Genomic DNA, 57671 nt, shown 5'->3' with positions numbered 1-57671 from the left:
GCAAACCCGCCTGGAAGCCATGGCGGCGGCCATAGCCAGGGATCAGGGACCGAATTCGTCGGTCGCTATCATCGTGGTCGATATCAAGACGCGCGGGGTGCGCGCCAGTGTTGGCGGCGGCGGGCTGGACCGGCCCGGCGGCTGGATGGACATGACCCGCGCCATTCGCTCGCCCGGCTCGGCCTTGAAGCCCTTTATCTATGGTTTTGCCTTTGAAGATGGCGTGGTGGCGCCCGATACCCGCCTGATGGATGCCCCGACGCGCTTTGGCGACTATCAGCCGGAGGATTTCGACCGGGTGTTCCATGGCGAAGTGTCGGCCAAGGAAGCGCTGATCAATTCGCTGAATGTGCCGGCCGTAGCGGTGCTCAATCGCATCGGACCGGAAGCTTTTCAGGGGCGGCTGGAAGCGGTCGGCGTGCCGTTGTTCGTGCCGAAATCGGGCCTGAAAGAGTCGGGGCTGGCTTTGGCGCTCGGCGGCGAGGGGATACGTCTGAGTGATGTGGCGCTTTTGTATGCGGCGCTCGGCGATCACGGCCTGGCGCGGCCGCTGGCCTATACGGTGGCGGATGAAAAGACGACGGGTGGCCAGCGCCTCATGCGGCCGGAAGCGGCGGACCGGGTTATCTCTATCCTGCGTGAGACCCCGCCGCCGGAGGGCCGTCTGCCGGGGCCGCTGATGAAGAACGCCAACCGCCCGGCCTTCAAAACCGGCACCTCCTATGGCTACCGTGATGCGCTGGCGGTGGGCGTGGCCGGCGGTTATGCCGTGCTGGTATGGACCGGCCGTCCGGATGGCGGGGCGCGGGCCGACCAGACCGGCCGTGAGGCTTCGGCGCCTCTGCTGTTCGATGTTTTTGATCAGTTGCAGGCGCCCAGCCAGTTGCCGCAATCGATCGCACCGGGCAATGCGCCGAAGGGTCTGAAGATGATGAGTGGCGACACGGGAAAGGCGTCGATCCTGTTTCCGCCGAATAACGCTACGGTCTATGTCGAGGTGAAAGATGCCGCGCAGAAGCTGAATGTCGTGCGGCCGCTGAAACTGTCGGCGCGGGGTATCCGGCCGGTGCAGTGGTATGTCGATGGCCAGCCGCTGAAACTGGACGGAAATAACGAATGGAGCTGGTCACCGCCGACGGAAGGCTTCTTCGAGCTATCGGTTATTGATGCCGAGGGGCATGAGGATAAGAGTCATGTGCGCGTAAAGGCGATCCGGGGCGAGGTGAGATAAGCAAGACACCCCACCACCACGAGCCCAAGAGGCTCGTGGTGGTGGGGTGTCTTGCTTAAACCCTATTCAATCGTATGCAGGTCGCGGCCCTTGGTTTCCTTAAGGAATAACAGCGACACCAGAACCGCCAGCAGGCCGGTCGCTACCGGATACCACAGGCCGAAATAGATATTGCCTGACGCCGCCACCATGGCGAAGGACAGGACCGGCTGCAAACCGCCGAACCAGCCGGTGCCGATATTGTAGGGCAGGCTCATGGCGGTATAGCGCACGCGGGTCGGGAACATTTCGACGAGCGCTGAGGCCATCGGACCGTAAAGCGCCGTCGCGGCCACGGCCAGGATACACAGGACGCCGAACATCGCCCACAGATTGGCCTTGGCGCGGTCGGCCTTTTCCGGATAGCCGGCGGCTTTCAGCGCCGCCTTGACCTCGGTGGCCGCCCTGGCTTTCAGCGCCTTGAGGCCGGCCTTGTCGAGTCCCTTGCCGGAAGGCACAGCGATCACCTGCGAACCGATATGGATGCTGGCGGTTTCGCCTGCGTTCGCGTCGGCGCGGTTGACATAGGGCGTGCCGATGCCGGTCACCACGCTTTTGGCCAGATCGCAGGGGGTCGTGAACTGAGCGGTGTTAAAGAGGTCGAACTGGAAGCTGCACGATTTCGGATCGGCCACGACATAGACCGGATTGATCCGCTGCGCCGTTTCGAGGTCGGGATTGCCGAACTTCATCAGGGCCTGATAGCCGGGGAAGAAAGAAATACAGGCCAGCAGGATGCCGAAGATCATCACCGGCTTGCGGCCGATCTTGTCGGACAGCGTGGCGAAGGCGACATAGAGGCCCGCAGATACCAGCGTCATGCCCATGACGAGGGTGTTCATATCGGCCGGATCGAGCTTGACGATCGAAGTCAGGAACACCTGTGTATAGAAGAAGGTGGTGTACCACACCACGCCCTGCGCCGTCATGAAACCGAACAGCGCGATCAGCATCCCCTTGAAGTTCGGCCAGCGGGTGAAGATTTCGCTGAGCGGCGATTTCGCCAGTTGCCCCTGGTCGTGCAGCGCCTTGAAGGCCGGGCTTTCGGCGGTTTTCGAGCGGATATAGACCGAGACCGCCAGCAAACCAGCCGAGACGATAAACGGAATCCGCCAGCCCCAATCGGCGAAGACGGGTTCGGAAATGGTCTTGCGCGTAACGAGAATGACCAGCAGCGCCGCGATCAGGCCGAAGCCGGCCGAGGTCTGTATCCAGCCGGTATAGGCGCCGCGCTTGTTGGCCGGCGCATGTTCGGCCACATAAATCGCCGCACCGCCATATTCGCCACCGAGCGCGAAGCCCTGCACGATGCGCAATATGATCAGCAGGACAGGCGCCAGTATGCCGACCTGCTTGTAGGTCGGCAGCAGGCCGATGGCGATGGTGGCCAGTCCCATGACCAGGATGGTGTAAAGAAAAGTGCCCTTGCGGCCCTTCTTGTCGCCGATATGGCCGAACACAAGCGCGCCCAGTGGCCGGGCGATAAAGCCAACAGCGAAGGTAGCCAGTGCGGCTATGGTGGCCAGGGTTTCGTTCAGCCCGGCATAGAAGTTTTGGGCGATAATGGCCGTCAGCGAGCCGAAGATGAAGAAGTCGTACCATTCAAAGGTGGTGCCCGCCGCCGAGGCGATCACGATGGTGCGCAGGCTGTTTTTCTGCATCTTGTCTTCGGTCGTCATTCATGGCCCCTGTGCGGCCCGTATTTTCGGGCCTGTGGCTAAAGGTTTGACCGAAAACATTACAGAAAACAAGGGCATTCATCAGTCCTGTCGCGGCCACTGGCGCACGCCGGTTTTTAAGGTTAAGGTGGCGTTAAGGCACGTTTCCGAGGGGGGCCAAAATGAAGTTTTCCGAACCTGTCCATACCGCCGAGGGCCTGACCTCCTATGTCAGGGTCAGAGGGGTGCAATGGGGGCCGCTCATTCTCAGCATTGTCGAAGGTTTGTTCGGTCTGGTAGGGGTGGTCGTGCTGATCCTGGTCATCCGCTACGGCTCTTTCGAAAAGGCTGGCCTGACGATCGACCAGGGCATCGCATCCTTTAAAACGGCTGTTCAGGGTGTGATCCCGCATAAGTTATAAAAGACTTGATCTGAGAAGCGCGTGGCCTATAACCCCCGAAGTGTTGTTTGGAGAGGCTCTGGGTCATGCTGGATCAACTGATTGAAAACAATCGCCACTGGGCGCATCAGAAGACCGAAATAGACCCCGAATTTTTCAAACGCCTCGTCGCCCAGCAATCGCCGGAATATTTCTGGATCGGCTGCGCCGATAGCCGGGTCCCGGCCAATGAAATCGTCAATCTCGACCCCGGCGAGATGTTTGTCCACCGCAATATCGCCAACCTGACGCCGCCGCAGGACGCCAACTATCTGAGCGTGCTGCAATTTGCCGTTCAGGTGCTGAAGGTGAAACATATCCTCGTGGTCGGCCATTATGGCTGCGGCGGGGTGCGGGCGGCTATCGAATCGCAGGGCGACGCGCTCATCGATCACTGGCTGACGCCGATCCGCGAGGTGGCGCACAATCACCAGCATGAGCTGGCGGGGATCGATGACGATACGCAGCGCTTCGATCGCCTGTGTGAGCTGAATGTTATCGCCCAGGCGCGCAATGTCGCCCTGACGCCGATCGTGCAGAATGCCTGGCGCGAAGGCCAGCCCCTGACCATTCACGGCTGGGTCTATTCCATCGCCAACGGTCTGGTCACCGATCAGGGCGTCAGCATGGCGAACTTCGAAGATCGGCAGCGTGTCTTCGATATTTAAGGGGATAAAAAATTAACGGTTCGCGTCCCCGCATCGTAGTAAGCCTATGATTTACAAGCAAATTAGAAAACTAAACCTTTCGCTTCGCCTGTTCTTTGTCAAAGAAACCTGTGAGCCGTATGGGTTTCTTATTTCCTGTAAAGACCTTCTTTAACATTCCCGTCCAAATTCAAACCGATCCTTACGTGGTTAAGGAATCTGGTTATTTTTTTGGGAAAAGACGCACGTATGGCGGCAAGCCTCGGTCTGGGTTCAGCGCAATTTGGCGGTGACTACGGTATTTCGAACACGCGGGGCCGCGTGGGCGAGGACGAAGTGCGCCAGATCCTCGAACTGGCCGCCGACTGCAAGATCCTGAATATCGACGCCTCGCACCATGATGGCGACGTTGAGCGTGTGCTCGGCCGCAATTGGCCATTTCCGTCGCCTTTCAAGCCGCAGGTCCGCACGCTTCGCCTCGAAAACGGGCTGGAATGGCTGGAATCACGCCTGCGCCGCTCGATCGATCATATGGGCCTGGCGCGCGGTCATGCCGCCCTGGTCGATCGCGCTGAAGACCTGATGGGGCCGGATGGCGACGCCTTGTGGGCGCGTCTGGAAAAGCTCAAGGGCGAAGGCCTGATCAGCAAGATCGGCATCAGCGCCACCGCCTCTGACCAGCCCCTGCTGCTGGCCAGGCGCTTCAAGCCCGATATCATGCAGGTGCCGGCGTCTATTCTGGATCAGCGCCTGGTGCGCAACAGCACGATTTCGAGCCTGGCCGAACTGGGCGTCGAGGTGCAGATTCGCTCGGTGTTCCTGCAAGGGTTGCTGTTCCTGCCGCGTGAAAGCCTGCCGGCGAACCTGACGCCGATCGGTCCGCATCTGTCCCGCGTGCGCCGGATGATGGCCGAAAGCGGCGCCGATCCGCTGCACGCGGCCTTAAGTTTTGCACTCAATCTCGAAGGCGTCTCGACCGTGATCGTCGGCGTGACCTCGGCGGCCGAACTGCGCGCCATCGTGGCGGCCTCGGAGCGCAAGGCGCCAAAGATCAGCTGGGAGGCGATGGCGCTCAATGATGAGGTGGCGCTCGATCCGTCGCAATGGTTCGCCGATCTGGGCGAACAGGCGACACGGCGGTTGGTGCGGGTGGCTTAAGGCCAGGGGTCGCGGACCCCTGCACCCCATAACGCGACGGTGCTTAAAGACCTAAATATGAAAAAATCCGGACCCTTGGGCCCGGATTTTTTTCATATTGATATCCTTATCCATTGTCGAGTATCGGGGTGCAGGGGACTGTGTCCCCTGCTCTTAGCCCTCGGAACCATCGCCATGCCCGAACTGCCCGAAGTCGAAACCGTCCGGCGCGGGCTGGAGCCGCACATGGCCGGCGCGAAGCTCAGCGCGATCCGCCTGCATCGGCCGAACCTGCGCTATCCCTTTCCCGAACGCTTTGCCGAACGCCTGGACGGTGCGGAGGTGATGCGGCTGGAGCGGCGGGCGAAATATCTGCTGTTTTATCTCGATACGCAGGCTATCTGGGTGACGCACCTGGGCATGACGGGCCGCTTCCAGGTAAACGACACGCCCGAAGACCTGGCGCGTTATTATCATGCGGTCGCGCCCGATGAGAAACATCTGCATTTTCAGTGCCTGGCGACCTTGCCGAATGGTGAGATCAGCCGGATCGACTATTACGATCCGCGCCGGTTCGGCTTCATGCTGCTGCTCAAGCCTGATGAGTTGTATGAGAGCAAATGGTTCAAGGGGCTGGGCGTCGAGCCGTTGTCTGATGATCTGAACGCCGATGTGCTGCTGAAAATGGCCAAGGGACGCAATGTCAATCTCAAGGCGCTTTTGATGGCGCAAGGCGGTATCGCCGGACTAGGCAATATCTATGTCTGCGAGGCGCTGTGGCGGGCGCGGCTGTCCCCGGACCACAGGGCCTCGGACCTTAAGCCGAAAGCCGCCCAGGCGCTTGTGGCGGGCATCAAGACGGTTCTGGAAGAGGCGGTGGCCTCCGGTGGCTCGTCGATCAGCGATTTCGCGGCGGCTTCGGGTGAACTGGGCTATTTCCAGCACCGTTTCTGCGTTTATGACCGCAAGGGCCGGCCTTGCCCGCGTGAGGATGGCGGCATTATAGAGCGCAAGGTGCATCAGGGACGGTCCAGCTTCTTCTGCCCGGTTTGCCAGAAATGATCGGTTTAAAAAGGTTTTGACCAAAAGCGACGATTTGCCGCTTGCATCCCGCACACCTGGCCACTTTTCCTCTTCGCAAACTTACCGGTTTCGGGCTACAACGCCCCTTATGACCGATACAGCCACCTCCCCCTTTGGTTTCAAGGATGTCGACGCCCGCGAAAAGGTGGCGATGGTCCATGATGTTTTCAAAAATGTCGCCTCCAGCTATGACCTGATGAACGATGTCATGTCGGGCGGGGTTCACCACCTGTGGAAGGACGCGGCCTGCGCCCGTCTCAATCCGCAGCCCGGCGAAGTGATCATCGATTGCGCCGGCGGCACCGGCGATATCGCCCGCCGCCTGGCCAAGCTCGCCCGCGCCGCCAAAGCCCGCCGTCAGTCACGCGGCTACGCGGCGAAAGACGCCGAGATCCGCATCATCGATTATAACGAAGCCATGATCATGGCCGGGCGTGAAAAGTCGGCAAAGAAACATCTCGACGAGCCGGAAATCTCCTGGTCGGTCGGCGACGCCATGAACCTGGCGATCGAGGACAACACCATCGACGCCTATATCATCTCGTTCGGCATCCGCAATGTCGCTGATGTGCAGGTGGCGCTGGGTGAAGCGAAACGCGTGCTCAAGCCCGGCGGCCGTTTTTTCTGCCTCGAATTCTCGCATCCGACCTCTTCGGTGATCTCGAAAATCTACGAGACCTATTCCTTCAAGATCATCCCCTTCATGGGCGAACTGGTGGCCAAGGATCGTGACAGTTACCAGTATCTCGTCGAAAGCATCCAGCGCTTCCCTGATCAGGACACCTTCAAGGGCATGATGGAAAAAGCCGGCTTCAGATCCGCCCGCTATACCAACTATTCCGGCGGGGTCTGCGCCCTGCACGAAGGCTGGGCCTAACCGCTTGTCTGGTCTGAATTCATGGCTGCGCATGTTCCGCACAGGCTTTGTCCTGCTGCATTACGACGCCCTGTTACCGAAGGAAACGGCGCATCACCTGCCGCCGATCCCGCGCGCCTTCACCGGCCTTTTGCGGACACTTTTAAGCAAGAAAACCACGCTGCGCCCCGGCGAACGCTATGCCCTTGCCTTCCAGCAGCTAGGCCCCGCCTTTATCAAGCTCGGTCAGGTGCTTTCGACGCGTGGCGATATTTTCGGCCAGCCGTTCATCGTCGACCTTGCTCACCTGAAGGATAACCTGCCTCCGTTCTCGCACGACATCGCCGAGGCCAGCGTCGTCGAATCGCTCGGCAAGCCGGTCAGCGCCATCTTCTCGAACTTCGGTGAGGTCATCGGTTCGGCCTCCATCGCCCAGGCGCATGAGGCTGTCCTGCTCGACGGACGCAAGGTGGCGGTGAAGATCCTGCGCCCGCAGATCGAGGATATTGTCGCCGCCGACATCGACATGATGACCCTGGGCGCGCGCCTTATCGCCTTCTTTTTCCCGTCAACCCGCCGGCTGGAGCCGGTCGCCTTCGTCGCCACCGTGGCGCAGTCGCTGCTGCTCGAACTTGACCTGCGGCTGGAGGCCTCGGCCTGCGACGAGATCGGCAAGATCATCAATAAAGAGCCGTGGATGCGGGCGCCCGCCGTGGTGTGGCATCAGGTGTCGCGCCGTGTGCTGGTGACAGAATGGGCCACCGGCACGCCCCTCAGCCGCCCCGAAGCCCTGACCCTGCCCGGCCTCGATCACAAGGAAGCGGCCGACAACCTGATCCGCGCCTTCCTCAGCCAGGCGCTCGATCACGGCGTCTTCCACGCCGATCTGCACGAGGGCAATCTGTTCATCACCGCGCCGGCGCAACTGACCGCCATCGATTTCGGCATTATCGGCCGCCTGCGCCCCAAGGAGCGCCGCTATCTGGCGGAAATGCTGTGGGGCTTCCTGCGCCGCGATTACAAGCGCGTGGCCGAAGTCCATTTCGAGGCCGGCTATGTGCCGCGCCATCATAATGTCGATAGCTTTGCGCAGGCTTTGCGTGCGGTCGGTGAGCCTGTGCTCGGCCAAAAAGCCACCGAGGTTTCGATGGGCCGCCTGCTGACGCAGCTTTTCGAGATCACCGCCCAGTTCGACATGCACCTGCGGCCCGAACTGGTGCTGCTGCAAAAAACCATGGTGTCGGTCGAGGGCGTGGCCCGCCGCATCTATCCGGAGCACGACCTGTGGGAAGCCGCCCGTCCGGTGGTCAAGGACTGGATTTCACGCGAACTGTCACCGGTCGTCCAGACCCGCCGCATCGTCGAAAAGCTGATCAGCCGCCTGCGCACAGATGACGAAGAAGAGGTCGAAACCAAGAAGACCGTCGAACTGGCCGCCCTGCAGATCGTGGCCCAGCAGGGCCGGACCTTCGGCCTGATCGCCCTGGTCGTGTCGGTGATTTCACTGGGTGTGCTGATCTGGATGGCGGTTCGGTAAGTCCTTGCGGATATAGGCCATGACCGGCTCATATTTCCTTTTTTGCGCTGGCGTCAGGGTATCCGCCGCCAGGGGCCAGTAATCCGCCATCAGGCGCGCGGTTTCGATATCTGCCGCAATCCACTTTCGCCAGTCATAGCCGCCGATCCCGACCAGCACGATATCGGGGCGACGGGTGGCGAGGTCATGATTGATAACCCTGCGATCATAGACCAGCCAGTTTTCAAGCCGCGCCCGTGTTTCGGCGTCGGGATGCCGCGCCAGCAATTTCCCGGCATTGACCGTGATCCAGCGGCTGGCATAGGTGCCCGCCCATGAACCGCCGACATCGGTGGTAATCGGATGACCGGGCGTCAGATCGGACGTGATGGACATGATAGTCGGCGCCGTCACCTCTGCGCGAATGGGCGCCACCAGCCGCACGCCGCCATAATCGCCGCCGGGAAAATCCGCATAGGTGACAAGATTAAGCAGAACGGCCCCCACAGCCCACCAGCTATAGATTTTCTCGGAGGTTGTCTTCGCCGAAAAGAGGGTCAGGATTGCGGCCATCATCAGCAGAGCAACGGCCGGATAGGCGTGATAGGGCCAACCGCGCCCCTGGATCAGGAAGGCAATGAAGAAACCGCCAGCCCCCGCCAGCAGGACGCCTGCGGTGGGCTTGATCGTTGCGCCGCGCATGGCCAGCCAGAGCATAAGCGCACTCAGGACACTCACCCGCACATTGGTCGAAAAGATGAAATCCGTGAGTGGCCGTCGCAACGGCGCATAGACATCCATCAGTAAAGGCAGGACCTCGCGGGGATAGGCCGGCAGGTACAGCCAAACCATCGCAGCGATAGCCAGGGTCATGGCGGCGGCGATCACGGCCTCCGGGGCGAACAGAAAACGCGCGTCACGCCTGCGGACGGCCAGCCACAGGCAGGCCGTGATAATGCCGAGCGCGAAATAGGGCTTGATCATCGGCGCGATCCCGGCCAACAGCCCCACCACGATGATGGCCGGCCAGTCCGGCGCCTCACCCGCAGCCCGCCGGATCAGCAGCCCGAACAGCGGCAGCATCAGGATCAGCGCCACATGCTCGCGCTCACCAAAGGCAGACAGCGGCGCAACCAGCACAACGAACAGGGTCACCGGCAAGGTCCAGCGGCTACAGGCCTCCACCGACCGGCTGAAAAAGATCGCCGACGCCGTGCCCGCCAGCAGAACCATGACGGTAAAGACCGGCGCCGCCGCCCAGCCCGTCCAGTGCTCGATCAGGGTCGCCGGCAGATAAATGAAAACCGCCATCGGCGGATTGGTTTCGACGATATCGTGATAAAGCGCCACCCCGTGCAGAAAGGCGCGATTATTGCTGATCAGCCAGTCGATATTGGGATCGAGCGGCGCAAACAGCCGGATCAGCACGGCCAGTGCAATCACCGCCAGTGGCCAGCCCCGTTTTGAGAGATATCGTAAGATCGCCGGACTCATGACGGCACTATGGCAATCAGGCGTTACGATTCGACTAAATCACTCGCTATAACTCTCGCGCCTTGGCGTGCGGCGCTGGCTCTCGATGACCTTCTGCTGCCGCCAGTAGGCCGCGCCATTATCCGGCCGGAACATCGTCCGCGGCGCACCGGCCCTGGTCATGACCGCAAAAACATTGCCCTTCGGATCATAAAACAGCGTGTCGCCATTCGTTCGTTTCAGGGTCTGTGTTCCCGCCGGCGGATTATGAATAAAGCCATGCACCATCGCCATATAGTCCGGATATGATTTCGCCGAAAACTCCGGCCCATGCTTCTCAAAATGATAATGCGCGTTTTCATCGGCGGAATATTTGCGATTCTGCGACCACAGTGGCCAGTCACCATAGCGCGTTGCGGTGACCTTGGCCCGTTGCGCCGCGATCGGCAGGGCTTCGCCTGAAACAAGGGCCTCATCCACCACAGGCATGGAGGCCTGTTCGATGTCCTTGCCAGACGCCTGTTTATCCGCCTGCGCCCACACCGGCGTCTTGGCGGGCTGCACCTGTTCGCCCGGCGCCTTGCCCGCACCATCCGGCAGCACCGCCGAGGGTCCGGCATCGCAGGCAACCAGCCCAAGCAGCAGCAAAGCTGATACCCAGATTCCCCGCATAGTCTTGCCCCCTTGCACCTTCAACCCCACCTATGGCACAACCCGGCGGCAAGTTAAAGGATACCTCGTCATGACGGATCAGCCTGTTTCAAAGCGTATTCTGCTGATCATCGGCGGCGGCATCGCGGCCTATAAATCGCTCGAACTGATCCGCCTGATCAAAAAGGCCGGCCTTGAGGTTCGCGTCGTCATGACCAAAGCGGCGCACGAGTTCATCACCCCCCTGACCGCCGCCGCCCTTTCCGGCGACACCGTCTATACCGACCTGTTCGACCTCACCGACGAGACCGAGATGGGCCATATCATGCTGTCGCGTCAGGCCGATCTGGTCGTGGTGGCGCCGGCCACCGCCGACCTGATGGCCAAACAGGCACAAGGCCTGGCCAATGACCTGGCCTCGACGCTTCTGCTCGCCACCGACAAGCGCGTTTTGCTGGCGCCCGCCATGAACGTCCGCATGTGGCACCACCCGGCGACGCAACGCAATCTGGACATCCTGAAGGCCGATGGCGTACTGTTCACCGGCCCCGATGAAGGCGACATGGCCTGTGGCGAATACGGTCTCGGCCGCATGAGCGAACCTGAGGCTATTCTGGCCGCCATCCAGTTTCATATCACCGGCGGGATCGATGGCCCGCTGGCGGGTAAAAAGATCGTCATTACCGCCGGGCCGACGTTTGAACCGCTCGATCCTGTGCGCGGCCTGACCAACCGCTCCTCCGGTAAGCAGGGCTATGCCATCGCCGCCAGGCTGGCGCGCGAAGGTGCTGATGTCACCCTGATTTCCGGACCAGTTTCCCTGCCCACCCCGGTCGGCGTCACCCGTATCGATGTCGAGACGGCGCAGGAGATGTTCGACGCCGCCCATGCGCAACTGCCTTGCGATGTCTTTGTCGGCGTAGCGGCAGTCGCCGACTGGCGCGCGAAGGATATCGCCGCCGAAAAGCAAAAGAAGACTATTGAGAACGAACTGTCGGTCACCTTCGTCAAGAACCCCGACATTCTTGAATCCGTCTCCAAGCATCTCGATATGCGCCCGCGCCTGGTGATTGGCTTCGCGGCGGAAACCCAGAAACTGGAAGACTACGCCAAGGCGAAATTGGCTTCCAAGGGCTGTGACGCCATCGTCGCCAATAATGTCTCGGATGGCGTTTTCGGTTCGGCACACAACCAGGCCACGCTCGTCGATCTTGATGGTTTCACGCCGATTTCCGGCACGACCAAGACCGATATCGCCGATTTCCTCAGCACCTATATCCAGAAACGCATCGCCTGATATGCAGATCACGGTTTCGTAATCGACCTTAATCGGTTATCGGTCATGACCACATTCTTTCAGGCAGGACACATGACAGCGATACACACCCCGGCGGCACACAGGAAACGCGCCGATATCCAGGGTATGCGCGCCGTCGCCGTTCTCGCTGTGCTCGCTTTCCACGCCAGCCACATGGCGCTGCCAGGCGGTTTCATCGGGGTCGATGTCTTTTTCGTGCTGTCGGGTTACCTGATCACGCAGGTTTTGCTGCGGCCGATGGAAGAAAAGCGCTTCTCGATCCGCGAATTCTATCGCCGCCGCATCCGCCGGCTCTATCCGGCCCTGTTCACCGTGCTGGCCTTCACCATGATCCTGGGGCTGATTTTCTTTCCGCCGACCCTGCTGAAGGAACTGGTCAAGTCGCAGTTCTTCACCACCCTGTTCCTGTCCAATTTCGCCTTTGCCCGCGAGACCGGTTATTTCGACCTGCAAGCCGAACTGAAACCTCTGCTCCACACCTGGTCGCTCGGCGTCGAAGAACAGTTTTACCTGCTGTTTCCGCCGATCCTCTATGTGCTCCATCGCTGGGCGAAACGCTTATTGTGGCCGGCGCTGTTCGCCCTGGCGCTGTGGTCGCTGTGGTTCTCACAAACCCGGCTGGCCGCGCACCCGGAAGTGTCATTCTTCTTCCCGACCTCGCGCGCGTTTGAACTGCTGATCGGCGCCCTGTGCGTCGGCCTCGACCGGCGGTTCAGCCTGCCGGTGATCGCGCAGAAAATCCTCAGCCTGGCCGGTTTGGTTGCGCTGGCGATCAGCTTTATTGTCATCACCGAGGAATCGCCGTTTCCCGGCCTGCTTGGCCTGCTGCCCTGCCTCGGCGCCGCCGCCTTGTTGATCTCGCCGAAAGGCTGGGGCAATCGCGTCCTGTCCTGGTCGCCGTTGGTATGGGTTGGCGATATCTCCTATTCGCTTTATCTATGGCACTGGCCATTGCTGGTCTTTACGCGCTTCGTTTTCCCCGATTCGCCGTGGATGATTGTGCTGGCCCTGATCCTGTCGGTGGGTCTGGCCTGGCTCTCCTGGCGCTATATCGAGACGCCCTTCCTGCGCGCCCATACAGAAGAGCATCCCGAAAAGCGCCGCCTGCCGGTATGGGCCTTTGGCGGCCTGGCCATGACCGCCTCTATTGGTCTTTGTTTGTGCATCTATTACGCCGGTGGCCTGCCGCAACGCTTCTCGCCACAGGAACGCGTCTACCTGGCGGCCACCAACGACTACAATCACGACCGCAACAAATGCCATATGCGCTCCGACCGGCCACTGGATTATGACAAGCTGTGCGTCTATGGCGCCGCCGATGTGCCGGCGAGCTACGCCGTCTGGGGTGACAGCCACGGCGCCGAACTGGCCAAGGTGCTCGGCGAACGCCTGACCGCAAAGGGCGCCAGCCTGAAATCGATCACTATGTCCGGTTGTCCGGCCACGCTGAGCCGCGCAGCGGTCTGCCGCCAGCACAATATCGATACGCTCGCCGCCGTGAAGGCTGACCCGAATATGCGCACCGTCATCCTGGTCGGCAATCTGCACGACGATGACGCGTCGTCACGCGCGGCGATCAAGGGGATGGAACATACCGCGCTGGAGCTTAAAAAGACCGGCAAGCAGGTCGTCATCGTCTATCCGATCCCCACTTTTGATTTTGATCCACCCTCCAAGCTGGCGTTGGAATCGCGGGCTGGACACGCCCCGGAAACGATCGGCACGCCCCATGCCGCCTATGAAAACCGGCGGGGCCATATCCGCGATGAGTTCGCCCGTTTTACCGAAATCAACGACATGACTGGCATCCGGCCAGACGCCCTCTTCTGCGATTCCATCTGTCATATCTACCGGCCCGGCGCCGGCGTGCTCTATTTCAACGCCGGACACCTCAGCCTGACCGGCGCCGGCCTGCTGGCCGACGAGATCGAGCGGGCACTGGAAGCGCCGCTGTAACGACGATTATCCACAAGCGGTTCAAACCTGTGCAAGGTTTTGGTTAACCAGGCTCGTTTACGGCGCGCCATGGGCGGCCTAAACTGACGAAAGATTTCCAGCTTTTTATGCAGAGACCGCACATGAACGCCCATACCCGCCCCGAAGCCTCGCCGGAAGTTACCGCGCACGTGCTGCAACTGCCTCATGCCGCAGGGCTGGCGCTGCCCGCCTATGAAACCGAAGGCTCGGCTGGCCTCGACCTGCGTGCCGCCATCGCCGAAGGCGAGGAAATCACACTCAAGCCGATGGCCCGCGCCCTGATTCCGACCGGCCTGAAGATGTCGGTGCCGCTGGGCTACGAGGTACAGGTACGACCGCGCTCGGGGCTGGCGCTGAAATTCGGCATCACCTGCCTGAATACGCCGGGCACGATCGACAGCGATTACCGCGGCGAGGTCGGGGTCATCCTGATCAATCTCGGTTCGGAAGATTTCGTTATCCGTCGCGGCGACCGCATCGCGCAGATGATTGTGGCGCAGCACGCCCGCATCGTGTGGGAAACGCCGGAAACCCTGGAAGCGACGACACGGGGCGAAGGCGGTTTCGGCTCGACCGGCCGCTGATCACCTGCGCGAGAAATGTCTGGACGGGCGGCGCCCTCTGCGGGACAATGCTAACGTCCACACATAAAGGCGCCGGTCATGACCTATCATTTCACCAAAGTCCTCGATTGCGCGTTTGACGACGCCGTCACGCGCGTCACCCAGGCCCTGGCGGACCAGGGGTTTGGTGTCCTGACCACCATCGATGTCGCCGCCACGATGAAGGCCAAGCTCGGCGCTGAAATGAAGCCCTATATCATCCTGGGCGCCTGCAATCCGCAGTTCGCCTACCGCGCCCTCCAGGCCGAAAACAAGATTGGCACCATGCTGCCCTGCAATGTCGTGGTTCAGGATATGGGCAACGGAAAAAGCGAGGTCTCGGCGGTCAACCCCCTGGAATCGATGTCCGCCATAAAAAATGCCGGTCTGGCGCCGATCGCAGGCGAAGTGACATCGCGCCTCCAAACCATGATCGATAGCCTTTAGGCAATTTCTCGTGGCAAGCGAGTAACACTCGCCAAAATATTGCATCCGTGATCTGCCCGGCACACATTTCCACTTTGAGAGAAATGCGAAGCGCCCCATCGTGTCATCATACGTATACGAACTGACGTCCCCTAACCTCAAAAGAGGTTCAGACCAAAGGCCCTGATCAGGCTTCTGAATACCCCACTTTTGAAAGAGACATCGTATGAGTGAATTTACGCAATTTCTGTGGGCCATGCGAGATTCAATCCAGGCGGCGCTGGTGGGGCTAAACCCTGTCCCGACGCTGATTTTCAGCCTGTTCCTTGGCATGATTCAGCCCAGGCGCAGCCCGACATGGCTTCTGGCGGCGCTTGCCGTTATTCCCGCCACAATCGTTACCGCCCTGTTGCCGACAGTGGCGGGTTACCAGGCGATCTGGCCGGACCTGACCCAGTTGGAGGTCCAGTTCCAGATGATCATACTGTTTATATTGAGCTATCTCGTCATCCACGCGACCGGGCTGATCAAAGCGACGCTGCCGCCGATTACACCCAAGCCGAACAGTCATAAACCGGTCTGATCAACCAGTTTGCGCAATGAAACAGATAGTTTTTTGATTTTTGGTTAACCATGCTATCGTTCAGTATCGCCTCATTCCGGCGGAGCGTACCCTTATGCCAAACCAGTGACATCAAAAAGGATACCCTATGAACGATATCTGGACCTTCTTCACCGGCCTGAGCGACGGTTTTCGTGCCGCCCTCGGCGACGTCAATCCCCTGCCCATTCTCATCGTCGCCATCGTTATCGGCCTGCTGCAACCTAAATCCGACAAGTATGCCCTGAAGGCCGCCGCGGCCCTGCTGATCGTAATGGCCTTCAATATTTTCCTGCCACTGTTGAACGGCGGCCAGCCGAACTATCCTGATTTCCGCCATATCGGCGCCATCGCGCAACTGTTCCTGCTGTTCGTCTTCGCCTACGGGATGATCGGCGTACTCGGCAGCCTGAAAGCGGTCCTGAAACTGGGCGCCGCCAAAAGCGCGCACTAATATAGGTCGCTCAAACGCCGGACCAGGCGTCCCTCATGGCTCCCGCGCAAACCTGCGCGGCGGCCAGTCGCCCCTGCTGAAACCTAGTTTCGGAAGTCAGAACCCTAAGACGTCCTGCATATCGTATATGCCTGGCTCTTGCTTGCGGCCCCACAGGCCGGCCTGAATGGCGCCGCGCGCGAACAGCGTGCGGTCGCGGGCGCTGTGGGCGAAGGTGATCAGCTCGTCTTCCGAGGCGAACAGAACGCTGTGTTCGCCAACGATGCCGCCACCGCGAATGACGGAAAAACCAATGTCGCCGGACCTGCGCGGACCGGTGATCCCGTCACGCGCGGCGACCCTGACGTCCTTCAACTTGACACCCCGGCCGTGGGCGACCGCATCCCCCAGCATCAGGGCGGTGCCGGAGGGGGCATCAACCTTGCGCTTATGGTGGCTCTCGGTGATCTCGATATCCCAATCCTGAGCGCTCAGGCGGGCGCTGGCCTGCTTTAAAAGCCCCATCATCAGGTTGACGCCGAGCGAATAGTTGCCGGACTTTAGCAACACGACCTTTTCGGCAAAGGATGCCAGGGCGGTCTCCTGCTCCGGTGTGAAACCGGTGGCACCGATGACCTGAACGATCGGCGCGCCCCGGCGATCGCCTTCGGCGGCACAGGCCTGCGCCAATTGCAGGGTGGCTTCGGGCGTCGAAAAATCGATGACGACATCGGCATCGCTCAGATCGAAATCGTCACCCTTGTCAAAGCGAGCGGATACTGTGTGTCCGGCGGCTTCCAGCACATGCGCGATGGCCTGGCCCATGCGGCCCTTGGCGCCATTGATAGCAAAGCGTGTGGTGGACATGATCAAGCCTTTGTTTCGTCGTTCAGTCTTCCGAATAGGCACAAGGACTTACGGGGTCAAGGGGCCTTTCGGCCCCTTGCCTTTGAACCTGAATACTTTCGCCTTCAACAACTGCGGCTGACCGAAATCCGGCACCTCGTATTCAGCCAGCGGCGCCAGCAGATCAAGCGGCAGAGATTTGCGGCCCATATCCCCGACCAGAACGTCAATGCCCGCTGCAATACAGTCCGTGAAAAGCGCCGACATCTTCTCGGCTAATGTCGTGTCGTAAAACACATCACCCCCCATGATCACATCGGTGTCCGGTGGTATTATGAGTTCGCCGGTGCGCGCCGTAATCACAACCTTATTGGCTTCGGCATTCAGTATGGTGGCCATTATAGCATTCGGATCGATATCGACGGCCATAACCTCTCTAGCCCCGGCCTTCATGGCGGCGATGGCGACCACGCCGGAACCGCAGCCGAGATCAACCACGCGTTTGCCGCGCACGCTTTCAGGGTGATCGAGGATATGCCGCGCCAGCACCGTACCGCCGGCCCAGTGATAGGCCCAGTAGGGCGGCGTCTCGCCCAGCCGCGACAAACGGCTGCCGGCATGAGCGCGATAAAGCGCTATTTCCGGCAGCCCCGGCGCGGGTTCGAGGCGGAGGTTTTGCAGGATGAAGTCACGGATATCGGGCATAGGGCTTTGTGGCCGAGGCGCGGAGAGAAAGCAAGAAACCCCACCACCACGCCTTCGGCGCGGTCCCCCTCCCCAGTAAACTGGGGAGGTATAAGAAGGTGAACTTTATACCTCCCCGGCTGTGCCGGGGAGGGGGACCATGAGCGTAGCGAAACGCAGTTCGGCGAAGCCAATGGTGGTGGGGTGTCTTGATTCCAAAGAAAATCCCACCGGAGAGGTTCCGACGGGATTTCCAAATTCTATAGCGAATCCGGGTTAAGGGTGCCAAGCACCCTTACTGCGCGGCTGCACCGGTGATGTCTTCCCAGAAGCGCTTGGCCTTGTGCATGAAGCCTTGTGACTGCGCGTAGGACTGCTCCTCCGAAAGCGCCGCAAATTCCTTCATCAGCTCCTTCTGGCGCGGCGTCAGGTGCTTCGGTGTCTCGATGAACAGTTCGACGATCAGGTCGCCCTTCTTCTTCGAATTGAGCACCGGCATGCCGCGCTCTTTGAGCTTGACCTTATGACCGGTCTGGGCGCCTTCCGGCACGGCGATCTGGAGCTTGCACTGGCCGTCGCAGTTTTCGCCGCCCATCAGGCAGGGCACATCCAGCTCACCACCGAGAATGGCGGTCGCCATCGGCACGGGGATCGAGCAGTGCAGATCGGCGCCGTCGCGCTCGAAAATATCGTGTTCGGCCACGGTCAGGAAGATATAGAGATCACCCTTCGGCCCGCCTTTCGGACCGGCCTGGCCTTCACCCTTGAGCAGGATGCGCGCGCCGTCATCAACACCGGCGGGAATGCGGACCTTGAGGTCTTTATTCTTGCGAACCTGGCCATGACCCCGGCAGTTATCGCACGGATCCTTGATCGTCTGACCCTGGCCGTTACAGGTCGGACAGGTACGCTCGACAGCAAAGAAACCGTTCGACGCCCGCACACGGCCCTGGCCACCGCAGGTCGAACAGGTCACCGGCTTAGTGCCAGCCTTGGCGCCGGAGCCGTGACAGACTTCGCAGGTTATGGTCGTCGGGATGGTGATCTCGACATCGGCGCCCTTATAGGCCTGTTCCAGCGTGATTTCGTAGTCTGCGCGGACATCCGGCCCGCGCTGCGCGCCTTGCGGCCCGCGGCGCTGCTGCTGGCCGAAGATATCGCCGAACATTTCCGAGAAGATGTCCTCGACGTTCGAGAAGCCCTGCGCGCCGTTAAAGCCGCCACCGCCAAAACCGCCTTGCTGCCCGTTCACGCCGTCGTGGCCGTAACGGTCATAGGCGGCCCGCTTCTGGGCGTCACTCAATACGCTGTAGGCTTCGTTGACTTCCTTGAAGCGCGCCTCCGCGCCATCGTCGCCGTGATTACGGTCAGGATGGTGCTCCATCGCCTTTTTGCGGAACGCCGATTTGAGGACCACCTCATCGACCGTGCGCTCCACGCCCAGCACTTCGTAATAACAACGCTTGCTCATACTGCTTGCCCCGATATCAGCCATGCCGTCGGCGCATCGCGCGACGTTCCGGCCTCATCTGTCCATTTCAATTGGAAAACTTTAAGGAAAGGCGGCAAGGAGTCAAACCTTGCCGCCTCATCCGTGCAGGATGCGGCTGCGATACCCGTAATAAGGTCAGCCGTCGCACCCATCTGAGGCCTTAGCCCCGCTTCTGATCGTCGCCGTCGACTTCCTCGAAGTCGGCATCGACAACGCCGTCGTCTTCCGCCGTGCCGGTCGGCTCTTCGTCGCTCTCGCCCGCTTGTTGGGCGTACATGGCTTCACCAAGCTTCATCGAGGCGGTCATCAGGGTCTGGTGCTTCGCCTTGATGTCGTCGGCGTCTTCACCGTCGCGGGCCGTCTTGAGGTCGGTCAGGGCGGTTTCGATCGCCGTCTTGTCTTCGGCGCCTACCTTGTCGCCAAAGTCCTTGACGGCCTTTTCGGTGGAATGGATCAGGGCGTCGGCCTGGTTGCGGGCTTCGATGAGCTGCTTGCGCTTCTCGTCCTCGCCCTTGTTGGCTTCGGCGGTCTTGATCATTTCCTCGATATCGGCATCGCTGAGGCCGCCATTGGCCTGAATGCGGATCGAGTGCTCCTTGTTGGTCGCCTTGTCCTTGGCGTGGACATTGACGATGCCGTTGGCGTCGATATCGAAGGTGACTTCGATCTGCGGCACGCCGCGCGGCGCCGGCGGGATGCCGACCAGGTCGAACTGACCCAGCATCTTGTTGTCGGCGGCCATCGGGCGCTCACCCTGGAAGCAGCGGATCGTCACGGCCGATTGATTATCGTCGGCGGTCGAGAAGGTCTGCGACTTCTTGGTCGGGATCGTGGTGTTGCGTTCGATCAGCGGGGTGAACACGCCGCCGAGCGTTTCGATACCCAAGGTCAGCGGGGTCACGTCGAGCAGCAGCACGTCCTTGACATCGCCTTGCAGCACGCCGGCCTGGATGGCGGCGCCGAGCGCCACGACTTCGTCCGGGTTGACGCCCTTGTGGGGTTCGCGGCCGAAGAAGGTCTTCACGGCATCGACCACCTTGGGCATGCGGGTCATGCCGCCGACCAGGATGACTTCATCGATATCAGACGCCTTGAGGCCGGCATCCTTCAGCGCCTGCTGGCAAGGCCCGATGGTCTTGGCGATCAGGTCTTCAACGAGCGATTCCAGCTTGGCGCGGGTCAGCTTGAGGTTCAGGTGCAGCGGACCGGACGCGTTCATCGAGATAAACGGCAGGTTCAGGTCGTATTGCGCGACGGTCGACAGTTCCTTCTTGGCCTTTTCCGCTTCTTCCTTGAGGCGTTGCAGGGCCAGCTTGTCGGAACGCAGATCGACGCCGTTTTCCTTCTTGAACTCGTCAGCCAGGTAATCCACGACGCGCATGTCGAAGTCTTCACCGCCGAGGAAGGTGTCGCCGTTGGTCGACTTCACTTCAAACACGCCGTCGCCGATTTCGAGGACCGAGACGTCGAACGTGCCGCCGCCGAGATCGTACACGGCGATCTTCTTGCCGTCGTTCTTGTCGAGGCCATAGGCCAGCGCCGCCGCGGTCGGCTCGTTGATGATGCGCAGCACTTCGAGGCCAGCGATCTTGCCGGCGTCCTTGGTGGCCTGACGCTGGGCGTCGTTGAAGTAGGCCGGAACGGTGATGACGGCTTGCGTGACCGTTTCGCCGAGATAGGCTTCGGCGTCTTCCTTCATCTTCATGAGGATAAAGGCCGAGATCTGCTGCGGCGAGTAATCCTTGCCGTGCGCTTTCACCCAGGCGTCGCCCGAAGGGCCCTTGGAGATTTCGTAGGGCACCATGCCCTTGTCCTTCTGAACCATCGGGTCAGCATAGTTGCGGCCGATCAGGCGCTTGATGGCGAAGAGGGTGTTGGACGGGTTGGTGACCGCCTGGCGCTTGGCCGGCTGGCCGACAAGGCGCTCCGAGTCGTCAACGATGGCGACGACGGACGGCGTGGTGCGCACGCCTTCGGCGTTTTCGATCACCTTGGGGGTTTTGCCGTCCATGACAGCGACGCAGGAATTGGTCGTGCCGAGGTCGATACCGATAATTTTAGCCATGGATTTCAATCTGCTCCGTTGAGGCGAATGGTCTGTAGCGGCCTTATGTGAGGCAAGCGCCGCGATTGTCCATCCCCGTTAAGATGAATTAAGGGATTTTTTCAAGCCCCCTCGTGAAAGGGAATGCCTGAAAGCTGTAGCCGATATGGGATATATGAACGGAGGCGCAAGGGCCGACAAACAGAATGGCCCCAAATTTTTAGGGCCAACCAGGGTCGCGCAAGGGTGCGAGGCACCCTTGACCCGGAACGCGACAGCGCGTGCGGCAGCCCCCTCACCTTATACCTCCCCGACTTGTTCGGGGTTTAGCGCCAGCGAAAGTATAGCTTTCGCCAGCTATGGGACCGTCCGGCGTAGTCTTTAGGCGAAGCCGGATGGTGGTGGGGTTTCTTTGTTAAGTCGCCGTGAGCCTGCCTTGGAAGCTTATTGCGCACGTTAACCTCTTTCTCGCAACGCGATTGCAGCCAGCTTTTCTACAAGCTGCGCGCAAGTGACGCCATTGCATTCAATGCAGCCTTGCCCTCCGTTCTCCTCCCCTGTAGCGAAGCGTACGGGGGAGGTGTCAGCGCGAAGCCCGCAGGGCTGGTGTCGCTGACGGAGGGGGCCATACCGCCGCCAGAAATGCCCCCTCCGGCGGGACTTCGCCCGCCACCTCCCCCGCTTCGCCAAGAGGCTCGCAAGGGAGGATAAGCAAATCTATCCCCGCTCCCCAAAACCGCCTCATCATTTCCTGATGGATACCCCTGAGGACATCGCCGCTGACCTGTCACCGCTCGAACAGCGGCGGGCGGCGCTGCGCGCCCTGTCCGACGACATCATGGAAACCATCAAGGATTTCCCCAAGCCGCAATCCTGGCTGGAAGGCGACCGCGCCATGCGCTGCCTCGGCACCGCCGATCGCGTCACGGTCCAGTTGTTCAGCAAGGTTCGGGCGCACACCTCCCCCCAACGCAATACCGCCCCGCCCGCCCCCGAGCCAGAAGCGCCTTTCGTCTACACGTACGACGACGATGGGGTCGAAGACGGCGAAGAAACCGACAGCGGCAAAGCGCTCGATGCCGCCCTCGACGACATGGAAGCCCTGCTCGACGCCATCGATCGCGGCGAGACGCCCGCGCCTGGCAAACGGCCTCAATTACCCGCTGCGAAGGCCCCTGCCACAAACGGCCGCAATACGTCCTATCAGGATCTGGCGCAACACCTGAGCCGTGGCCGAGACCTGCTTATGGAACTGGCCGCCGTCCCGCCATAAACACGCTTCCCGCGCCCCAAACAGGGAACGCGGGAGACGTTAAAAGACGTCATTTGGCCTCGATAAACGGCACGACCATGGCGACGACCTGAGCGGGCTGCTCCTCCATGATCCAGTGACCGGAATCGGTAATGACCCCGCTGCTGACATTCGTGGCGACAAAGTTCAGTTCGGTGGCCATGTTCGCCCCGTAGGAATGATCGCCACCGATCGCCAGCACCGGCATGGTCAGCTTGCCCTTGGCGAGGAAGGCCTGATTATCGATGCCATCCTGCGTGAAATTGACGAACTGCTCCAGCGCATCGTGCATGGCGTGCGGCCGGGCATACAGCTCGGCATAATGCACGCGCGTGGCCTCATCTATGCCCGCCGGATTGGCCGACAGCTCATTATAGAAGCGGTCGAGGAAGATGCGCTCGCGCCCCGCCACCAGCCGTTCTTCGTCAGGCCCATGAAAATTGAAATGCCAGGTCTTGGGGTTGCTGAGCTGCGCCGCCCAGTTGCCGACACCCGGCAGCGGCGCGTCGATCACCGCCCAGCGCGTGATGCGGTCCGGATACTGCGCCGCCAGGGCATAACCGACCATATTGCCGATATCGTGAGTGACCAGCGCCGCCTTCGTGACTTTCAGATGGTCCATGACGGCGGCGATATCCTGCGCCTCGGTCTTCTTGTCGTAACCGGTATCCGGATGCGACGACAGGCCCATGCCGCGCAGATCGGGCACGATGACCGTATGGTCTTTCACCAGCACTTCGGCCAGCGGTTCCCACATGTCGCCACTATCGCCGAAGCCATGCAGCAGCACGACAGCCGGGCCTTTGCCGCCTACGCGGACATGCAGGGTGGCGCCGTTTGTGGCGATCTCTTCGGTATGGAAACTGGCGGGAAACGGCTTGACCTCGGCGGCAGCAGGCAAGGCCAGGCACGCAGCGGCACTCGCCAGCGCGATAAGCGGAATACGCATGAAAGGCTCCTATTGCGGGCTTTGAATGAGATGGGGTAAGCGACAAACGCGCGTCGCCGGCACTGGACCGGCGATTTCGATCTTGGCGGGTACATTGCCGGGATCGAACGTAGTTTTGCCATCTCTTGCCGCACGGTCAACCGGCAGTGCCGTAATCGTGATCAGCCGCCCGCTATCAGGCCGCCGGACGTGATCCCAGAAGGCCGAACAGGGCGCCTTGCGGATCGCGGGCGACCACGGCCCACTGACCGCCAGGCACTTCCATTGGCGGCATCTGGAGCGCCCCGCCTCCGTTGGTAAGGCATTGGATCGCGGCGTCAATATCGCCAACGTTGAAATAGAAGAGCCAGGCCTGTTGCGGCAGCGGATTGTTCATCATGCCGCCGGTCAGAACGCCGCCGGCAGTAAAGGTCTGGTAGGTGCCCATATCCCCCATGTCCACGGCCTGATCCTTCACCCAGCCAAAACGGCCGGCGTAGAAATCAAAGGCGGTTTCCCAGTTGGTGGCGTGATATTCGTTCCAGCCGCAATGGCCCAAAGCGCCCGACTTGAAGGCCTGGCTCTCGCCTTCGCCGGTCGGGGTCATGACGTAGATGGCCGCGCCCTGCGGATCGGCCAGCATGGCCATGCGGCCGACGCCGGCGTCTTCGTTGGCCGGCCACAAAACCTTGCCGCCGGCGGCCTCGAAAGCGGCGGCCTCCGCATCCACATCGGCCACATTGACATAGCCGAACCAGGCGGGCGGCATACCGGCATCCGGCACCTTCATCATGCCGCCAACCCCTTCGTCAGCGGCCATGATCCGGCGGTAGTCCATGCCGGGCGTCTGGCTTGGCGAAACCGTCCAGCCGATGACTGCGCCGTAAAAGCTTATCGCGGCATCGAGATCCGAAGTAATCAGTTCATACCAGATAAAATGGCTAGCCATTGTGTCCTCCGCTTTCTTTATCGTGCTCATAATGGATGAACCACCGGCCAGAAAGAGTCAGCAAGGCCCCCTACAGCCGCGTCCACACCTGCGACTTGCAGAAAATCTTGAGTACACAGCCTTGCAGCTTGAGATTATTGCCGGTCACGGCCGCCGAGCCATCATAGGTCTTGTCATCCTTCGGATCGGTGATCTGGCCGTTATAAAGCCCGCCATTGCCTTTCAGGTGACCGATTTCCTTACCGGCATAGGGACCATTGATCAGCTTGATGCAAAAGCCTTCGGCGCAGGGCGCGATATGGGCCGTATCGCCCTTCATCGTTTTCCAGTCGCCCTCGATCGGCTCGGCGGCAACCACCGGCAGGGCCAGGGCGCTCGTCCATAGCGCCAGCGCGCCCATTAGCAATATTTTACGATTCACGGCCGTCCTCCACTTTGTTTCTTGTCAGCGGGCCGCCTACAGCTTTCGCCTGCGGTAACCCTTGCCTTGCCGGACTTGCCGGCCACGGTTGACGTTAACGTAAATACAGTCTGACGGGAATGTCAAATTTATTACACCCGTAAAAAAGTTGACACGAACGTCAACAATTTGATTGACGTGAACGTAAGCGTAATGTGAATGTCGCGAATAATCACTCAGGCGCACGAAGAGCCGGTGAAATTCGCATAGGAGTAAACGCATATGAAATCCGTGAAGATGATGGCGCTTTTCGCCGCCTCCGCACTCGCCCTGACAGCTGGCGTCACCACCGCCGCCCATGCCGGCGGCTTCTACCTGCAAGACCTGTCCGCCAAGCAGGCCGGCAATGCCTATTCCGGCGCCGTCACCGCCAAGGGCGCCGACGCCTTGTGGTGGAACCCGGCCTCGATCGCCGGCTCGACCACGAAGGACCTCAGCTTCGGCGCCGCCTATATCGCCCCCAAGGGCAATGTCGATGACACCGGCTCGATCATCGTCCGTCCCGGCCAGGCCCCGGCCCCGGTCGGCGGCAATCCGATCTCCAAAGACCCGATCTCCACCGGCGTCCTGCCGAACGGCTCGTTCTCGATGCCGCTTAATGATCGCGTCTCCATTGGTATGACCGTCACCGCGCCGTTTTCCTTCGAGACCAATTATGATGCCGATAGCTGGGCGCGTTATGACGCCGACAAGACCCGCCTGACGACTATCGACATCCAGCCGGTCGTCGCCTTCAAGGTCAATGACTGGCTGAGTCTCGGCGTCGGCCTCAACGCCGAATACACCAAGGCGACGCTCAACAACGCCCTGCCGAACCTCTCGCCCCTGCTGCCCGATGGCGCCCAGACGCTGGAAGGCGACGGCTGGAACTACGGTTATACGGTCGGCGCCCAGGCGCATCATGACAAGATCACCGTCGGCCTGAGCTACAAGTCGGCCATCAAGCACGAGCTGAGCGGCGATCTGACGGTTTCCGGCCTGCTCGGCCCGCTCGCCGCTTCCAACGGCACCAGGGACGGTCTCTCGGCCACGTTCAGCACGCCGTCACAAGCCATGCTCGGCGTCACCCTGCAAGCCACCGACAAACTGGCCCTGCACGCTCAGGCGATCAGCTTCGGCTGGAGCGAGTTCGACTACATCACCATCGGCGCGCCGGTCTCCCAGGCCATTCCGGAAGACTACCGCGATACGGTCAGCCTGGCGATTGGCGGCGATTACGTGATCAATCCCAAGTGGACGGTCCGCGCCGGCATCCAGTCCGACCAGACCCCGACGCGTGACGGCCACCGCGACGCCCGCGTGCCCGATGCCGACCGCATCGATTATGCCGTGGGCACCAGCTATCAGGTGACGCCAAGCTTCGCCATCGATGCCGCCTTCACCTATGTCGCCTTCGCCAAGAGCACGCTCAGCACCACCACCGCGGCCTATGCCGGCACTGCCGTCCAGACCCCGATCATTATCAAAGGCGCCCTGAACGACGCCAGCGCTTCGGTGCTGTCCATCGGTGGCCACTTCACCTTCTAGGCCGGCCACAAGCTGACCAGACCCGGGGAGTGTCTCAGGGCGCTCCCTTTTCTATTCCGCGCAGCCGTTATAGATACTGGCGCTCAAAGCGCCGATAGCGGTTTGGGCGTCCGCCGCCGCCACATCCGGCGCCAGCCTGTAGGCACGGATGTAATAACTGGTCAGTGCCTTCACGGCCACAGCCCCGGCCGCCGCGCGGCCGGGCGGCAGGTCTTCACTTAAGCGGTCCTTCCAGATATCATCCCGGTGCAGCCGTACCACGGTCAGCATCTTTTGGGATTCGCGGAAAACCGAAAAGCGGATCGTACCGTCACAATCGCCGACATCCTGCCAGGCGTGATCGGCGAAGGTCTCCAGTTCCGGTACCGGCGGCAGCATGGCGTCGCAATCGGAATCCGGCACCATGCTGTCCAGCATCCCGCCGTAATAGGCGCCGAGCGCCTCGATCAGCCCCGGCCGGCGCAACAACGCATCGCACGGCATGGGCATGACATCACCCGCCTCCATATCGGCGACCACGAAATAGGCACTGAATCCCTTGTCGGAGGCCACGACCTTTTCCGGCATCATCGATTTGACGTTTTCATCGTCAGACAAGCTCTGGGCGTCTTCCACCAGCGCCCCCACCACCTGCCGGCGTCTGGCGTCATCGCTGACCGTGACATAGTGATAGAGCGCGCCATAGAGCGGCGCCAGTTTCGGGTATTCCCGTTTCAGCACCGCCAGGGCGTCATCGGGATCACGGAAGAGGGTCGCCACGGCCAGTTCGCCCAGCCGCTCCCGGTAGGCACCGCTCATGCATTTGTCGGAAGGGCCATAGCGCGTATCGGCGCAGTCACGGTTCCGGTTCGCCAGCCAGGTCTTTTGCTGCGCGGCCTGCCCGGAAGCGCCCGAATTGAACAGATCGATCCTTGATCGGGCATAAAGCCTGGCCAAGTCACGGTCCTGTTGCGACAGCCCCGCATCCTTGCAGATGATCGCTTCCAGGCTGGAAGGATGGGCACAACTGAAACTCGGTCCCGTCTCAGCGGCATTCACCTGCCCAAAACCGGCGGCCAGAAACAAAAAACCTGAAAGAAATACCCCCGACGCCCAGATTCCCATATCATCCCCCTCTGTTACGTCACAGGGAACCGCGAAAAAGCGAAAGGGTCAAGACTGCGTGTCAGTCCTTCATCTTGCCCCAGGCTTCGTCGTAATCGGCCCTTTCGCCGATATCCCCGGCCCTGGCATTGATCAGGCGCGCCGTTTTGCGGAAGTCGGTCTCGGCCTCCTTGCGCAGGGCCAGCGCCGTCTCCCCGAAACGCTTTTCCCAGGCCGGCGCGTAGGTCAGGGTAATGAGATAACCGGCCCGGCGGTAAAGCTCGGTCAACCGTTCGCGGTCGTGAGCGTGCTTTATATCGTCACGGATTTCTCCGAATATCCGGTCGATATCGGCTTTGTTGTCGACGTGACCGTATTTCACATCGTTCTTTGGTTTTTCCACGCCCTTGACCATAATCTTGCCTCCAGGATGGCCTCCCCTCATGGCGAATTGTCTTCATCCTGTCGTAAGAAAACAATCTGAAACCTGTCAGGAGACGCATATGCGAAAATACATTCCAGTCCTCGCGGTCCTTGCCGTTATCGGTGCCTCTAACGCTCACGCCGCCAGTTTTGACTGCGCCAAGGCGACGACCGCCGACGAAAAGACCATCTGCCGCAACCGTAGCTTAAGTGACTCCGATGTGAAGATGGCGACCATGTTCAGCATGAATACCCGGCTGGTCATGATGGGGTCGCGCGGCAATATGCAGGACCGTCAGCGCGAATGGGTGGCCGAGCGCAATACCTGCAAGGGCCGTTTCAAATGCCTGACCGCGGTCTATGCCAAACGGATCAGCGAATTACAGGCTGATTTCGATGGCATCGCCTCGCGCGGACCGTTCTGATCTGCTTAATCAATGGCGAAAACGCGGAAGGGCGATCCCGGTCTGTATGTTGCAGCTATTCCGGCTTGCCGCCCGGTTTCCATTCCGGTTTGAAATCGCTGTTGATCAGATATTCCACCGGCACGATCAGCGACTGGATCGCCTGCGTCATGAACGGCAGGTCGAGGTGGGCGATATCGTCGGTCTTGTCGTGGTAGGTCGGAGTCACCGCCCAGCCGGAAATGGTGTGGGCAACGATGCCTTTCAGGGCCAGCGAGTAATTGTCCGAGCGTTCAAAGAAATGCTGATCCGGATAAGGATCGGCGGTGATTTTCGCACCCTTGGCTTTCAGGATTTCGCCGAGATTCGAGCGCTCGAAACCCGTCATCATCAACTCGCCGGTCGCCATTTTTGGGTCCTGCGCGCCGATCATCTCAAATTCGAGATTGGCGACAATCTGCTCCAGCGGAATAGGCGGATGTTCACCAAAATAGGTCGAACCCAGTCCACCGATTTCCTCCGCGCCATAGGCGACAAACAGTACGCCGCGCTTCGGTTTTTTACCGGCGGCAAGCGCATGAGCCACTTCCAGCACCGCCACCGTGCCGGAGGCGTCGTCATTGGCGCCGTGCATGATGGTACCGTCAAGCCGGACACCGAGATGATCGAGGTGCGCCGTGACCAGGATGACGCCCCCCGCCGGATCGCTGCCCTCCAGATAACCAATGGCATTGGTGGTGACGCTGCGCTCCAGCGTGGCGCCGCCAAGATCGAGGGTGATCATCTGGCCATTGGTCGCAACGGCCTGTGCAAAGGCGGCGTCCGACAGGCTGATCAGGTCCGGACGCGCACCGCCCATGCCATTCTGACCGCTGTCGAGTTGCGGCGCCGTGCCGGTCTGGCCACCGAAGCGCTTCAGCAGGGCGCGGCTGTCGTCACTGTCACGCACGATCAGCAGCTTCACGCCCCTGGCACGGGCCGCACGCCACCAGCCGGCCAGAGGCGTCTTGCTCGAATTGTTGATGAGCAGGATATCCCCGGCGGGCAGATTGGCGATATCATCTGATGAAACGACCACCAGATTTCCCGCAATCGGCTTACCGTTGGTATACAGCAAGGTCAGACCGTCGCCTTCACTGGTCTTGACATCGCCCACACTGAGCGCCGCATGACCCGTCAGTTTTGGCGTTACCACCCCGGCGGTTTGCAGATAGCCGCCCATGCCCGGCGCGGGCTTGAGGCCATAGCTCTGGAACTGAGCGCCCACATAGGCCGCCGCGATGGCTTCGTCAGGAGACGCGCTCTTGCGGCCGCGCAAGGCATCCGACGCCAGAAACGCCTCGTGCGCCGCCACCCATTCCGGTTTCACCGTCCAGGTTTCGGCCATCGCCGATGTAGAAACCAGAGCCAGCAAACTGGCGGCGAGAACGAGACGGTATTTCAGCATGTACGGCCTTTCAAGTGAAGCCGTCAGTGTTAGTTACAGCCTCAACAAACGTCAAGCCGGACGCCCCAAACTTGACTTTCCCGCCGTCCGCACTACCTTATAGGTATGATTATCCGCGCCCAGCTCACGTTTGTCCGTTCGCTTAAAGGGAATCCTGTCACAGGATTTTAGCCCGATGCTCGGCCCTGCGCCCTCCGAGCTTCGGGGCGCTTTATATGCGGATAACCGGCTGAATACAGCCTGATCGTCCTACCGGCACACCTCCTCAATTTTCTTTCCACCTGCGGCGATTTCCGTCGCGGGGGCCTCTTTCACGTATGAAATCATGTCCCAGACCCGTATCAAATCACCCGAACTTATCCGCCTGCCCGCCATCGTGATCGGGGAAGACGATCTCGACGCCCTGAACCGGCTGGCCGATCAGGCACGCGGTCACCTGGCCGCCGCCGCCCAACAGTTACTGACCGAACTGGAACGCGCCCGCATCGTGGCGCAAACCAAGCTGCCGGCGAAAACGGTTCGCATGGGTTCCATCGTCACCTTCACCATCGGCGACGGGCAGGCCCGCACTGCCGAACTGGTTTTCCCTGACCGGGCCGATATCGCCGCCGACCGCATCTCGATCCTGACGCCGGTCGGCGCGGCCCTTATCGGTGTTTCCGCCGGACAGACCATCGACTGGCGATCAACCGATGGCCGCCGCCGCAGCCTGACCGTCAACGCCGTAGCGGCTTAAAGCTCTATGGTTAAAAGCCCGCGCAGCTACCAGATATAGCCGTGAACAAACAGCTAACATAGCGATGTCAGCGATTCGTCGCTGATTCGTTTCCGTCGTGTTCGGGAGTCGGCGCGAAACCTGTTTACTTTTGAATCGCGCACAAAAAAGCCTCCGCAGCGAACTGCAGAGGCTTTCAACATATCAGCCGGATTTATTCGGCCTGCGTGTCGATCCGGTCGCCGGCGTCGGCGCCGTTGTTATCATAGCCGTTCTTCACCGGCGCGGCCGCCGACTTGGCGGCCACGGCCACCATGGCCGGACGGATGACGCGACCGAACAGTTCATACCCCGTCTGCATCACCATGATCACGCAACCGCCTTCAACATCTGTCGAAGGCTGTTCCATCACCGCCTGATGCAGGTGCGGATCGAACTTGTCGCCTTTCAGCGGATTGATTTTTTTGACGCCATTCTTCTCGAACGCGCCGGCCAGTTCCTTTTCGGTCATGTCGATGCCGGCGACGAAATTCTTGAAGGCCGGATCGCTGATTTCAGCCGGCACAGAGGCCAGGGCGCGTTGCAGCACATCGGCCACACCGAGCAGGCTGCTGGCGAACTTCTGGATGCCGAAGGCGCGCGCGTCATTGCCTTCGCGCTCGGCCCGGCGCTTGGTGTTCTCGGCTTCGGCGGCGTAACGCAGCGCCTGTTCCTTCAGGGCGGCGTTCTCGGCGGTCAGTTTTTCCAGCTCGGCATTCAGCAACTCGGTCGCGTCCTGCTCCAGCTCATAACCGTCTTCGTTTTCGATCTCGTCACTCATCTCGTAGTCCTCTTAAGCATTTGGAGCCGCCCCTTACTCAAGCAGGCGGCCCAGAATCCGGGCGGTGTAGTCCACAAGTGGGATGATGCGGGCATAATTCAACCGGGCAGGCCCGATCACGCCGATCGCACCCATCACCTTCGCCGCGCCCTTTTGCGGAGACACCATATAGGGCGCTGCAATAACAGCCGAACCCGACAAAGAAAACAGTTTCGACTCCGATCCGATGAAAATTCGCACACCTTGCGCGTCTTTCACATCATCGAGCAGGTCGATCAGCTCTTCCTTCTGTTCCAGATCCTCGAACAGCGAGCGCACGCGCTCCAGGTCTTCGAGGCTTTGGGTCTGTTCGAGCAGGTTGGCGCGGCCACGCACGATCAGGGCGCGCTTCTCCTTGTCGCCGCCCGACCAGACGGCCAGGCCGTTCTCAATCAGGGTGGCGGCGGCCTCATCCAGCTTCTGGCGCTCGGCTTCCAATTCGGTTTTCAATTCCACCCGCGCCTCGGACAAGGTGCGGCCCTTGAGGTGGGTATTGAGGTAGTTGGAGGCCTCGGCCAATACAGATGGCGTCATGCCGGGCGCCAGCGGCATCAGGCGGTTTTCCACCCGGCCGTCATCAAAGACCAGCACGGTCAGGGCCTGTTCGGCGGAAAGCGAGATAAATTCAACATGTTTCACCCCCGCTTCAAAAGACGGCGTCATCACAACACCCGCGCCGCCGGCCAGGCCGGAAAGCATCTGGCTGGCTTCGCGCAGCGCCTGATCGAAGGTCTGGCCGCGGCCTGTCAGGCGGGCTTCGATATCGCGCTTGGCCGCCTCGCCGATATCGCCGATTTCCAGCAGGCCATCGACGAACAGGCGCAGGCCCTGATGGGTCGGCATCCGGCCCGAAGAGGTGTGCGGCGCTGACAGAAGCCCCAGATGCGCCAGGTCCTGCATGGTGTTGCGGATCGAGGCCGGCGACAGGTGAACGCCGCCGCGCGACACGGTGCGCGACCCAACCGGCTCACCCGTTTCCAGATAGGTCTCGACGACATGGCGGAAGATATCGCGGGCACGCTGATCCATCTCGCTTAAGGAGGCGCTCGAATTCAGCAGGCCGGTCATGTGGGGGGAGTGTGTCATTTGACTGTAGTTTAGCAAAGCCGGAGCCGCAACGCCAAGCCTTTAAAAGCGGCCACAATTGTGCCATAATAGCGGGAGAAATCTGTCGGGACCCTAATTTCGGAGCGTAACATGCGTATTGCCAAACCCGCCTTCGTTCTGATCCTCGCAGGGCTGGCCTCTGTCGCCACCGCCAAGGATTACGCCTATACCGCACCGGCTTCGCCCGCGGTTATTGAAGCGCTGCAAACGCCGGACAAGACGCCTGATCCTTCGACATATGCCGATCTCGGCAAGCGGGCGGATACCACCGCGATAGATACCACGCCCGGCCTGATCCGTCCGGCTACGCGTATCGCGGAGTGGACATCGCACGACGACAACCATCGCGGCTTTGCCTGCGCCGACGCCAAATGCAAGACGGAGACGCCGGTTTACAATACCCGTACCCCTCTGGAGCAGGAACAGGGCCGCGCAGGCGTCAACTGATCCTTTTTCGGTTTCTTTGCGCCACATGACCTGTTAGGGCAGTCTCACATTTTTCATGAGGCTTGCCATGTCGCACTTCGACGCCCTTTCGGCGCTTAAAACCATCCGCCCCTCCAACCGCAAGCCCGATCAGATGCGCGTGGTGACGCTGGAAACCGGTGTGACGCGTTACGCCGAAGGCTCGTGCCTGGTGACTTTCGGGCACACCAAGGTGCTGGTCACCGCCTCGCTGGAACAGGGTGTGCCAGGCTTCCTCAAGGGCAAGGGCCAGGGCTGGGTGACCGCCGAATACGGCATGCTGCCGCGCTCGACCCACACCCGTTCGCGCCGCGAAGCCGCCGCCGGCAAGCAATCGGGCCGCACGCAGGAAATCCAGCGCCTGATCGGCCGTTCGATGCGCGCCGTTGTCGATCTGAAAGCGCTGGGCGAGCGCCAGATCACCCTCGATTGCGACGTCCTGCAAGCCGATGGCGGCACCCGCACCGCCTCGATCACCGGCGCCTGGGTGGCGCTTTCCCTGGCCTGCAACAAACTGGTGGCCGACAAGGTGCTGGAAAAGTCGCCGATCATCGATCAGGTGGCTGCCATTTCCTGCGGCATCTTTGAAAACACCCCTGTACTCGATCTCGATTACGATGAAGATTCCAACGCCGAAACCGACGCCAATTTCGTCATCACCGGTAACCTCGACGCCGTTGAAATCCAGGCGACCGGCGAAAAACGCGGCTTCTCGCGTAATGAGTTCAACGCGCTGTATGATCTCGGCATCAAGGGCGCCAAGGAACTGTTTGAATTGCAGACCGCGGCTTTGGCAGCGAAATAACTATCTCTTGTACCTCCCCGACTTGTCGGGGAGCCTGGCGACCGGCGCCGGGGGGCCGCGCCGAAGGCATGGTGGTGGTAGGGTTTCTGACTTTCTATTCTTCATCCATCACATATTCGATCAGGTCGCCCGGCTGGCAGCCCAGCGACCGGCACAGGCATTCGAGCGTCCTGAGTCGCAAGGCCAATGCCTTCTGATCACGCAGAACTTCGAGGTCACGCACGCTGATGCCGGTTCGGTCCGACAGTTCGACGATCGACAAGCGCTTACGGGCCAGCACTTCCGCCAACTTGAGTCTAATCATATCGTGTGGTCCACTTCCTGGCGCAGGCGGGCGCCTTCCTTGAAGACCTCCGCCAGCACGAAGACCACAAGCACAGCGAACCAGGTCGTCACCGCACGCAGGCCATAGATCGGCTCAAAATGCAGGTGGAACACACCCGCAGCCACGCCGCGCGCCAGATAACCGAAGACCTCCAGCGCGCCGAGACCAAAGCCGATCCAGCGCAGGCGGATGGTGTTGTCGGGATGGAAGACGTCGCCTTCGGCCAGGGTGCGGAATATCCGGCGCGTCCAGTGCGTGATCAGCAGATAACCGGCCAGCGAGGCGCCAAAGGCCATCAGCATGAAGGCCATCGACCCGGCCGACAGACTGGCATCGACATTAAAGCGACGCACCGCTTCAGACGCCAGGTTCGGCACACTGAGCAGGCAGACCGACAACGCCACCACAACCGCGATCAGGCTGTACAGGCCGTAATAGACGACATCGAGCGCCGTCTTCAGCAGGCTGGAAATGGAGCGCGGCCCCAGAAAACGCATTGCATGATCCTCAAATTCTCTTTTACCTTCCATAAGTTCAACACAAAACACAAGTGACCTATTTGTAAGGATAGGCTAGAAGGCGGCAAAACGAGAGAACATATATGCCCCTGCACCTGATCCCCGGCCAGAAGCTGATCGCCGCCACGCATAATCCCGGCAAGGCGGTCGAGATTTCTGCCATGCTCGGTGGCCGCTACGAGGTGATCACCGCCGGCTCGCTCGGTCTGCCTGAGCCGCCGGAAACCGAAGTCAGCTTTATCGGCAACGCCATCCTGAAAGCCCGCCACGCCGCCATGAGCGCCGGCATCGTGGCGCTTGCCGATGATTCCGGCCTGAGCATCGAAGCACTGGATGGCGACCCCGGCATCTACAGCGCGCGCTGGGCCGGCCCGTACAAGGATTTCGATCGCGCCATGGAGGTGATTGAGCACAAGATGCGTATTGCCTCTGAGGACGGAAAAACCAGTCGCAAGGCATGGTTCACCTGCGCCCTGGCTGTCGCCTGGCCGGAAGGTCATGCGGCGGTTTTCGAGGGCCGCGTCGATGGCGAGATCGTTTTCCCGAAGCGCGGGACCAAGGGCTTTGGCTACGATCCGATCTTCCAGCCCAATGGCTATGACATAACCTTTGCTGAAATGGACATGGAAGCCAAGGACAGGATCAGCCACCGCCACCTCGCCTTCGAGCAATTGCGGGCGGCGCTATTTTGATCGCAAATAACATCTCCTCCCCTGCGTTAGCGGGGGAGGTGTCGCGGCGTCAGTCCGCGACGGAGGGGGCCACTCCACTCGCCCTCTATATCCACTGGCCCTACTGTTCGCGCATCTGCCCCTATTGCGATTTCAACGTCACGCGTGATCGCGGACAATCCTCGCAGCGTGCCCTGTTCGACGCCATTCTGCGCGATATGCGGACGCAAGCTGCGGACTTAGGCCCGCGCCAACTGGCCAGCGTTTTTTTCGGGGGCGGCACGCCTTCGCTCTTGCCGCCGGACTGGGTGGCCGAACTGATCGCGCAGGCGAGAGACCTCTTTCCGTACACGGACAATATAGAAATCACGCTCGAGGCCAATCCGACTGATGCCGAGATTTCACGCTATGAAGCCTTCCGCGCCGCCGGCATCAACCGCCTGTCGCTGGGCGTGCAATCGCTCGATGACCAGGCGCTGAAATTCCTTGGCCGCAACCATTCCGCCGCTGAGGCCATTCGCGGCATCGAGACGGCGCAGAAGGTCTTCGGGCGCGTCTCGCTCGACCTGATCTACGCCCTGCCCGATCAGACCTTAGACGCCTGGGAAAGCGAACTGCGCGCCGCCGCGGCGCTCGGTATAGAGCACATCTCGCCCTATCAGCTCACCATCGAACAGACCACGCCGTTTGGCCGCGCCGTCAAACGTAAGCTGTGGTCACCGCCGGAAGAAGAGCTGGCCGAGAGCTTCTATTTCCGCACGCTCGATGTGCTGGAATCGCTGGCTTTTGAGGCTTACGAGGTCTCCAATCACGCGCGCGGACCCGCCTCCCGCTCAGCGCATAATGTTCTGATCTGGGAAGGCATCGACTATATGGGCATCGGCCCCGGCGCGCATGGGCGTTTGACCCGCGACGGCATGCGCCACGCCACCATCGCCAACCGCGACCTGAAAGACTACACCGCCGCCAAAAACCCGATCGAATCCGAACCCTTAAGCCCTCTGGAAGCCGAAGAAGAAGCCCTGATGCTGGGTCTGCGAGTAGCCGAAGGCGTGGCGCTCAATCGCCTGCCTACCCTGCCCGTTGCCGAAAAAGCCGCGCCCCTGATCGCGCAGGGCTTTATGGACCTGACGCCGGATCGCCTGCGCGCCACACCCAAAGGCCGGGTTGTGCTGGACCGGCTGCTGTTTGAACTGCTAGGCTAAACTATGGAATCTCTCTTCGCCCCGCCGCCACGCGCTGTCTCTCCCGGCCTCTATATTGTCTCCACGCCGATCGGCAATCTGCGCGATATTACCCTGCGCGCGCTCGATATATTGCGCGCCGCCGATGTGGTGCTGGCCGAGGATACCCGCGTGGCCGGCAAGCTGCTGGCCGCCTACGATCTCAAAAAAAAGCTGCTGCGCTATGACGATCATGCTGGCGACAAGATTCTGCCGGAAATCCTGCAGCGCCTTGCCGATGGCCAGATCATCGCCCAGGTCTCCGACGCCGGCACGCCCCTGATCAACGATCCCGGCTTCCGGCTGGTCAGCGAGGCGCAGAAGGCCGGCGCCAAGGCCCATCCGATCCCCGGCGCCTCGGCGGTGCTGGCGGCGCTCTGTCTCTCTGGATTACCGACTGACCGCTTCCTGTTCGCCGGGTTCCTGCCCAACAAATCGGCAGCACGGAAAACCTTCCTGAGCGAATTTACCACCAATCCAGCCACGCTCGTCCTGTTCGAGACTGGCCCGCGCCTGCACGACTCCCTCACCGATATCCTCGCCACCCTCGGCGACCGTGAGGCCTGTGTCTGCCGCGAACTGACCAAGCTTTACGAAACGGCGCATCGCGGCACGCTCTCCGAACTGGTCGCCGATCCGGCGCTGGCCGAACCCAAGGGCGAGATCGTTCTTGTCATCGCCCCGCCGGTCGAGACCGCGCCTTCCGCCGATAATCTGGAGGAAGCCTTGAAACTGGCGCTGGAGCAATATGCGCCGGCCGATGCCGCCCGTCAGCTTTCGGCCATGTTCGGCCTGCCGCGAAAAATGATCTATCAGAAAGCGCTCGAAATGCAGGGGAAAATGCGTGGATAGGGCGCTTCGGGGAGCGAAAGCGCATAAACGCGGCCATCTGGCCGAATATATCGCGCTCGCTCACCTGATGTTGAAAGGCTACCGCATCCTTGGTTTCCGCCTGAAAATGCCGCAGGGCGAGATCGATATCCTGGCGCAGAAAAGCAGGCGGCTGCATCTGGTCGAGGTCAAGCAGCGCCGCTCGCACGAAGAGGCCATCGAAACCGTTTCCTCAATCCAGCAGGAACGCCTGTGGCAGGCCGGACTGGCCTTGCAGGAAAAGAAACCACGCTTGCGCAAGCTCGATCTGGTCATCGATCTCTACACGATCGCACCGGGGCAATGGCCGCGTCACCAGATCAATGCCTTTGAGAAAATAGAGCGTTTCTGAACTTGCCATAAGCCTGTCTGCGTCTCATATGACGAAGAGCATAAAGGAACACCGCAATGAGCCTCCGCGTCGCCGTCCAGATGGACCCCATCGAGAACATCAATATCGGTGGCGACACCACCTTCCTGCTGATGATGGCGGCTCAAAGACGCGGCCACACGCTTTGGGTCTACCAACCCGAACATCTGAGCTACGAAGACGGCAAGCCCTTCGCCCGCGCCCGCAAGGTGACGCTGCGCGAGGTGAAAGGCGATCACGTCACGGTCGGCGACTATGAAAAGCTTGACCTGGCCTCCGATCTCGACGTCATCCTGATGCGCCAGGACCCGCCCTTCGATATCGCCTACATCACCGCCACCTATCTGCTGGAAACCGTCCATCCGAAGACCCTGGTGGTCAATAACCCGACCAGCGTGCGCGATGCGCCGGAAAAGCTGCTGGCCACGCGTTTCCCCGGCCTGCAACCGCCCACCCTGATCTCCTCCGATCCGGTGGCCCTGCATGATTTCTTTGCGCGCCACGGCGACTGCATCCTCAAGCCCCTGCATGGTGCCGCCGGCAATGGCATCATCAAGCTCAAGGCCGGCGACCGCAATCTCGATGCCCTGATCGAGATTTTCGGCAGCATGAGCCGCGAGCCGGTTATTCTGCAAAAATTTATCCCGGCGGTCAGCGCCGGCGACAAGCGCATTATCCTGATCGACGGTGAAATCATAGGCGGCATCAACCGCGTGCCGGAAGAAGGCGCCGTGAGGTCCAACCTGCGCGTCGGCGGCACGGCCGTACCGCTGGTGCTCACAAAACGTGATCGAGAGATCTGCGAGATCCTAAAGCCGGTGCTCAAGGAAAAAGGTCTTATGTTTGTGGGCATTGACGTGATCGGCGATTACCTCACCGAAATCAACGTCACCTCGCCCACCGGTGCCGTGCAGTTAAAGGCGTTCGAGGGGGTTGATGCCGGCGAGATTTTGTGGGATCGCATTGAAGAGACGCTGCAAAATCAGACCTGATAACGAGGCTGATTTTCGTCCAAAAACTGTGAACATACCGCGATTTGATCCGACTTCACATATGCAAGCGGGCAATATTTCCTGTTTGTTCCATTTTTGTTCTTGATTTGTATTTTTCGCCGCGCTAGTCTGTGGATAATTCCAGTATAGGCGTACCAGCACAGCGGCAAAATATAAAACGGGGGCAAAGACATGCCGGCGCGGATAACCACCATTGCGTTTGAAGGCGCCGAAGCGCGCCGGGTCGAGGCCGAGGTTGTCTTCACCAATGGTCAGGTCGGTTTTCAGCTTGTCGGTCTGGGGGACAAGGCCGTGGCGGAAAGCCGCGAACGGGTACGCGGGGCCTTCGCCGGCATGGGCCTGAGCCTGCCCGGCAAACGCATCGTGGCGGCACTTTCCCCCGCCGATCTGCCGAAAGAAGGCTCGCATTTCGATCTGCCGATCGCGCTGGCGGTGATGACCGCCATGGGCGTCATCCCTGAAGATGCCTTGTCCGGCTATGTTTGTGTCGGTGAACTCAGGCTGGATGGCCGCATTGCGCCAATCAGTGGTGCCCTGCCCGCCGCCATCGCGGCGTCGAGTTACGGTATGGGCTTGATCTGTCCGGCGGATAATGGTGCTGAGGCCGCCTGGGCGGGTGATGTCAATATTCTGGCGCCGGCATCGCTGATTGCCCTGATCAATCATTTCAAGGGCCATAGCGTGCTGTCGCCGCCCGTCGCCGGTGAGATAAAAGCGCCGGCCAAGCCGCTCGATCTCAACGAAGTCAAAGGGCAGGAAGTCCCCAAGCGCGCCCTGGAAATCGCCGCGGCGGGTGGGCATAATCTGCTGTTCGTCGGACCGCCGGGGTCGGGCAAGTCGATGCTGGCCCAGCGTTTGCCGGGCATTTTGCCGCCGCTGACCTCGCGCGAACTGCTGGAAACCTCGCAGGTGTGGTCGATGGCCGGCCTTATCGCCAAGGGCGAACTGACGCGAGAACGGCCCTTCCGCGCGCCGCACCATTCGGCCTCGATGGCGGCGCTCACTGGCGGCGGCATGCGCGCCAAGCCGGGCGAGGTGTCACTAGCGCACAATGGCGTACTTTTTTTAGATGAGCTGCCGGAATTTTCGCCGCAAGCGCTGGATTCCCTGCGTCAACCACTGGAAACCAATGACATCATCGTGGCGCGGGCCAATCACCACGTCAAATATCCGGCGCGGGTGCAGCTTGTGGCGGCGATGAATCCCTGCCGCTGCGGCTATGGCGGTGTAGGGAAAGGCGCCTGTGGCAAGGCACCGCGCTGTATCAAGGATTATCAGAGCCGGGTGTCAGGCCCGCTGATGGATCGCATTGATTTACAGATAGATGTGCCACCCGTCACCGCCATGGATATGAGCCTGCCTGCACCCGCCGAAGGGTCAAAAGAGGTGGCGGCGCGGGTGCTGGCGGCGCGGGACATTCAGCTTGATCGCGCCAGGCGGCTTGATCTGGCCACGGATAATAGCCTGAACGCCACCGCTTATGGCTCAGGTCTAGAGCAGATTTGCGCGCTCGATGACAAGGCCAAAGCCTTGTTGACTCAGGCGGCACAGCAAACCGGCCTGAGCGCCCGTGGCTGGACACGCACCCTGCGTCTGGCGCGCACCATAGCCGATCTCGAACAATCTAGCCCCGTTCTGCGTCGCCATGTTGCGGAAGCCTTGATCTACCGCCGAACGGCGACAACCGATGATCAGGTGGAGGCGCGGATGCAAGGTCGTGTGCCGATTTAATATCGGCCAGGTCGCATTGGAGCTAACTTAACCTTTTCAAGCTATGGTGCCTCTATCAGAAGAGCCAGGCGGAAAAATCCCCATGCCAATTTCTATTACAGGTCATGATTCAGAAGAATATCTGTCGCCGGAAGAGCGGCTCAAGGCGCGCGAAGATTTTTTCCGCCTGATGAGCCATGAAATCCGCACACCGCTCAATGGTGTAATGGGCATGTTGTCCCTGCTGACCCGCACGCCGCTGTCTCCCGATCAGGCGTCTTACGTCCAGACGGCGCGTGAATCCGGCGATCATCTGCTGACACTCGTCAATGACCTGCTCGATTACGCCCGCATTGACGCCGGCCGTATTGAACTGGAAACCTCGGAAGTCCATCTCGAACCCCTGCTGCAGGGCGTCGCAGAGTTGCTGTCGCCACGCGCCCACGCCAACGGCATTGAAATCGTGTGGTCACTTGATCCGCGACTTGATTATATCCATGCCGATGAAGGCCGCCTGCGCCAGATTTTGTTTAATCTGGCCGGCAATGCCATCAAGTTCACCACCAAAGGCGGCGTTCTGATTCATGTCGGGTTAAGCGATGCCGGCCTCATTCGTTTCATTGTGCGGGATACCGGCGCCGGTATTCCGAAAGAAGCCCGCCAGCGCATTTTTGAAGAATATGGCCAGGCCGAGCCGAGCCATGCCACCCGCTATGGCGGGGCAGGACTAGGGCTGGTGGTTGTCAAAAAGCTGGTCGATGTCATGCAGGGCGCGCTTACCCTCGATAGTGAAGTCGGCCAGGGATCACGTTTTATGGTCGAATTCCGTGCGCCCTATGGCCTGCGAAATAAGCCGTCGCACAGCCGCTATCCCCATGCCGTCGCCTTTATCGGTGACAATGACATCCTGGCCGAAGGCGCGCAAAGCCATCTGGCGGCGGGCGATTGCCGGCTGCGTATAGTTGCGCGTCCCGAAGATATTTTTGACCCGCAGGCCATCATCCTGGCTGACCGGGCGACCTTTGACGCCCCTGTCGCCGCGCCCTCGCCACGCAGCCTGATCCTGCTGGCGCCAGAACAGCGTGACGAAATCGCCGCCTGGCGCGAAATGGGCTGGTCGGGTTATCTCATCAAGCCTTTGCGCCGCTCATCCCTGCTGGAGCGCCTGGAGACACTGCACGATCAGGAAAAGAAGATCGAGCCAAAGCCGCAAAATGACGATGAGCGCATTGTCAGCGAATCCGCCCCGGACAAGTCAGTGCTTCTGGTCGAAGATAATCCGGTTAATGCCCTGCTGGCGCAGATCCTGCTCCAGCGCGAGGGCTGCCGCGTCGAACGTGCGTCTTCCGGTGAGGAGGCCATAGATATTCTGAAACACCGGCAGTTTGACATCATCTTTATGGATCTTGGTCTGCCCGGCATCGACGGTATCGGCGCGGCGCGTGAAATCCGCGCCATGGGCATCCGCACGCCGGTCATCGCCCTGACCGCCAACGCTTATGAAGAAGACCGTCGCGCCAGCATCCACGCCGGTATGAACGATTTCCTGACTAAGCCAATCGAACTGGTGGCGCTGAAACACCGCCTCCAGACCTGGACCGGCGAACACCCAACTGCCAAAAGCGCTTAACAGCGGCGACAACTTCCCTTAGGCTGCTCTTTGACAAATCAAAGAGGCCGCCCATGACCGAATCACCCGCGCCCGCCGCGCCTGAAAAGAAAACGCTGTGGCAAAGCCTGAAGCCGTTTTTCTCGCGGCCCGCCCTGGTGATGATCCTGCTCGGATTTTCGTCCGGCCTTCCGTTGTCATTGATCTTCGACACCTTGTCGGTCTGGCTGCGCACCGCTGATCTGTCCCTGACCACGATCAGTTATTTTTCGCTCGTCACCTTTGTCTACAGCCTGAAATTCGTCTGGGCGCCGGTGCTCGATCGCGTCGGCATTCCGGGCCTGACCTTTATGCTGGGCCATCGGCGTGGCTGGATATTGGTCAGCCAGGTCGTTATCATGCTTGGCCTGTGGGTGATTTCGACCATGAATCCGCATACCCAGCTTGGCCTGATGGCAGTGGCCGCCATTGTCATCGGCTTCGCGGGCGCCACTCAGGATATCGTCATCGACGCCTGGCGGATCGAAACCGCCGGCGACTCCGATTCCCGTCAGGCGGTCATGGCCACCGCCACCGCCTGGGGGTCACGCATCGCGCCGTTTGTTTCGGGGATCGTGCCGTTGATGCTGGCCGATACGCTTGGCTGGGGCTTCGCCTATGCCCTGATGGCGGGTCTGATGGTGCTTGGTGTCATCGCCGTTTTGCTGGCCCCGAAGGAGGCCGAACACAAGGTTCGCCCCATCGATTACGGCGATGCCCCATCACGCCCGGCGTTGGAAGTTTTTGAATGGGTTGGCCGGCTGGTACTGATGTTCGCCGCCATCTGCCTGATGGGTGCCGGCCTGACCGCCAATATCGACCTGTTCCGGTTTGCCTTTCCGTCAGCCGAAGTCTTTGACGCCGCCAGATCCGCCTGGACCAGCAAGACGACCGGCGTCTTCTGGCAGGTGCCCGCTGTCCTGATCGGTCTCAGCCTGATCATCACCGCCTGCTTGCCCTTGCCGGGGAAGCTGACCCGGCCGGGCGCCTATCTGCGCCAGACCTTCGTTACGCCCATCGCCGCCTTTTTCGAGCGCTACCAGAATATTGCCGGGCTGATCCTGGCGCTGATCTGCCTTTATCGCGTTTCGGATTTCCTGCTGAACGTCAACGGCGCCTTTTATGTCGATCTCGGCTTTGACCTGACCACCATCGCCGGGGTACGCAAGGTTTTCGGCGTGATCATGACCATTGTCGGGGTCAGTATCGGCGGCATCACCATGACGCGCTTCGGCATGAAGACCGGCCTGATTTTCGGCGCGATTGTCGGCTCTTTCTCCAACATGGCCTATGCCTGGCTGGCGACGCAGGGCAATGATGTGGTCGCCTTTTCGATCACTCTGGCCATTGACAACGCTTCGGCGGGCGTGGCCGGCACTGTGCTGATCGCCTATATGTCGTCCTTGATTTCAAAGGGTTATGCCGCGCAGCAATATGCGCTGTTTACCTCACTTTATGCCTTGCCCGGCAAGATGCTGGCCTCGCAATCGGGGCGCATCGTCGAATCGACGGCTCGCAGTTCAGATGCCGGTGGCTGGGCGCAATCCCTCCGGCCTTTATTCAGTCACTTGACGCCGGAATCCTTCGCCAAGCCCGCCGCCGTGCTGGGTGTTTCACGTGAAGCTTTGGGCACGGGTTACATTGTCTTCTTCACTTACAGCTCCGTCATCGGCGTGCTCGCCATTATCCTGTGCGTCTGGTTGAACAGTATTCCGCAGGTTCTGGACGATGATGACTAAGTTTTGGGGCCGAGGGGTCCGCGCCCCCTCGCCTTACCTGAGAAACAAAAAAGACGGCTCCTAAAGGGGCCGTCTTTTTTGTTTATTAAGATGAAGACGAAGGAGCCACAGGCCCCTTCACTCCAAAACATCGTCAGCGTCAGCCCTTCGCAGACGCCCGGATATCATAGGCGGCAAACGTCGCCATCGTCAGGATCTTCGACACCGAATCCGACAACTGGCAAATCTGAACCGACTTGGACAGGCCCAGCAACAACGGGCCGACGACCGTGGCGCCACCCAGGGCTTCGATCATCTTGGTCGAGATCGAGGCCGATTGAATGGCGGGCATGATCAGCACATTGGCCGGCGCGGTCAGGCGCTGGAAAGGATAGTTGGCCCACATGGCCGGTTCCAGCGCCACGTCGGGCGGCATCTCGCCTTCAAACTCAAAATCAACGCCGCGTTCTTCCAGCAGGCGCACCGCTTTCTTGACGCGATCCGAACGTTCGCCCGACGGATTTCCGAAGGTCGAATAGCTCATGAAAGCGACGCGCGGCGTATGGCCCATCGCCCGCACCGCCATGGCGGCTTCGATGGCGATGTCGCCGAGTTCTTCCGGCGTCGGCGTTTCAGCGACCGTGGTATCGGCCACAAAGATGGTCCGGCCCTTGGCCAGCACGATCGAAAGCCCCATGATGCGGCCACCCGGCGCCGGATCGACCACGCGCAGAACATCATCGAGCGACTTGTCGAACGAGCGCGTTACACCGGTGACCATGCCGTCTGCATGGCCGGAAATGACCATGGCGGCGGCGAAGGAGTTGCGATCCAGGTTGATCAGGCGATCGACATCGCGCTTCAGATAGCCTTCACGCTGGAGGCGCGAATAAAGCAATTGCGAATAGGCGGCGTTGCGATGCGACAGGCGGGCATTGACGATCTCGATGCCCTCCTCTTTCGGATCGATACCGGCGGCGCGCATATTGTCTTCAACGAGGTTTTCGCGGCCGCACAGGATCGGCGTGCCAAGCCCTTGCAGTTTGAAGGCGTGGGCGGCGCGGATGACCGAAATATCCTCGCCCTCGGCAAAGACAATGCGCTTCGATGGGCGCGAGCGGACCGCCGAGGTGATCGATTGCAGGAAACCGGCCGACGGATCGAGGCGCTGCGCCAGCGATTTGCGGTAGGCGTCCATATCGGTGATTGGCTTGCGGGCCACGCCGGTATCCATGGCGGCCTGCGCCACGAAGGGCGGCACGTACCAGATCAGGCGCGGATCGAACGGTGATGGAATGATATAGTCGGGGCCGAATTTCAGATGGCGGCCCTGATAGGCGGCGGCCACTTCATCGGGCACGTCTTCGCGGGCGAGCTGCGCCAGGGCGTGGGCGGCCGCCAGCTTCATCTCGTGATTGACGCGACGGGCGCGAACATCGAGCGCGCCGCGGAAAATATAGGGGAAACCAAGCACGTTATTGACCTGGTTCGGGTAGTCCGAACGGCCGGTGGCGACGATGGCGTCACTGCGCACGCTGGCGACCTCTTCCGGCGTGATTTCCGGGTCCGGATTGGCCATGGCGAAAATGATTGGCTTGTCGGCCATGGTAGCCACCATCTCAGGCGTCAGCACGCCCTTGGCGGAGAGGCCCAGGAAGATGTCGGCCCCGACCATCGCCTCAGCCAGGGTACGCTTGCTGGTTTTGGTGGCGTGTGGCGCCTTCCACTGGTCCATATCGACCGTGCGGCCTTCATAAACGACGCCGTGGATATCGCAGACTGTGGTGTTCTCGTGTTTGACGCCGAGCGACTTGAGCAGGGACAGTGACGACAGACCCGCCGCGCCGGCGCCACACAGCACCACCTTGACGTCCTCGATCTTCTTGCCGGTGATTTCCATCGCGTTGATCAGGCCCGCCGAAGCGATAATGGCCGTGCCGTGCTGGTCATCGTGGAACACCGGGATATCGGCCAAGTCCTGCAAGGCGGCTTCGATGATGAAGCATTCGGGCGACTTGATGTCTTCGAGATTGATGCCGCCGAAACTCGCCGTGATATTCTTCACCACCGTGATGAATTCGTCCGGATCTTGCGTCGCCACCTCGATATCGAAGCTGTCGATATCGCTGAAACGCTTGAAAAGCACGGCCTTGCCTTCCATAACCGGCTTGGAGGCCAGCGCACCGAGATTGCCGAGGCCGAGGATCGCGGTACCGTTCGAGATCACCGCCACCATATTGCCCTTGGACGTGTAGTCGTAGGCGGCTTCCGGATCGGCGGCGATACGCAGCACCGGCACAGCCACGCCCGGCGAATAGGCCAGGGCCAGGTCGCGCTGGGTCGCCATCGGCTTGGTCGCCATCAGGGCGATCTTGCCCGGCTGGGGATACTGGTGAAGATGCAGCGCTTCTTCGTCGCTGAAGGTCTGTTTTTCGGTGGTCATGATTTTGGGGAACTCTGGACGATGTGGCGATTTATATTATAATTATGGACGTATTGTCCCTACGGAATAGAACAAGATCAACAACTTATAAAGGGTCTACAAGGTCGCAGGGGCATTTTTCTTTATTGTCAGACAAAATGAATTTGCAAGCTGTTGTTTTTATAAGACGGTTTGCAATGCACAATCTCGGCTTTGTACACACTTTCCTGTGCGAAAAGCCTTCTCTTCGCTGTTAACAATGGTTAACTTCCCCTTATGAACGCTCAGCCGAACCTCTCCTCCGAAGCCGCTACCCCCAACATCGAAGGCGCCACGCCGGTGATGGCGCAATATATCCAGCTCAAGGCGCAATATCCCGACGCCATCCTGCTGATGCGAATGGGTGATTTCTACGAAATTTTCTTCGAGGACGCAGTGATCGCCTCGCAGGCGCTATCGCTGGCCCTGACCAAGCGCGGCCAGTTTCAGGGCAAGGATATTCCGCTGGCCGGCGTGCCTGCCCATGCCGCCGACGCCTATATCGCCAAGCTGATCCGGCTGGGTCATCGCGTCGCCGTTTGCGACCAGCTGGAAGACCCGGCCGAGGCAAAAAAGCGCGGCTCAAAAGCCATAGTCAAGCGCGGCATTACACGCGTTGTAACGCCCGGCACCCTGACCGAGGATACCCTGCTGGAGGAGCGCGGCGCCAACCGGCTGGTGGCCCTGTCATCGCGCGGCGGCGTGCTGGCTCTGGCTGCGGTTGAACTCTCCACTGGCGACGTCGAGGTGCTGGAGATAGCGCCCGAACAGCTTGGCGTGCAGCTATCGGCCCTGCGGCCTTCGGAAAGTTTGGTGTCTGATCGGCTGATCCAGGACGAAGCCATCTATCCGCTGCTCAAGATGTATGGCGGCGTGATTCAACCGCAACCCTCATCGCTATGTGATCCGGCTGGCGGCGAGGCGAGGCTGCTCAAGCTTTACGGCGTCCAGACGCTCGATGGTTTCGGCCATTTCAGCCCGGCGGAAATCTCGGCGCTCGGTCTGCTGGCCGCCTATATCGACCTGACCCAGGCCGGCAAGATACCGACCCTGAAACCGCCGGCACGAGTGATCTCGAACAACTATCTCGCTATCGACGCCGCCACGCGCAATTCGCTGGAAATCGACCGGACGCAGCAAGGCAAACGCGAAGGCAGCCTGATTTCTGCGCTCGACATGACCGTGACCTCCGGCGGCTGCCGTCTGTTGCTGGGCCGCCTGGCGCGGCCGCTCTATCAGCCCGACGCCATCAATGCCCGCCTCGATACCATCGAGTGGCTGCTGCCGAAACGCGATGTACGCGACACCCTGCGTCATCTGATGCGCTCGCTGTCCGATCAGGCACGGGCCTTGTCGCGCCTTTCGCTCAATCGCGGCAGCGCGCGTGATCTGTGCGTCATTGCCCAGGCCCTGCATATTGGTGAAAGCCTGGCCAATCATCTCAACGATGCGCGCCATCAGGTGGAAATAGATCCTAAAGCCACGCAGGAAATAGACGATATCATCGCGGCGCTGGTCCCTTCGCTACAACTCAGCCAGTTGCGCGACAAGCTGGGGCGGGCGCTGGTCGAGGAGCCGCCGCTCAAGCTCTCCGATGGCGGTTTTATCCGCCCCGGCTTCAATGCCGATCTCGACGAAGCCCGCACCCTGCGTGATGACAGCCGCCAGATCATACTGGCGCTGGAGCAGCGCCTGGCGGCCGAAACCGGCATCGCCGTCCGCATCAAGTTCAATAATGTGCTGGGCTATTTCATCGAACTTTCGGCAAAGCTGGCCGAACAGTTACAGGCGCAGGACAGCGAAAAACAGTTCATCCATCGCCAGTCTCTCGCCAATCAGGTGCGTTTCGTCACCACCGAACTGATCGAGCTTGACGGCCGTATCCAGCGCGCCGCCCAACAGGGTCTGGCCTTGGAACTGGAAGTTTTTGAGCAGTTGCGGGAAGAGGTTCGCCTCGCCGCCGCCGAAATTCAGAGTGGCCATGACGCCATCTGCGCGCTTGATGTCGCGGTCGCCAATGCCTGTTGGGCCGAGGACTGGGACGCCGCCCGCCCGAAAGTCGATGATAGCTTGCGGCTCGAAATCTCGCGCGGCCGCCATCCGGTCGTGGCTGGCGCATTGAAGGCACAGGGCAAGCCGTTCACGCCTAATGATGTCGATCTCGATGCTTCAGGCACAGACGCCGCCCGCCTGTCTATGGTCACCGGTCCGAACATGGCCGGTAAATCGACCTATCTGAGGCAAAACGCCCTGCTGATCATCATGGCGCAGGCGGGCCTGTTCGTGCCGGCCAAATCCATGCACCTCGGCGTCGTCGACAAGCTGTTCTCCCGCGTCGGCGCCGGCGACGACCTGGCGCAAGGCCGCTCCACCTTCATGATGGAAATGGTCGAGACCGCTGCGATTTTAACGCAGGCGACCGAGCGTTCCTTCATCATCCTCGATGAAATCGGCCGCGGCACCGCCACCTATGACGGCCTCGCCATTGCCTGGGCCTCGGCGGAAAACCTGCATGACGTCCTCAAGGCGCGCACGCTTTTCGCCACCCATTATCACGAACTTTCCAAGCTGGAAGGCCGGCTGGCCTCCATCAACAATCTCAGCCTGACGGCCCATGAGCATAATGGCGAGCTGATCTTCCTGCATGAGGCCCGCAAAGGCTCGGCCGATCGCTCCTATGGCGTACAGGTGGCGCGTTTGGCCGGTATGCCGCCGGCCGTGGTTTCGCGCGCCCGTGATATCCTGACCCGTCTCGAAGAAGACAACCAGACCAGGCTGCGGCTCGATGATCTGCCACTGTTTTCCACCAGCCACATGTCTGAGCCGGCCAACCGCGCGCCCTCGAAGGTGGAAACCACGCTCAAGGGCGTAAATCCCGACGATTTAAGCCCCAAGGAAGCCCTCGAACTCATTTATAATTTACACAAATTGCTGTAAATCGGAGGTTAGCCGAGTTTTGTATATATGAGTGATCCCTCCCCCATGCTCACCCAGACACACCCGGCGGCGCCCGCATACCGTATCGACGGTACACATCTGCGTAAAACCCTGACCGAGACCTATGAGGACTCGTCCGGCGATACGCTTGATCTGCGGCGCCGCGCCGTCACCATCCTGAAAGACGCGCTCGACAAAGGCCGCGCCAGCATTCTTGAGCGGGTGGAGGATCAAAAAGGCGGTTACGCCACGGCCCGCGCGCTGGCGAAGGTGACCGATGAGGTCGTCTCGGCTCTGTGGGATTTCACCCTCACCCACGTTTATCGCGCCCGCAACCCGACGGAGGGCGAACGCCTCGCCTTGCTGGCGGTGGGCGGTTATGGCCGTGGCGAACTGGCGCCCTATTCCGATCTCGACCTGTTGTTCCTGCGCGCCTGGAAGGAAACCTCGCACTCGGAATCGGTCATTGAATTCATCCTCTACACCTTGTGGGACTTGGGGCTCAAGGTCGGCCATGCGTCGCGCACGGTCGATGAGACGATCAAATACGCCAAGGGCGACCACACCATCATGACGGCGGTGCTGGAGCATAGGCTGATCGCCGGCGACACCGAACTGGCGCAAAACCTCGAAGACCGCCTCAATCACGACGGCCTGAAATCCCACGCCTTCGATTTCGTCGCCGCCAAGCTGGAGGAGCGCGACCAGCGTCACGTCAAAAGCGGCACCACGCGCTACGTGGTCGAACCTAATGTCAAGGAAGGCAAAGGGGGCTTGCGCGACCTGCATACGCTCTACTGGATCGCCCAGTATCAAGCAAAGCATCTGGCCGGTGGCGCTGGCAAGGATGCCCCAAATACCTCCGATGTGCTCGACCTGATCCTGACGGAAAAGGAACACCGCATCTTCATGCGCGCCTTTGATTTCCTGTGGAAGGTGCGCATCATCATGCACGCCGCCGCCGGGCGCGGCGAAGAGCGCCTGACCTTCGATCTCCAGCCCGAAGTGGCCCGCCGCATGGGCTTTATCGACCGCGAAGGCGAACCCAATGTCGAGCGCTTCATGCGCCGCTATTTCGTGGTCGCCAAGGAGGTCGGGGCGCTGACCCGCATCTTCTGCACCAAGCTGGAAACCCAGCAGGCCAAGCCTTTCGCACGTCTGTCGAGCCTGATCCAGTCGGGTATCATGAACCTGACGCGCGCCGACCACCCCGGCTTTACCATCACCAATGGCCGCCTCAGCGTCAACAGCGCTGACATCTTCCAGAAGTCGCCGGTAGCGATGTTCATGCTATTCAAGATGGCCGACCGGCTCGAACTCGACCTGCATCCGGACGCCTTCACCGCCATCGCCCGCAATCTCGACCTGGTGACGCCTTCCCTGCGCCGCAATCCGGAAGCGGCCAGACTGTTTCTGGATCTGCTGGTGCGCGGAAAAGACCCGTACCGCACTCTTTCCATGATGTCCGAAACCGGCCTGCTGGGCCGTTACATCCCCGAATTCGGCCGCATCGTAGCCCAGACCCAGTTCAACATGTATCACGCCTATACGGTCGATGAGCATACCCTGCGCGCCGTCGATATCATCCACGGCATCGATACCGGGCGCTTTACCGAAGATCACCCGCTGTCGAGCGTGATCATGCCGCAGATCACCGACAAGGAGTCGCTCTACCTCGCCATGCTGCTGCACGACACCGGCAAGGGCAATGAACTGGGCCAGGAAATAGGCGGCGAGATCGCCGCGCGCAAGGCCTGCGAACGGCTGGGCGTCGAGGACTGGAAAACCGATCAGGTGGCCTGGTTGGTGCGCCACCATCTCGTCCTGTCAGATTACGCTCAAAAGCGCGATGTCTCCGATCCGGACACTGTGGCTTCCTTCGCCCATATCGTCGAGACACCGGAACGCCTGCGTCTGCTGCTGATCCTGACCGTGGCCGATATCCGCGCCGTCGGGCCGGGCGTCTGGAACGCCTGGAAGGGCCAGTTGATGCGCGACCTGTTCGACGCCACTGAATCGGCCTTCCGCGGCGGACGCGGCCCCGATGCCGTGGCGCGGGTGCGCGAAGATTTGCAACTGCGCGCCCATGAGCGCCGCCGGACCTTAAGCGAAAACAACGACGACATCGCCGCCTGGCTGGAAACCATGGACGAGAGCTATCTGTTCTCGTTCACGCCGGAAGAGGTCAAAAGCCATGCCGCGCTGGTGTTCTCGGCCTTCGATTTGGCCCCGGCCGTCGCCCTGCGCATCGATACCCTGCGCAACGCCACCGCCTTTTCAATCACGGCGGAAGATCGCACCGGCCTGTTCGCCGATCTGGCGCGCTGTTTCGCCAATCTCGGTGGTAATGTCGTGGGCGCGCAGGTCTTCACCTCATCCAATGGCCGTGCGCTCGATGTCTTTTATGTGCAGGACGCCACCGGCAAGCCCTTCGCCCATGACGACCTGGCACGCCAGAAACATGCCCGGACGGCGCTGGAAGCCGCCGCGCGCGGCAAGCTGCCGGAGCCGCTGACATGGAAATCGGCCTTCTCAGCGCGCACGGCGGCCTTTGCCATCGCGCCCACCGTCGTTTTTGATGACGACAGCAATGCCAATGTAACGATCATCGAGGTCTCAGGCCGCGACCGCCCCGGTCTGCTGGCCGATATTGTCGAGGTCATGGCCCGGTCGCATATCGATATCGCCTCGGCGCACATCGATTGCTATGGCGAACGCGCGGTCGATGCCTTCTACGTGGCGGATCATTACCGCAAGGCGCAACTCGCCGGCGGCCTGAAGCAGACCCTGAAAAAGCAATTGCTGGCGGTGCTCGACAAGCCGGCCCATGCCCCCAAGCGTAATCTGGCAAGGGCCAGGGCCAGTCTGGCGCGGTAAATATACAGGTTGAGGGCGGGTTAAGGGCTTGAGACCCTCATTAACCCATAACTGCTTGCGGGAAATCCATAGCCAGCCTAAAGCGGAAGCCACACCCTAACAGAGCATCTCCGTGTCAAACGTCGAAACGCCCGAAGCACCCGCCAAAAAGTCCTCCGGGCTTCTGCGCAATTCGCTGATCAACAGCAGTTTTACCCTGATCTCGCGCTTCGCCGGTTTTGCCCGCGATCTGGTTCTGGCCGCCTATCTCGGCGCCAGCGGCAATATCATGGCCGACGCCTACGCTACCGCTCAGAATTTTCCCAATCTGTTTCGTCGCATCTTTGCCGAAGGGGCCTTTTCCTCCGCCTTCGTGCCCTCCTATTCCGCCGCCATTGAGCGTGACGGCAAGGAAGCCGCCGATAAAATGGCGCACGACGCCATGGCGACATTGGTATTCATAACGGTCGCCTTCTGCCTGGTCTGCCAGTTCGCCATGCCCTGGCTGATGTATATCCTCAAACCGGGCTTCGCCGTCGATCCGGAAAAGATGAAATGGACCGTGATCTTCACCCAGATCACCATGCCCTATTTGCCCTGCATGGCGATTGTGGCGCACCTGGCGGGCGTACTCAATGCACGGGGCCGATTCATGCTGTCGGCGGGCGTGCCGATCCTGCTGAACGCCGTAACTCTTGCCTGCATCATCCCGACTCATACCCCTTTCTGGTCAGCCATGATGGGATCGGTCGGCACCATTATCGCCGGCGTTTTACAGGCCGCCCTGCTGCTGTGGGGCGCCAGAAAGACCGGCGCGCATGTCAGCCTGTCGATCATTCCTGTTTTTTCTAAAGACATTAATAAGTTACTTTTGCTGGCCATCCCCGGCGCGCTCGCGGCGGCAGCCACTCAGCTTAATGTCTTCGTTTCTCAATTCTTTTCCTCGGCCGTCGTTGGGGCGACGATGTGGCTGGCCATAGCCGACCGTTTTTATCAGTTGCCCCTCGGACTGGTCGGGGTAGCGATTGGCACGGCGTTGCTTCCGGCCTTGTCACGCGCTATCCATGCCGAAGATCATGCACACGCGCAAAACACGATGGATCAGGCCTTCGTCTTCTCGATGGTCTTCGCCCTGCCAGCGGCCGTCGCCTTATGCGCCATGCCCTTTTTCCTGGTCGATGGCATCTACACGCGCGGTAACTTTCACCACAACGATTCCGTTCAGGTCGGATACCTGCTGTTCCAATACGGCTGGGGCGTGCCGGCCTTTGTGCTGACCCGTATTCTCAACCCGGCCTTCTTCGCTCGGAAAGACACTTTCGGGCCAATGAAGTTCGCCATTGTCTCGGTCATTGTCAATATTTGCGTCGGCGTCACCATGTTTCAGTTTATCGGTGTGCCGGGCCTGGCTATGGGCACGTCGGCTGCGGCGTGGGTCAACGCCCTGCTGATGATTTTTTTCCTCGCCAAACGGAAATTCTGGATAATCGGCGGCGCAGCGCTTCGCCGGTTGCTGCTTGTAATGCTCGCCGCTGCCGTCATGGCGGTTTTTTGCCTCGCGGCCTCTCATTTCCGTCCGGTCATTGAAGGCGTTGTCAGCGTCTTTTTGCCGCAACAGAATGGTCTTCACGATCTGGCGATTTCGGGCCATAGAGCCGTTGGAGCCAAGGAAATCGCTGTGGTTCTGGTTTCCCTTTCCGGCGTTTTCCTCTATATCGCCCTTCTATTTGCGACGAGGGCCTTCCGTCCCTCCGAACTGAAGGCCCTGATAAGGCGCCGCTAGGACTTAAAATGACGACCAAGAAACGTATCCTCTCCGGCATCCAGGCCTCCGGCTCGCTGCACCTCGGCAACTATCTCGGCGCCTTGAAGAAATTCGCCGATATGCAAAGCGATGACGCCGAGCGTTTCTACATGATCGCCGATCTGCACGCGATTACCGTCTGGCAGGAGCCGGCGAAGCTGCTCAGCCAGACGCGCGAGATTGCCGCCTGCTATCTGGCGGCCGGCGTTGATATCGACAAATCGACCATCTTCCCGCAATCGGCCGTGCGCGCCCACAGCGAACTGGCGTGGCTGCTGAACTGCGTCGGCCGCCTTGGCTGGCTCGACCGCATGACCCAGTTCAAGGACAAGGCCGGCAAGGATAAGGAACGCGCTTCGGTGGGCCTCTATACCTATCCGCTGCTGATGGCCGCCGATATCCTGGTCTACAAAGCGACCCATGTGCCGGTCGGTGAAGACCAGCGCCAGCACCTCGAACTGACCCGCGACGTCGCCAAGAAGTTCAACCATGATTTCGGCACCGATTTCTTCCCGATTCCGGAGACCCTTTATCAAGGTCCCGGCGCGCGCATCATGAGCCTGCGCGACGGCACGGCCAAGATGTCGAAGTCCGACCCATCGGATAATTCGCGCATCAACCTGACCGACGACGCCGACACCATCGCCTCCAAGATCAAGAAAGCCAAATCCGACGCCGATGTCCTGCCTGAAAATGCGGAAGGCCTGGAGAGCCGCCCGGAAGCGAAAAATCTGGTCGGCATCTATGCCGCTCTGGCCGATATTTCGGTGGCTGATGTGCTTAAAGCGTTCGGCGGCAAGGGCTTCGGCGTTTTCAAACCGGCCCTGGCCGAGGTGGTCGTTGAAAAAATGTCGCCGATCTCGATCAGACTACGACAATTGATCGCTGATCCGGCGGAAATCGACCGCGTGCTGTCCAAGGGCGCCGAGCGCGCCAGCACTGTGGCCGATCCGGTGGTGCGGGACGTGAAAAAGATTATTGGACTTTGGGGTTAAGAGAACCTCCCCTGATTTCAGGGGAGGGTGGCGCGAAGCGACGGGTGGGGTTAATTCTGTAGATCGAGTTCACTGACAACCCCGTACTTAACCCCCTCCGGCGCAAGAGCGCCACCTCCCCCTGAAATCAGGGGGAGTTCTGCAAGCGGAGTCGAACATGAAAAAACTGGCATTGGTTTTCCTTGGCGCAACCCTGGCTCTGACCGCCTGCGAAAAGGTGGAAAAACGTACCACCAGCATCTCCAGTTCAAGCGATGTCAACGGCGTAATCACCAAATCCGCCCTGTCGATGAGCGATTACGCTATGCGTGCGGCCCTGGGCAACAATCCCAATACCGCCGCCTATGTCACCATCACCAACAAGGGCAATGCCGACGACCGCCTGCTCTCGGCGGCCTGCGACTGCGCCACCACGACCACCCTCCATACCATGAAAATGACCGGCACAACCATGGAAATGGCGGAGGCAAAAGACGGCTTCGTCATCCGCTCCGGCGATGCCCTGGTTTTCAAGCCCGGCGGCAATCACATCATGCTGGAAAACCTGACCCGTCGCCCGGTCGAAGGCGAGACCGTCGATGTCACCCTGGTATTTGAAAAGGCCGGCCCGGTCACCCTGCCTATGCGGGTTTCCAACACCCCCCTGGCGAAAACCGGCACATCGGGCGAAATGGACCACGGCGACATGAAGATGTAATCAGCGCGCGCCAAATAGCGCTGAGCCGACGCGGATTTCCGTGGAACCGAAAGCGATGGCCGTCTCGAAATCGTCGCTCATCCCCATGCTGAGATGCGTAATGCCATTGCGTTCGGCGATCTTTTTCAGCAGGGCGAAATAGGGTCCGCGCGGCCCTTCGATCGGCGGGATGCACATCAGCCCGTCTATTTTCAGACCATAGCCCCGGCAGGCAGCCAAAAACGCATCCGTTTCCGCCGGTAGCACGCCCGATTTCTGATCTTCCTCGCCGATATTGACCTGAACATAAAGCACCGGCGCCTTGCCTTGCTTTTGTATTTCATCGGCGATAGCGCGGGCGATCTTGTCACGATCAATGCTTTCGATCACATCGAAAAACGCCACCGCCTCGGCCACCTTGTTGCTTTGCAGCGGCCCGATCAGGCGCAGTTCGAGGTCTGGATACTCGGCCCGCTTGCCGGCCCATCGTTCCATTGCCTCCTGCACCCGGTTTTCACCAAAGCGCCGCTGCCCGGCGGCCAGCACCGGCGCGATGGCCTCCCACGGCTGGTTTTTGGAAACCGCCGTCAGATAAGCCGAATCCGGCGCGCGGCCCGTCTGCTTTAAAGCCTTGTGCATCTGTGACTTGAGCCTAGAATAGGCGTCAGATTGGGCATCTGGTGATGACATACAAAACCCGCTTTCAATATTTGTTCGATAAGGCACGGGATATAGCGCAAGCGCAATCACCGTTGAAGGCCCAATTGCCGCCGCTGTTCTTCTTCACCGATCCGAAGCGCACCCCCCATCCGGAAGATATCGCCATCCATATGCCGGAAGGCTGCGGCCTCATTTACCGGCATTTTGGTGAGAACCACGCCAGCCAGCGCGCGCAACTGTTGCGCAAGATCGCCCGCGACAACGGCCTGACCCTGCTGATTGGCGAAGACGACGCCCTGGCGCTGGAGGTGGAGGCCGATGGCGTTCATCTGCGTCAGGCAAGCCTCCCCCGCGCCGGCGATCTGCACGCCGCGCATCCGGAGCTTATCCTGACCGCCGCCTGTCACGACTCTGAAACCCTGCGCGCCCTGGATACCGAGAGCGGTTTATCAGCCGTATTTATTTCACCTGTTTTCGCCAGCCACAGCCCGTCAGCTCAAGGCGTGGAAGCGCTGGGCATCAAAGCCGTGCGCGAGATGGCCGGCTTGTCGAGTCTGCCGGTGTTTGGTCTGGGGGGGATTAGCTGCGACAATATCCTGTCGCTGAGAGACAGCGGCCTGTCTGGCATCGGCGCTGTAGACGCCTTTAAGCTTTAAAAACGAAAAGTTGTCTCTAAGCGGACGCGCGGTTGCTTCTTGTCGCCCTGGGCGGCGCTGCGGGCGGGTTCGGGCTTCATCGGGTCGGATTTTTCACCGAAACCAAGCGTGCCGCCGACGCGAACCGAAGGCGACAGGCGATAATAGGCGCCGGCATCGATATCGCTGGAGCGCGGGGCCATGGATTCAGGCTGGTTGACGTCGAACTTTACGCCCCACTTGCCATCGAGATTGAACTGGTAAACTTTAGACTGCGGCTTGGAAAAGCCGGTCGTATCATCGCTGATAAAGCTTTCACCGACCGGCTGGATCAACGGCGTCAGGCCGGCGATATTTTCAACGGTCGATTGCGGACGAACTGTCTTGGTTTGCGCCATGGCAAAAGTGCTGCTTCCGGCTAACGCCAGAACCATCACGGATACAGCCATGGATACGACAGGTTTCATCTTTTTCTTCTACAGCCCGAAACCCGGATTATTTCGTGAGCAGCCCCCCAAAGGGTTGCCTTTCTGAACAGCCACCGGATACCAGTTTATTGTTTTACACAGCTATTTTGACAAAGCTGTGACTAAATTGAGATATGCCGAATTGTCTGACCGGTCAATTTGATATCACGCGAAAAGAGCTTCCCTTCGAGATTCACCTGACAGATGTGTTGAATCCGCCACGGATAGTAAACGACAGATAAACATATGGGGATGTTGCAGGTGTGACGCAAAGGGACGCAGAAGCTTTTCGTCTTCGCCCCACATCCGCCCTTATTTGCTGTAGAGTTAACAAACTTGTGATGCTACCCCTTGTCATACCCCAGGGCCTCCATGCTATAGAGGGCCGGGTCGCCAGGCGTTACTGGCAGTTGGGGCCAATAAATCCAGGAATTCCGGCAGCTTAGGCAGCCACGGGAATTCAAATCATGCGGAGTGATCAGTCTATGTCGACTATG

The 57671-nt window shown here is 60.4% G+C and carries 54 protein-coding genes (2 of these 54 running past the window's edge); 34 read left to right on the top strand and 20 right to left on the bottom strand.

Annotated elements, in window-relative coordinates:
* Positions 1–1231: the 3' portion of a penicillin-binding protein 1C gene (gene pbpC / locus VL130_RS05140; protein WP_414636215.1), read on the top strand. Its footprint begins 926 nt before the window's first position; 1231 of the gene's 2157 nt are visible here — the last part of the coding sequence; its start codon lies beyond the left edge, outside the window; it ends in the stop codon at positions 1229–1231.
* Positions 1232–1293: 62 nt separating this feature from the next.
* Here pbpC and VL130_RS05135 read toward each other — a convergent pair whose 3' ends face one another.
* Positions 1294–2949, bottom strand: coding sequence for an MFS transporter (locus tag VL130_RS05135; protein ID WP_325361659.1), 1656 nt, complete (start codon positions 2947–2949; stop codon positions 1294–1296).
* A 161-nt stretch (positions 2950–3110) separates the two neighbouring features.
* Between VL130_RS05135 and VL130_RS05130 the strand changes: the two genes are divergently transcribed.
* The 6 genes from VL130_RS05130 to ubiB all read left to right on the top strand — a co-directional run bounded on the left by VL130_RS05130 (position 3111) and on the right by ubiB (position 8628).
* A complete protein-coding gene (locus tag VL130_RS05130) occupies positions 3111–3350 on the top strand; it encodes a hypothetical protein (RefSeq protein ID WP_325361658.1) in 240 nt (79 codons plus the stop codon).
* 65 nt (positions 3351–3415) lie between these two features.
* A complete protein-coding gene (locus VL130_RS05125; protein WP_325361657.1) occupies positions 3416–4036 on the top strand; it encodes a carbonic anhydrase in 621 nt (206 codons plus the stop codon).
* Between the two features lie 228 nt (positions 4037–4264).
* Entirely contained in the window at positions 4265–5173 is a 909-nt protein-coding gene (locus VL130_RS05120; RefSeq protein WP_325361656.1) for an aldo/keto reductase, read from the top strand.
* A 174-nt stretch (positions 5174–5347) separates the two neighbouring features.
* The gene (mutM, locus tag VL130_RS05115; RefSeq protein ID WP_325361655.1) at positions 5348–6214 is read left to right on the top strand and encodes a bifunctional DNA-formamidopyrimidine glycosylase/DNA-(apurinic or apyrimidinic site) lyase; all 867 of its coding nucleotides are present in this window, start codon (positions 5348–5350) and stop codon (positions 6212–6214) included.
* Positions 6215–6323: 109 nt separating this feature from the next.
* Positions 6324–7112 carry a class I SAM-dependent methyltransferase gene (locus tag VL130_RS05110; protein ID WP_325361654.1) on the top strand — a complete coding sequence of 263 codons (789 nt, stop codon included), beginning with the start codon at positions 6324–6326 and terminating at the stop codon, positions 7110–7112.
* 4 nt (positions 7113–7116) lie between these two features.
* Positions 7117–8628, top strand: a complete 1512-nt coding sequence (gene ubiB / locus VL130_RS05105; protein ID WP_325361653.1) for a 2-polyprenylphenol 6-hydroxylase — start codon at positions 7117–7119, stop codon at positions 8626–8628.
* Here the strand turns inward: ubiB and VL130_RS05100 are convergent.
* Together VL130_RS05100 and VL130_RS05095 are read right to left on the bottom strand one after the other, a co-directional pair.
* Positions 8593–10101, bottom strand: a complete 1509-nt coding sequence (locus VL130_RS05100; RefSeq protein WP_325361652.1) for a hypothetical protein — start codon at positions 10099–10101, stop codon at positions 8593–8595. The genes ubiB and VL130_RS05100 overlap by 36 nt on opposite strands.
* Positions 10102–10140: 39 nt before the next feature.
* Positions 10141–10752, bottom strand: a complete 612-nt coding sequence (locus VL130_RS05095) for a hypothetical protein (RefSeq protein ID WP_325361651.1) — start codon at positions 10750–10752, stop codon at positions 10141–10143.
* A gap of 70 nt (positions 10753–10822) precedes the next feature.
* Here VL130_RS05095 and coaBC point away from each other — a divergent pair, with 70 nt between their 5' ends.
* The 6 genes from coaBC (at position 10823) to VL130_RS05065 (ending at position 16109) form a co-directional block, all read left to right on the top strand.
* A complete protein-coding gene (gene coaBC / locus VL130_RS05090; protein WP_325361650.1) occupies positions 10823–12028 on the top strand; it encodes a bifunctional phosphopantothenoylcysteine decarboxylase/phosphopantothenate--cysteine ligase CoaBC in 1206 nt (401 codons plus the stop codon).
* A 72-nt stretch (positions 12029–12100) separates the two neighbouring features.
* On the top strand, positions 12101–14005 hold the full coding sequence (locus VL130_RS05085) for an acyltransferase family protein (protein ID WP_325361649.1): 1905 nt from the start codon (positions 12101–12103) through the stop codon (positions 14003–14005).
* A gap of 122 nt (positions 14006–14127) precedes the next feature.
* Positions 14128–14610 carry a dUTP diphosphatase gene (gene dut, locus VL130_RS05080; RefSeq protein ID WP_325361648.1) on the top strand — a complete coding sequence of 161 codons (483 nt, stop codon included), beginning with the start codon at positions 14128–14130 and terminating at the stop codon, positions 14608–14610.
* Between the two features lie 78 nt (positions 14611–14688).
* Positions 14689–15075, top strand: a complete 387-nt coding sequence (locus VL130_RS05075) for a DUF302 domain-containing protein (RefSeq protein ID WP_325361647.1) — start codon at positions 14689–14691, stop codon at positions 15073–15075.
* A 205-nt stretch (positions 15076–15280) separates the two neighbouring features.
* Positions 15281–15637, top strand: coding sequence for a hypothetical protein (locus tag VL130_RS05070; protein WP_325361646.1), 357 nt, complete (start codon positions 15281–15283; stop codon positions 15635–15637).
* A 127-nt stretch (positions 15638–15764) separates the two neighbouring features.
* Positions 15765–16109 (top strand): hypothetical protein, encoded by a 345-nt coding sequence (locus tag VL130_RS05065; RefSeq protein ID WP_325361645.1) that lies wholly within the window; start codon positions 15765–15767, stop codon positions 16107–16109.
* Between the two features lie 96 nt (positions 16110–16205).
* On the opposite strand, the gene dapB is transcribed toward VL130_RS05065, so the two are convergent.
* From dapB to dnaK, 4 genes are all read right to left on the bottom strand, one after another.
* Positions 16206–16955, bottom strand: coding sequence for a 4-hydroxy-tetrahydrodipicolinate reductase (dapB, locus tag VL130_RS05060; RefSeq protein WP_325361644.1), 750 nt, complete (start codon positions 16953–16955; stop codon positions 16206–16208).
* Between the two features lie 48 nt (positions 16956–17003).
* On the bottom strand, positions 17004–17639 hold the full coding sequence (locus VL130_RS05055) for a class I SAM-dependent methyltransferase (protein WP_325361643.1): 636 nt from the start codon (positions 17637–17639) through the stop codon (positions 17004–17006).
* A 274-nt stretch (positions 17640–17913) separates the two neighbouring features.
* A complete protein-coding gene (gene dnaJ / locus VL130_RS05050; RefSeq protein ID WP_325361642.1) occupies positions 17914–19089 on the bottom strand; it encodes a molecular chaperone DnaJ in 1176 nt (391 codons plus the stop codon).
* A gap of 181 nt (positions 19090–19270) precedes the next feature.
* Positions 19271–21175, bottom strand: a complete 1905-nt coding sequence (dnaK, locus tag VL130_RS05045; RefSeq protein ID WP_325361641.1) for a molecular chaperone DnaK — start codon at positions 21173–21175, stop codon at positions 19271–19273.
* Between the two features lie 733 nt (positions 21176–21908).
* Here dnaK and VL130_RS05040 point away from each other — a divergent pair.
* On the top strand, positions 21909–22427 hold the full coding sequence (locus VL130_RS05040) for a hypothetical protein (protein ID WP_325361640.1): 519 nt from the start codon (positions 21909–21911) through the stop codon (positions 22425–22427).
* A gap of 49 nt (positions 22428–22476) precedes the next feature.
* On the opposite strand, the gene VL130_RS05035 is transcribed toward VL130_RS05040, so the two are convergent.
* The 3 genes from VL130_RS05035 to VL130_RS05025 form a co-directional block, all read right to left on the bottom strand.
* Positions 22477–23394 carry an alpha/beta hydrolase gene (locus VL130_RS05035; protein WP_325361639.1) on the bottom strand — a complete coding sequence of 306 codons (918 nt, stop codon included), beginning with the start codon at positions 23392–23394 and terminating at the stop codon, positions 22477–22479.
* Positions 23395–23569: 175 nt separating this feature from the next.
* Positions 23570–24322 carry a VOC family protein gene (locus tag VL130_RS05030; RefSeq protein ID WP_325361638.1) on the bottom strand — a complete coding sequence of 251 codons (753 nt, stop codon included), beginning with the start codon at positions 24320–24322 and terminating at the stop codon, positions 23570–23572.
* 70 nt (positions 24323–24392) lie between these two features.
* A complete protein-coding gene (locus VL130_RS05025; RefSeq protein ID WP_325361637.1) occupies positions 24393–24743 on the bottom strand; it encodes a DUF2147 domain-containing protein in 351 nt (116 codons plus the stop codon).
* A 261-nt stretch (positions 24744–25004) separates the two neighbouring features.
* On the opposite strand from VL130_RS05025, the gene VL130_RS05020 reads away from it, so the two are divergent.
* A complete protein-coding gene (locus VL130_RS05020; RefSeq protein ID WP_325361636.1) occupies positions 25005–26309 on the top strand; it encodes an OmpP1/FadL family transporter in 1305 nt (434 codons plus the stop codon).
* Between the two features lie 51 nt (positions 26310–26360).
* Here the strand turns inward: VL130_RS05020 and VL130_RS05015 are convergent, their stop codons facing one another.
* Complete coding sequence (locus VL130_RS05015; protein ID WP_325361635.1) at positions 26361–27413, bottom strand: hypothetical protein; 1053 nt, start codon at positions 27411–27413, stop codon at positions 26361–26363.
* Positions 27414–27474: 61 nt separating this feature from the next.
* Positions 27475–27807: a hypothetical protein gene (locus tag VL130_RS05010; protein ID WP_325361634.1), complete on the bottom strand. Its 333-nt coding sequence runs from the start codon at positions 27805–27807 to the stop codon at positions 27475–27477.
* Between the two features lie 88 nt (positions 27808–27895).
* On the opposite strand from VL130_RS05010, the gene VL130_RS05005 reads away from it, so the two are divergent.
* Positions 27896–28240: a hypothetical protein gene (locus VL130_RS05005; RefSeq protein WP_325361633.1), complete on the top strand. Its 345-nt coding sequence runs from the start codon at positions 27896–27898 to the stop codon at positions 28238–28240.
* 55 nt (positions 28241–28295) lie between these two features.
* Here VL130_RS05005 and VL130_RS05000 read toward each other — a convergent pair whose 3' ends face one another.
* On the bottom strand, positions 28296–29666 hold the full coding sequence (locus tag VL130_RS05000; protein WP_325361632.1) for a M28 family metallopeptidase: 1371 nt from the start codon (positions 29664–29666) through the stop codon (positions 28296–28298).
* A gap of 325 nt (positions 29667–29991) precedes the next feature.
* Here VL130_RS05000 and rnk point away from each other — a divergent pair, with 325 nt between their 5' ends.
* The gene (gene rnk, locus VL130_RS04995) at positions 29992–30402 is read left to right on the top strand and encodes a nucleoside diphosphate kinase regulator (protein WP_325361631.1); all 411 of its coding nucleotides are present in this window, start codon (positions 29992–29994) and stop codon (positions 30400–30402) included.
* 193 nt (positions 30403–30595) lie between these two features.
* Here rnk and grpE read toward each other — a convergent pair whose 3' ends face one another.
* Positions 30596–31201, bottom strand: coding sequence for a nucleotide exchange factor GrpE (grpE, locus tag VL130_RS04990; RefSeq protein ID WP_325361630.1), 606 nt, complete (start codon positions 31199–31201; stop codon positions 30596–30598).
* Between the two features lie 33 nt (positions 31202–31234).
* Entirely contained in the window at positions 31235–32326 is a 1092-nt protein-coding gene (hrcA, locus tag VL130_RS04985; protein WP_414636214.1) for a heat-inducible transcriptional repressor HrcA, read from the bottom strand.
* A 111-nt stretch (positions 32327–32437) separates the two neighbouring features.
* Here hrcA and VL130_RS04980 point away from each other — a divergent pair, with 111 nt between their 5' ends.
* Together VL130_RS04980 and rph are read left to right on the top strand one after the other, a co-directional pair.
* Positions 32438–32794, top strand: a complete 357-nt coding sequence (locus tag VL130_RS04980; RefSeq protein WP_325361629.1) for a hypothetical protein — start codon at positions 32438–32440, stop codon at positions 32792–32794.
* Positions 32795–32897: 103 nt separating this feature from the next.
* Positions 32898–33617, top strand: a complete 720-nt coding sequence (gene rph / locus VL130_RS04975) for a ribonuclease PH (RefSeq protein ID WP_325362371.1) — start codon at positions 32898–32900, stop codon at positions 33615–33617.
* A 94-nt stretch (positions 33618–33711) separates the two neighbouring features.
* On the opposite strand, the gene VL130_RS04970 is transcribed toward rph, so the two are convergent.
* Together VL130_RS04970 and VL130_RS04965 are read right to left on the bottom strand one after the other, a co-directional pair.
* On the bottom strand, positions 33712–33921 hold the full coding sequence (locus tag VL130_RS04970; protein ID WP_325361628.1) for a helix-turn-helix domain-containing protein: 210 nt from the start codon (positions 33919–33921) through the stop codon (positions 33712–33714).
* Entirely contained in the window at positions 33918–34439 is a 522-nt protein-coding gene (locus VL130_RS04965; RefSeq protein ID WP_325361627.1) for a DUF2975 domain-containing protein, read from the bottom strand. Before VL130_RS04965 ends, VL130_RS04970 begins: the two co-directional genes overlap by 4 nt.
* A gap of 104 nt (positions 34440–34543) precedes the next feature.
* On the opposite strand from VL130_RS04965, the gene rdgB reads away from it, so the two are divergent.
* From rdgB to VL130_RS04925, 8 genes are all read left to right on the top strand, one after another.
* Positions 34544–35152, top strand: a complete 609-nt coding sequence (gene rdgB / locus VL130_RS04960; protein ID WP_325361626.1) for an RdgB/HAM1 family non-canonical purine NTP pyrophosphatase — start codon at positions 34544–34546, stop codon at positions 35150–35152.
* A 38-nt stretch (positions 35153–35190) separates the two neighbouring features.
* On the top strand, positions 35191–36336 hold the full coding sequence (gene hemW, locus VL130_RS04955) for a radical SAM family heme chaperone HemW (RefSeq protein WP_325361625.1): 1146 nt from the start codon (positions 35191–35193) through the stop codon (positions 36334–36336).
* Between the two features lie 3 nt (positions 36337–36339).
* Positions 36340–37206, top strand: a complete 867-nt coding sequence (gene rsmI, locus VL130_RS04950) for a 16S rRNA (cytidine(1402)-2'-O)-methyltransferase (RefSeq protein WP_325361624.1) — start codon at positions 36340–36342, stop codon at positions 37204–37206.
* Complete coding sequence (locus tag VL130_RS04945) at positions 37199–37576, top strand: YraN family protein (RefSeq protein WP_325361623.1); 378 nt, start codon at positions 37199–37201, stop codon at positions 37574–37576. Before rsmI ends, VL130_RS04945 begins: the two co-directional genes overlap by 8 nt.
* 56 nt (positions 37577–37632) lie before the next feature.
* Positions 37633–38586: a glutathione synthase gene (gshB, locus tag VL130_RS04940; RefSeq protein WP_325361622.1), complete on the top strand. Its 954-nt coding sequence runs from the start codon at positions 37633–37635 to the stop codon at positions 38584–38586.
* 192 nt (positions 38587–38778) lie between these two features.
* Entirely contained in the window at positions 38779–40338 is a 1560-nt protein-coding gene (locus VL130_RS04935) for a YifB family Mg chelatase-like AAA ATPase (RefSeq protein WP_325361621.1), read from the top strand.
* 82 nt (positions 40339–40420) lie between these two features.
* Positions 40421–41947 (top strand): response regulator, encoded by a 1527-nt coding sequence (locus tag VL130_RS04930; RefSeq protein WP_325361620.1) that lies wholly within the window; start codon positions 40421–40423, stop codon positions 41945–41947.
* Positions 41948–42000: 53 nt separating this feature from the next.
* Positions 42001–43704: an AmpG family muropeptide MFS transporter gene (locus VL130_RS04925; RefSeq protein ID WP_325361619.1), complete on the top strand. Its 1704-nt coding sequence runs from the start codon at positions 42001–42003 to the stop codon at positions 43702–43704.
* 139 nt (positions 43705–43843) lie between these two features.
* On the opposite strand, the gene VL130_RS04920 is transcribed toward VL130_RS04925, so the two are convergent.
* Positions 43844–46126 carry an NADP-dependent malic enzyme gene (locus VL130_RS04920; RefSeq protein WP_325361618.1) on the bottom strand — a complete coding sequence of 761 codons (2283 nt, stop codon included), beginning with the start codon at positions 46124–46126 and terminating at the stop codon, positions 43844–43846.
* Between the two features lie 255 nt (positions 46127–46381).
* Between VL130_RS04920 and mutS the strand changes: the two genes are divergently transcribed.
* The 5 genes from mutS to VL130_RS04895 all read left to right on the top strand — a co-directional run bounded on the left by mutS (position 46382) and on the right by VL130_RS04895 (position 55433).
* A complete protein-coding gene (gene mutS, locus VL130_RS04915) occupies positions 46382–49081 on the top strand; it encodes a DNA mismatch repair protein MutS (RefSeq protein WP_325361617.1) in 2700 nt (899 codons plus the stop codon).
* Positions 49082–49126: 45 nt separating this feature from the next.
* Positions 49127–51958, top strand: coding sequence for a [protein-PII] uridylyltransferase (locus tag VL130_RS04910; RefSeq protein WP_325361616.1), 2832 nt, complete (start codon positions 49127–49129; stop codon positions 51956–51958).
* A gap of 112 nt (positions 51959–52070) precedes the next feature.
* Positions 52071–53720, top strand: a complete 1650-nt coding sequence (murJ, locus tag VL130_RS04905; protein ID WP_325361615.1) for a murein biosynthesis integral membrane protein MurJ — start codon at positions 52071–52073, stop codon at positions 53718–53720.
* A gap of 8 nt (positions 53721–53728) precedes the next feature.
* Complete coding sequence (trpS, locus tag VL130_RS04900; RefSeq protein WP_325361614.1) at positions 53729–54736, top strand: tryptophan--tRNA ligase; 1008 nt, start codon at positions 53729–53731, stop codon at positions 54734–54736.
* 157 nt (positions 54737–54893) lie between these two features.
* Positions 54894–55433, top strand: a complete 540-nt coding sequence (locus VL130_RS04895) for a copper chaperone PCu(A)C (protein WP_325361613.1) — start codon at positions 54894–54896, stop codon at positions 55431–55433.
* On the opposite strand, the gene VL130_RS04890 is transcribed toward VL130_RS04895, so the two are convergent.
* A complete protein-coding gene (locus tag VL130_RS04890) occupies positions 55434–56102 on the bottom strand; it encodes a YggS family pyridoxal phosphate-dependent enzyme (RefSeq protein ID WP_325361612.1) in 669 nt (222 codons plus the stop codon).
* On the opposite strand from VL130_RS04890, the gene VL130_RS04885 reads away from it, so the two are divergent.
* Positions 56096–56728 carry a thiamine phosphate synthase gene (locus VL130_RS04885; protein ID WP_325361611.1) on the top strand — a complete coding sequence of 211 codons (633 nt, stop codon included), beginning with the start codon at positions 56096–56098 and terminating at the stop codon, positions 56726–56728. The genes VL130_RS04890 and VL130_RS04885 overlap by 7 nt on opposite strands.
* Here the strand turns inward: VL130_RS04885 and VL130_RS04880 are convergent.
* A complete protein-coding gene (locus VL130_RS04880) occupies positions 56725–57174 on the bottom strand; it encodes an NtrZ family periplasmic regulatory protein (RefSeq protein ID WP_325361610.1) in 450 nt (149 codons plus the stop codon). The two genes, VL130_RS04885 and VL130_RS04880, sit on opposite strands and share 4 nt — an antisense overlap.
* A gap of 485 nt (positions 57175–57659) precedes the next feature.
* On the opposite strand from VL130_RS04880, the gene VL130_RS04875 reads away from it, so the two are divergent.
* Positions 57660–57671 carry the start of a DUF3576 domain-containing protein gene (locus VL130_RS04875; RefSeq protein WP_325361609.1) on the top strand. It continues 522 nt past the right edge of the window, so the window shows 12 of its 534 coding nt (coding positions 1–12); the start codon lies at positions 57660–57662; the stop codon falls past the right edge of the window.

The sequence above is a fragment of the Asticcacaulis sp. genome (assembly GCF_035497195.1).
Classification (GTDB): Bacteria; Pseudomonadota; Alphaproteobacteria; order Caulobacterales; family Caulobacteraceae; genus Asticcacaulis.
Note: the sequence above shows the minus strand (reverse complement) of the source record. Positions and strands in the feature narration are given on the sequence as shown.

Coding starts and splice junctions, on each gene's coding strand:
- VL130_RS05135 (WP_325361659.1), bottom strand. CDS start 2,949: ATGACGACCGAAGACAAGATGCAGAAAAACAGCCTGCGCACCATCGTG.
- VL130_RS05130 (WP_325361658.1), top strand. CDS start 3,111: ATGAAGTTTTCCGAACCTGTCCATACCGCCGAGGGCCTGACCTCCTAT.
- VL130_RS05125 (WP_325361657.1), top strand. CDS start 3,416: ATGCTGGATCAACTGATTGAAAACAATCGCCACTGGGCGCATCAGAAG.
- VL130_RS05120 (WP_325361656.1), top strand. CDS start 4,265: ATGGCGGCAAGCCTCGGTCTGGGTTCAGCGCAATTTGGCGGTGACTAC.
- mutM (WP_325361655.1), top strand. CDS start 5,348: ATGCCCGAACTGCCCGAAGTCGAAACCGTCCGGCGCGGGCTGGAGCCG.
- VL130_RS05110 (WP_325361654.1), top strand. CDS start 6,324: ATGACCGATACAGCCACCTCCCCCTTTGGTTTCAAGGATGTCGACGCC.
- VL130_RS05100 (WP_325361652.1), bottom strand. CDS start 10,101: ATGAGTCCGGCGATCTTACGATATCTCTCAAAACGGGGCTGGCCACTG.
- VL130_RS05095 (WP_325361651.1), bottom strand. CDS start 10,752: ATGCGGGGAATCTGGGTATCAGCTTTGCTGCTGCTTGGGCTGGTTGCC.
- coaBC (WP_325361650.1), top strand. CDS start 10,823: ATGACGGATCAGCCTGTTTCAAAGCGTATTCTGCTGATCATCGGCGGC.
- VL130_RS05085 (WP_325361649.1), top strand. CDS start 12,101: ATGACAGCGATACACACCCCGGCGGCACACAGGAAACGCGCCGATATC.
- dut (WP_325361648.1), top strand. CDS start 14,128: ATGAACGCCCATACCCGCCCCGAAGCCTCGCCGGAAGTTACCGCGCAC.
- VL130_RS05075 (WP_325361647.1), top strand. CDS start 14,689: ATGACCTATCATTTCACCAAAGTCCTCGATTGCGCGTTTGACGACGCC.
- VL130_RS05070 (WP_325361646.1), top strand. CDS start 15,281: ATGAGTGAATTTACGCAATTTCTGTGGGCCATGCGAGATTCAATCCAG.
- VL130_RS05065 (WP_325361645.1), top strand. CDS start 15,765: ATGAACGATATCTGGACCTTCTTCACCGGCCTGAGCGACGGTTTTCGT.
- dapB (WP_325361644.1), bottom strand. CDS start 16,955: ATGTCCACCACACGCTTTGCTATCAATGGCGCCAAGGGCCGCATGGGC.
- VL130_RS05055 (WP_325361643.1), bottom strand. CDS start 17,639: ATGCCCGATATCCGTGACTTCATCCTGCAAAACCTCCGCCTCGAACCC.
- dnaJ (WP_325361642.1), bottom strand. CDS start 19,089: ATGAGCAAGCGTTGTTATTACGAAGTGCTGGGCGTGGAGCGCACGGTC.
- dnaK (WP_325361641.1), bottom strand. CDS start 21,175: ATGGCTAAAATTATCGGTATCGACCTCGGCACGACCAATTCCTGCGTC.
- VL130_RS05040 (WP_325361640.1), top strand. CDS start 21,909: ATGGATACCCCTGAGGACATCGCCGCTGACCTGTCACCGCTCGAACAG.
- VL130_RS05035 (WP_325361639.1), bottom strand. CDS start 23,394: ATGCGTATTCCGCTTATCGCGCTGGCGAGTGCCGCTGCGTGCCTGGCC.
- VL130_RS05030 (WP_325361638.1), bottom strand. CDS start 24,322: ATGGCTAGCCATTTTATCTGGTATGAACTGATTACTTCGGATCTCGAT.
- VL130_RS05020 (WP_325361636.1), top strand. CDS start 25,005: ATGAAATCCGTGAAGATGATGGCGCTTTTCGCCGCCTCCGCACTCGCC.
- VL130_RS05015 (WP_325361635.1), bottom strand. CDS start 27,413: ATGGGAATCTGGGCGTCGGGGGTATTTCTTTCAGGTTTTTTGTTTCTG.
- VL130_RS05010 (WP_325361634.1), bottom strand. CDS start 27,807: ATGGTCAAGGGCGTGGAAAAACCAAAGAACGATGTGAAATACGGTCAC.
- VL130_RS05005 (WP_325361633.1), top strand. CDS start 27,896: ATGCGAAAATACATTCCAGTCCTCGCGGTCCTTGCCGTTATCGGTGCC.
- VL130_RS05000 (WP_325361632.1), bottom strand. CDS start 29,666: ATGCTGAAATACCGTCTCGTTCTCGCCGCCAGTTTGCTGGCTCTGGTT.
- rnk (WP_325361631.1), top strand. CDS start 29,992: ATGTCCCAGACCCGTATCAAATCACCCGAACTTATCCGCCTGCCCGCC.
- grpE (WP_325361630.1), bottom strand. CDS start 31,201: ATGAGTGACGAGATCGAAAACGAAGACGGTTATGAGCTGGAGCAGGAC.
- hrcA (WP_414636214.1), bottom strand. CDS start 32,326: ATGACACACTCCCCCCACATGACCGGCCTGCTGAATTCGAGCGCCTCC.
- VL130_RS04980 (WP_325361629.1), top strand. CDS start 32,438: ATGCGTATTGCCAAACCCGCCTTCGTTCTGATCCTCGCAGGGCTGGCC.
- VL130_RS04970 (WP_325361628.1), bottom strand. CDS start 33,921: ATGATTAGACTCAAGTTGGCGGAAGTGCTGGCCCGTAAGCGCTTGTCG.
- VL130_RS04965 (WP_325361627.1), bottom strand. CDS start 34,439: ATGCGTTTTCTGGGGCCGCGCTCCATTTCCAGCCTGCTGAAGACGGCG.
- rdgB (WP_325361626.1), top strand. CDS start 34,544: ATGCCCCTGCACCTGATCCCCGGCCAGAAGCTGATCGCCGCCACGCAT.
- rsmI (WP_325361624.1), top strand. CDS start 36,340: ATGGAATCTCTCTTCGCCCCGCCGCCACGCGCTGTCTCTCCCGGCCTC.
- gshB (WP_325361622.1), top strand. CDS start 37,633: ATGAGCCTCCGCGTCGCCGTCCAGATGGACCCCATCGAGAACATCAAT.
- VL130_RS04935 (WP_325361621.1), top strand. CDS start 38,779: ATGCCGGCGCGGATAACCACCATTGCGTTTGAAGGCGCCGAAGCGCGC.
- VL130_RS04930 (WP_325361620.1), top strand. CDS start 40,421: ATGCCAATTTCTATTACAGGTCATGATTCAGAAGAATATCTGTCGCCG.
- VL130_RS04925 (WP_325361619.1), top strand. CDS start 42,001: ATGACCGAATCACCCGCGCCCGCCGCGCCTGAAAAGAAAACGCTGTGG.
- VL130_RS04920 (WP_325361618.1), bottom strand. CDS start 46,126: ATGACCACCGAAAAACAGACCTTCAGCGACGAAGAAGCGCTGCATCTT.
- mutS (WP_325361617.1), top strand. CDS start 46,382: ATGAACGCTCAGCCGAACCTCTCCTCCGAAGCCGCTACCCCCAACATC.
- VL130_RS04910 (WP_325361616.1), top strand. CDS start 49,127: ATGCTCACCCAGACACACCCGGCGGCGCCCGCATACCGTATCGACGGT.
- trpS (WP_325361614.1), top strand. CDS start 53,729: ATGACGACCAAGAAACGTATCCTCTCCGGCATCCAGGCCTCCGGCTCG.
- VL130_RS04895 (WP_325361613.1), top strand. CDS start 54,894: ATGAAAAAACTGGCATTGGTTTTCCTTGGCGCAACCCTGGCTCTGACC.
- VL130_RS04885 (WP_325361611.1), top strand. CDS start 56,096: ATGACATACAAAACCCGCTTTCAATATTTGTTCGATAAGGCACGGGAT.
- VL130_RS04890 (WP_325361612.1), bottom strand. CDS start 56,102: ATGTCATCACCAGATGCCCAATCTGACGCCTATTCTAGGCTCAAGTCA.
- VL130_RS04880 (WP_325361610.1), bottom strand. CDS start 57,174: ATGAAACCTGTCGTATCCATGGCTGTATCCGTGATGGTTCTGGCGTTA.